Consider the following 57003-nt stretch of genomic DNA (forward strand, 5'->3'; position numbering starts at 1 on the left):
CCCTCCCGCAGGGGGAATCGCTTCGCCACGGAGACGGCCCTCTCCCGGGCATTGTCCTCCATTCCCCGGATGAAATTCTCCTGGTACCCTTTTCGCTTTCCGGGGGCTTTTCCGCCCGCCCGGATCTTGCCGGAAAGGGTCGTCCACTCCGGCCAGCAGCCCAGGTGGTGCAGCAGGATGGACGCCTTCGACAGGGGGCCGCCCGCGAGGAACCGGGAGGCAATTTCCCCGTTCCGGTAGGTCTTTCCCTTCTTCCCGAGAAGCCCCACTCCCACGAGGGCGTTCAGCAGGATGGAGAGGCGACGGGGATCGGCTACGATGCGCCGGGCCAGGCGGAGAGCGTCGGAGGGTCCTTCGGACAGGGAGGAAAAGACGCCGAGATCGAGCGCCGCGAACAGGACCATGGAACGCTGGTATCCGTGGGCCATCTCCATGAGGTCTTCGACCGTCGTAACCTTCACGATAGGCTCCTCCCCTGTCGGGGGACACTCGTTCGATAGGGAACGCGAGCTAATGAATGCCTCCCCTGACGATCGTTGACGGGCCGTCCTTGACGTCGATGACGTCGTAGCCGGCCGCGCGGATCCTTTCCCTCAACACGTCCGCCTCCGCGAACCTGCGCTCGCGACGGCACCGGTCCCGGCGCATCGCGAGGTCGGCCACCTCTCCCGGTGCGGCCTCCTCCGGCCGCACCTCCTCCGGAACCGCCTCCCCGGAGCCCTCCGCGAGAAGCCCCAGCCCGAGCACCGCGTCCCACTCCCCGGCAAGCGCCCGCCGCTCCTCGCCGGATAGCCCCGAGCGGGCCGCCTCGTGCACGACGGCAAGCGCCCGGGGGGCGTTCAGGTCGTCCCCGATCGCCTCGCGGAAGCGGCGCCGGTACTCCTGCGCCTCTCCGCCCCAGGGAGCTCCGCCGGCCGCCTCCCCCTCCGAGGCGAACGCCTCCTTAAGCCTCGCAAGCGCCCTGGCGGATGCCGCCTGCGCCTCCCAGGTGAAGTTCATCGGCGTCCGGTACTGGAGGGTGAGGCAGTGGTACCGGAAATCGATCGGGCGCACGCCCCGGGCCTCGAGATCGTCGAGCGTGTATTCGTTCCGGAGCGATTTGGACATCTTGCGCCCCTCGACGAGCAGATGCGACGCGTGCACCCAGAGGGAGGCGAATCGCCCGCCGGTGGCCGTCATCGCCATCGCCCGGGAGTTTTCGTGATGGGGAAAGCGCAGATCCACCCCCCCCACGTGGATGTCGAACTCCGGGCCCAGGTACTTCCCCGCCATCGCCGCGCACTCGATGTGCCATCCGGGCCAGCCAAGCCCCCACGGGCTCTCCCAGCGAAACTCCCGTCCCGGCTCCGCCGCAAGCCACAGAGAGAAGTCCTCCGGGCGCTTTTTTTTCCGATGGATCGCGCTGTCCGTCCGGCCTGCCGCCTCTCCCTCCCCCAGGGCCGCGCCGGAGAGCTGCCCGTACCCTTGCGCCTTCCTCACGTCGAAATAGAGGTACCCGCCCTCTCCGTACGTCACCCCCTTCTCCTCCAGCGTCTTCGCCAACGCGATCATCTCGGGGACGTGGGCCGACGCGCGCGGAGAGACGTCGGAGGGGAGAAAGTTCATCCTCCGGCAATCCCGGAAAAACGCCGCGGTGAAGAACTCCGCGATCTCCCGCGCCGTCTTCCCCGCGGCCCGCGCGGCGGCGATCACCTTGTCCTCCGCCTGCTCGAGACGATCCTGGTGCATGTGTCCCATGTCGGTGATGTTCTGCACGGAGAAAGGCGTCAGGCCCGCGAACCGGACGGCCCGCAGGAGCAGGTCCGTCAGCAGATAGGTCCGCAGGTTCCCGATGTGGACAAAGCGGTATACGGTCGGGCCGCACGTATAGATCCCGACGCGGCCCGGCCGCAAGGGGGCGAGGGGGACCTTCTTTCGGGATACGGTGTCGTAGAGGGAAAGCATCGTGATCCCTCCCGGTAGGCGCCGGGGGCGCATGCCTTCCGGCACCGTTCTCCCCGGGGCCGCGCGTCCCGGGCAGAACCCGTCCCCCCGCAGGGGGCTACATCTCCTGGTTGACCTCCCGGTCGATCTCGTCCTGAAGGAGCTTCACGTGCTTTTTCTCCTCCTCCACGAGGAAGAGGAACATCTCCCGGATCGACGGCTCCTTGGCCGTCTTGGCGAATTCCGAGTAGTCCCGGACCGCCGCCTTCTCGCGCTCCAGCGCCATCCGCATCACGTCAACGGGATTCGATGTCTTCATGCCTTCCTCCGGATCGGGGGATTGCCCCGCGGGGCTCTTGCAGTTCTTTCAGGTGCGCCTCGATCTTCGCGAGGTGGATCCTTTCCTCGGATTCCAGGTCGGACAGGAGACCCCGCGTATTGACGTCCTCGACCGTTTTCGCTGCCTGGTGATAGAAGGCGATGGCGTGCACTTCCGCCTTCTTCGCGACGGAGAGCCCCTTCCGCTGCGCGTCGGGCCCTTCGGCTCCTCCCGCCTCGACCCCTTCCTCCCAGGCGAGCCGGTCCAGATCGATGAGGTACGGCAGGTACTTCTCCTCCCAGCCCGCTTCGAACGCGGGGATCCCGTGCTTCGCGGAGAGTTTTCGGATGTGCCCCTCCTCCTCCTCCGCGAGGAAGGCGAACAGGTCCCCCACCGGGGTGTCCCCCTGTCGGCGGGCCAGCCGCTCGTAAAAGATTCTCGCCCGCGTTTCGTGGGCCAGGGCGACCCCCAGGATCTCGATTTCGTTCAGGTCCAGCATCGCGAGCGACTAAGCCTCCGTCAGGCGGGGTTCTTCTTCCGGTAATCTTCCAGGGCGGCCTTCACCGCCTCCTCGGCCATGACCGAGCAATGGATCTTGACGGCCGGGAGACCGTCGAGGGCATCGGCGACGTGCTGGTTCGTGATCTCCTCCGCCTCCTCGATCGTCTTCCCCTTGATCATCTCCGTCAGTATGGAACTGGAGGCGATGGCGGCCCCGCATCCGAACGTGCGGAACTTCGCGTCCACGACCTTCCCTCCCTCGACTTTGAGATAGAGGCGCATCATGTCCCCGCAGGCCGGGTTGCCCACCTCGCCGACGCCGCTGGCCTCCTCGATCTCGCCGACGTTCCTCGGATTCATGAAGTGGTCCATTACCTTCGCGCTGTACGGTCCGCTCGCCATGGCCGTTTACCCTCCCTGCAGGATCTTCTTCTGGTAGTCCAGATAGGTGGGCGACATCTCCCACAGCCGCCTGACGATCCCCGGCAGGACGGACAGGACGTGGTCCACCTCCTGCTCGGTGTTCCCCTTCCCCATGCTGAAGGTGATCGATCCCGTGCAGATGTCGCTCGGGACGCCGATCGCCCGGAGCACATGGGAGGCGATCAGGTCCTCCTCGTCCCGCCCTTTCAGGTTCGAGCTGCACGCCGACCCCGAGGCCGCCATCACGCCATGGACGTTCAGGAACAGCAGAAGCGACTCCCCCTCCGCGTACTCGACCCAGAAGCTCACGTGACCCGGGAGCCGGTCGGTGGGGTGGCCGGTGAAGTGGAGATGCTCGATGGAGGAGGCGATGCCTTCGCGCAGCCTCTTCTCCAGTCGCGTAAGGTGCGACACCCACTCCCCCATCTCCGCGGCGGCGATCCCGGCCGCCCGACCCATCCCCATGATTCCGGGCACATTTTCCGTTCCGGCGCGGTAGCCCATCTCCTGGAAGCCGCCGTCGATCTGGGATTCGAGCCGGACTCCCTCCCGCACCACGAGGGCCCCGGTCCCCTTGGGCCCGTAGAAATTGTGCGCCGAAAGCGTCACCAGGTCCGCTCCCACCGCCCGGAGATCGAGCGGAATGTGGCCTGCCGACGCCGTCGCGTCCGTGTGGAACAGCACTTCCTGCTCTCTCGTGATCCGACCGATTTCCCCGATCGGCTCGATGGTGCCGATCTCCGCGTTGGCGTGCATCACCGAGACGAGAACGGTGTCGGGCCGGATGGCCCGCCGCACATCGTCCGGGTCCACCCTCCCGTCGGTGTCGGTCGCAAGGGTCGTAACCTCGTATCCCCGGTTGCGAAGGAAGGTCAGGGCGTTCAGGACGGAGAAGTGCTCCACCTCGGAGACCACCACGTGCTTCCCCGTTTTCCCGCTCGCTTCCGCCGCGCCCTTGATCGCCAGGTTGTTCGCCTCGGTCGCGCCGGAGGTGAAGACGATCTCCTGCGGCTTCGCATGGACGAGTCCGGCGACCTCCGCCCGGGCGGCGTCCACCGCTTTGAGCGCCTGTTGCCCCTGGTCATGGATGTGCGATGACGGGTTGCCGTACCGCTCGGTGAGGTACGGCATCATCGCCTCGAGCACGCGGGGGTCGAGGGGCGTGGTGGAGATATGGTCGAAGAAGATGTGCGCCAACGGCAGCCCCCGCCTACTCCTTCACCCGGAACTCGGTCATCTTGTCCCGGATCAGCTTGATGTGGTTCTTCTCCTCGTCCGCCAGGAAGCGGAACATCGCCCGGATCGCCGGATTCTGCGCTTCTTCCGAGGCCTTCTTGTACTCCCCGAAATTCTCCATCTCGTGCCGGAGCGCCAGCCGCAGCACCTCTTCCCTCGTCCACTCTGCCATCTTCCGTTCCTCCCGGTCAGGATCTTCGTGAAGTTGCCCAGGTCGCGCGTGCCGCACCCTGTCGGTCTTGCTCCCGAACCCAATATTTACGATTGGGAGAGCGGGCTTTTCGTTTCATCTTTATACCCCTACAATACCTGTTGCACAACACGGGAGTCCGGGATCTCCCCGGCACAGGCCGGCCGTCGCCGTTTGCGGGGATGTCCGGTTGGCGCGAAACGGGAAACCGATCCGCCGTTCCGGCATTTATTATAATGGATCCTGGCGACCCCGAGACGGGAGAAGGCTACCCGGGGGACCGTATCCCGCACGGAGGTTCCGACATGAGGAAAAACCCCCTTCTGCTGGCCGGGGTTCTGGTCCTGGTGTCCGCGACTGCCCTTCCGCTCTCCCGGTGCACGCAGAGCGAAAACCCTGCCGGGAGAGGGGGAACGTCGAACGGCTTTGCCCTCAGGGCGGGGGCGAACGCTCCGCCCTTTTCGCTCAGGGACATCAGCGGCAACATCGTCCAATCGTCGAACCTTCTGGGAAAACCCTTGGCGATCAACTTTTTCACCACGTGGTGCCCCCCCTGCCGGGAGGAGATCCCGGGATTCGTGGACGTCTACAACAAATACAAGGAACAAGGGTTCGAACTCGTGGGGATATCCCTCGACACCGACACCCGGGAGAACCTTCCGTCCTTCGTCATGACGTACCGGATCGGGTACCGGATCCTTCTGGGGGATCTCGACACGGCGAGAGCCTACGGCGGAGTCTACTCCCTGCCGACCACTTTCTTCATCGGGAAGGACGGCAGGATCAGGAACGTTCACGTGGGGTACCTGGATCGGGACGCGTTCGACCGGGAGGTTCGGAATCTGCTTTAGGAGAAGGGCGCCGGACCCGGAAAAGCGGAGAAAAGCCGACGGGGAAGCGGAAGAGGGTCTCTTCGGCTTCCCCGTCCTGTTTTATTCAGAGTCGGACTGAGCCCCGCGCAACTCAGCCCGCGGGGACGGATCGGTCGGAACGCACGCCGAAGTCGGGCACACCGCCTCGCAGTTCCCGCAGTCCGTGCATTTGGTCGCATCGATGTGGTAGAACGGGTCTCCTTCGTCAATGCACTCTTCCGGGCATTCCGGAAGGCAAGCCGCGCAGGCGATGCAATCCGAGGTGATCCTGTACGCCATTCCGTTTCCTCCTGCCTGTCCGATTATACGGATTCCACCCGGTCGACCGAGGGAATCTCCTCTTTCAGCAACGCCTCGATTCCGTTCTTCAACGTTATGTTGGCCATGGGACATCCCCCGCACGCACCGGTCAGACGCACCTTCACGACTCCGCCTTCGACGTCGACGAGCTCCACGTCCCCCCCGTCCGCCTGCAGGGCCGGGCGAATTTTGCCCAGTACCTTCTCCACATCCGTTCTCATTCCGCACCACCTCCTCTGCCAGGGTACCTGTCTAGGGATAAGATGCCGTTTCTCCGTCCGCGGTTCCTTGACTCCGGTCAATCCGCCGAGAGAATCTCGTAGCCGCTCTTTTTGAGGGCGGCCTTGAGCATCTTGTAGTTCTTCGTTTCGATCCGGAGAATGAGGATCTTCATCCCCGGGTCTTCGTGGGAGGCGCTCGCCACCGATACGATGTTCGCGTCGAAGTCCTTGATGAGCTTGAGCACCTCGAAGAGGATTCCGGTCTTGTTCGGCAGGGCCAGCTCGACCCGGTATCCCGGCCCGTGGACCCCCAGCGAATCGAGAAACGCATCGAGGATATCGGTCTCGGTCAGGATGCCGACCAGCTTTCCGCCATCCACGACGGGGAGGCATCCGATCTTCTTCTCCCGCATGATCAGGGCCGCCTCCTCGATGGAGGCGTTGGAGGACACCGTATACACTCTCCGCGTCATGATCTGTTTCACCTTGACCTTGTCGAGGAGGTAGTAGATCTCGCGGATCTCCAGGGACGTGGCGAGAGAGGGCGAGGCCTGCTTGATGTCCCTCTCGGTGACGATCCCCACGAGCTTTTCCCTTCCCTTCATCACCGGGAGATGCCGGATTTCCCTCTCTTTCATGATGTCCATCGCCTTCTTCATCGAATCATTCTCGTCCACGAATAACGGGTTCCGCATCATTCTCTTGGCGACAATCATCGTGTTTCCTCCTGTCGAATCTCGCGTAGGATTCTTGGTCAGGTGAAATACCGCCTGACAAGGTCGAAAGCACGCTCCAGTTCCGCTTCCGTCACAAGCAGATACGAAACCCCTTCCCGCTCCCAGAAGACGAAGGATTTGCCGTCCTTCTCCCCGGAGAGGAAGCCCGATTGGGGAAACAGGGATTCGGGGGACGCCGCATTCCCGATCATCTCCTTCCGGACGACAAGAAGGAGGTACGGCTCCCCCGAGAAGGAGAAGCGGATCGCGGCCGCCTCCTGCCTCCCCGTTTTCTCCCGGTCGATCCCCGTGTACGCGAACCGCTGCTCATCCCGCGGGAGGATGATCGCGGCCCCCGTCCATTCCTTGACCCGCGCCTCCACCTCCGCCGGGTCCCGGGCCGCCCCCTCCCGGTGGGGAACCGCGAATGCCCGTTGGGCTTGTCGCACCAGGTCGTCCACCCGCCGAATTCCCGAATCCCGCGAAATCCGGACGCCCACGACGGCTAGGGTAAGCGTCAGGAAGATCAGAACAATGGCCAGGCGCGGCTGGAAACTTACCAGGCCAAAGAGGGATGTTTTTTCGGCGGTGCGTCTCTCCGGGCTCTCCTGACTGGATCTGACCATCCCTGTGGCTCCCGGCACCCGAAGAACGTCCACCCACCTTCTATCCTACGGCTACCACTCCACGATTTCCACACCGATTTCTTTCGCCAGGTCTCTCGTGGCGGAGTGCACTTTCCCCCGGACGAGGACCACCTCACGGGCCTTCCTCCCCGCCAGCCATTCGCGAGAGGTGAAAAACGTCCCCGTCGCGCGCACCTCGAAGCCCTTTCCCTCTCCCCCGGCAAGGAGGTATTCCTTCCTCTCCTCGACGGGGATCTTGGCGACGGCGAGGAGTCCCTGAAGAATCGACCTGCCGGTCTCGCCCTTCCCCGCGACGAAGACACCGTACCCCGAGTTCTGGATGATCGTGCGGAGGGCGGGGGACATTTTCCCGGTGTCCACCACGAATCGCTTCCCTCCCGCCTCGAAGATCCTCTCCGGCTGGATGGTCAGGAGGAAGGAATCCCCTCCCCCGCCGATACGGATCCGTTTTCCTTCCGTCTTCGGAATGCCCAGCAGATCGAGGGAGAAATCCAGCGCCTCGAGACCTTCCTGCGGCAGGGAATTCCGGGGGGCTTCCTCTCCCGCCTTCTTTGCCGGCTCCCACCCGGCGAGAAACCCTTCGTTCGCGGAGGGGTCGAACGAGAACGGCAGCACCCGGATCCCGACCCGATCGGCATACCGAAGAACCGCGGTGAGCTCGGAGGCGGGCTTCTCCGGAACCTTCTTGATGAGGATGATCTCGCCGTTGAGCAGGCTCTGGCTCGTCCGCAGGACCACCCACCGGGCGGGCAGGGTTACCGACACCGATTCCCCGATGACCGGTGGATGAGCAATCCCTTCCTTGACGGAGTAGTATCCGGAGGCGCCGAGCAGGCGGTCCACCATCTCCTCCGCGCCGGAAGCCCCGTCCATCCGTACCACGCGGTAATTCTTCCACGTCTCCGTGATCAGGCGGCGAACCTCCGCCGGCAGGGCGCCCCGGAAGTCGATCAGCGCATGGATTCCCCCGGAAAAACGCACGACGGGGTACTCCTCGAGATTGAGCACGACCTCCCCTCCCGACGGGATCGGAAGGTAGAGCGTCCCGCGGTCGACCCACTTTTCCCCCAGTCCCCTCGTCAGGTCCGCCAGCAGTCCGCGGTAAGGCGGCTTCGGCTGGGGAAGCGGAGGAGGCGCCGGCTCCTTCGCCTTTGGTCCGATCACCACGGCGGGCGTTTCCGGAGCGGGGGACGCTTGCACCGCGACCCGGGACTCCGGCTTCGCCGCCTGCAGCGCTTCCCCCCCGGGTTCCGGCGCCACCTCCCGCGTCAGCGCTACCGCGGGGGCCGGCCTCTCCCGGGAGACCGGCGGTGCGGGGGCGGGTTCCGCCACCCGGGACTCCGGTTTCACCGCCGGCTGTGCCTCCGGCTGCGGGCCGACCTCCTGCGTCAGCGCCAGGGCGGATGCCGCGGGGGCGGGGATCTCCTCGACGGCCGGCGGTGCGGGGGAGGGTTCCGCCACCCGGGACTTAGGTTGCGCCGCCGGTTGTTCCTCCGGCTCCGGCGCAAGGTCCTGTCTCTGCGCAACCGCGGACGCCGCGGGCGCGGGGGTCTCCTCGACTGCCGGCGGTGCGGGGGAGGGAACTTCCGGCGCCTTCTCGGCGACGGCCACCGGCTTCTTCTCGAAATACTCCCCGGTGGGAAGCAGGATGGTCTTCCCGGCCATGATCATGTTCACGTCGCGAATGGAATCGTTCAGTTCCTTCACGGCGGCCAGATACCGGGAGAGGTCCCCCCTTTGGACTCCCCGTGCGGCCGATATTCCCGAGAGGGAATCCCCCCGCCGGATCTGGTAAGCGACCGTTTTCCCGGTTTCCACCAGGCGGGCGGTCTTCATGCCGAGGGCGGCCGGGATGAGGATCCTCTGGCCGGGGACGAGCTTCCCGGGATCCTTCACATCCGGGTTGGCCCGCAGGAACTCGCGGAGCAGGGAGGGATAGTCCGCCGGGAAGAGCGGGGACTTTTCGCTCAAGATCTTCCAGAGCGTATCCCCTTTCGAGATCGTGTGCACCTCGTAGAAGGTCTTCCGCCCCATCGAGGTCTCCTCGAAGATCTTCTTCTCGAGATAGATCCTCGGGCGCTCGGCCTCCTCGCCCCGTGAACCGGAGGCCAAAAGGAGAACCGCCAGAACCACCGGTGCGTACCGGATCATCAGTACCCCTCCCCCGTGAAGGTGTTCACTCCGGCGTGGACACCGATGGTCTTGTACATTTTCGGGCCCTCCCACGGCTCGTCCAGGATCCCGTCGTGGATCGCCCAACTTCTTCCCCGCAACGTCTTCTCCTGGCCGGGCATCCGGAACGGCGAGCTCCCGTCGAGCCGGCCGAACAGAACGCCGCCCGGGCGAAATTCCCGGTCGATCCCTTTCATCTTCTCACTCCCGTTCATGTACTGGAAGCCGCTCCTTTCGTAGAGAATCGCGCTGTTATAGGTCAGGGGCTCCAGAAAATAGAAGTTGTGCCCGAGACGGCCGAAAAGATTCTCCCAACACGCGACGATGTCCGTCATTGCCCGGAGGCCCCTCCGGACCTGCCCGGGGCCCAGCCCGGCCTTCATCGCCCGGATCTCCTCCGGGACGTTCCGGCGGGTCGTCCCGAAATAGGTGTCCCGCCCGGCTTCGTCCACGTCGATGTCGAACCGCTCGCCGTCGGGGTCGTTCACGATGACAAAAGAGATCTCCATCTGCCCGTAGGGCGAGTTGGAGACATCGAGGAAATACGCTGCGTCCCGGTCTTCCGGGTCGCGCCACAGGTCCACCTGGAAGAACGGCATCCGTTCGGGGCACACGAACCGGACGCATCGCACCCCCCTGTCGTTCCGGAACGTCTCCGGCTCGATCGAGAACCTGTCCAGCAGGCGGCGCGGAACCAGGACGGAGAGGAGCGCTTCGCGCTCCTTTTCCGGCATGCTGTTGATTTCGTAAATCGAGGTGGGCAACGGGACCGCTAATCTTTCTCGTACAGGGCGTCGAGCAGACTCCCGTACTTCTTGATGACCACCTTGCGCTTCACTTTGAGCGTGGGGGTGAGCTCCCCCGTTTCCTGGGAAAAGTCGGTGCCGAGCAGGACGAACTTCTTCACCTGCTCGAACGAGGCCAGCTGGCGGTTGATCTCGTCGACGCGCCCGCGCATCATCGCCTCCACCTTGGGGTTCTTGGCGAGAAGGACGGGGTCCTTCTCCTGGATGCCGTTCTGCTCCGACCACTTCCCGATTTCCTCCGCCGAGAGGGTGAGGAGGGCGGTCAGGTACTTTCGCCGGTCGCCGTAGACGAAGGCCTGGCTGACGAACTTGTCGTTCTTGAGCAGGTTCTCCACGTTCTGGGGGGCGACGTTCTTGCCGCCCGAGGTCACGATGATGTCCTTTTTCCGGTCCGTGATCCGGAGGAATCCCTCGGAATCCAGCTCCCCGATGTCGCCGGTGTGCAGCCACCCTTCCGGGTCGATCGCCTCCCTCGTCGCCTCCGGGTCGCGAAAGTACTCCTTGCACACGTGGGGACCCCGCACGAGGATCTCCCCGTCGGGGGCGATCCGGATCTCGGTGCCCGGCAGCGCCTTCCCCACCGTTCCGAACTTGTAATTCTCGTACCGGTTGACCGCCGTGACGGTGGAGTCCTCCGTGAGCCCATACCCCTCGAGGATCAGGACGCCGAGGGCGTGCAGAAACTCGGCGATCTCCGGGGAGAGCGGCGCCCCCCCGGATATGGCGAACCGGAACCTGCCGCCCATTCGCTCCCGGATCTTCCGGAAGACGAGTTTCTCCGCGACGGAAAGCTTGAGGGCGAGGAATCCTTCGACCGGTTCCTTCCTCTGGCGGCGTCGGGACGCCTCGCGCCCCACGCCGAGCGCCCAGTGAAAGATCGCCTGTTTCAGCCCTCCGTCCTCCTCCACCTTGGCCAGTACCCGGGCATAGAATTTCTCGTACAGCCGGGGTACGCTCACCATGATCTCGGGCCGGACGAGCGCCAGATCCTCCCCGACCGTCTGGATATCCCGCGCAAATGCGGAAACCGCCATGGCGTCGAAGGTGAGGAAATGCTCGAGCCTCCCGAGCGAATGCGCCAGGGGGAGGAACTGGAGGAACAGCTCTCCCCTCCGGACCGTGACGGCCTCGAGGCACGACGTGACGATGAAGACGTAGTTGCTGTGCAGGGTCACCACCCCCTTCGGCGGACCGGTGGTGCCGGAAGTGTAGATGAGGGTCAGGTCGCCCTCGGGGGTGATCTCCTCCGTACGTCGGGCAAAGGCCTCCGGGTTGGCCGAAGCGAATTCGATCCCTCTCGCCCGAAGGGCCGGGAGGTCGATCGTCCCCTCCCGCCCCTCCGGACTCCCGGAGAACAGGATCACCTTGGACAGCGCGGGGAGGTTCCTGCGGACGCCTGCGACCTTGTTCCTCTGCATCTCATCCTCGACGAACACCGCGCGGGCCTGCGAGTGCGCGAGGATATACTCGACCTGGTCGGGGAGGTTGGAGGGGTAGATCGGAACCGGGACGAACCCGGCGATGATGGTGGCGATGTCGGCCAGACACCACTCGACGCGCGTGGTGGAGAGAATCGCCACCTTGTCCCCCCGGGAGAGGGACAGGGACATCAGACCGTTCGCTATCTCCCGGACGGCGGTTCCGACTTCCCGGTACGTCATCGGATCCCACTTCCCGTTCCGGGGGACGAGATAGCGGACGGAATCGCCCCCCTCCTCGATCCTGTTCAGGAACATCCGGTTCATCGTTTTCTCTCTCATGTCCTCCCCCGCGCATCCGGCTTCCTATTGCAGCATCTCGTAAATGGCTTGACGGTCCGATCCGCCGCCGGGATCGCCCGGGACAGGCGGCCTTCCCGCGCACAGGGCGCTGCGGAACCGGCAGCGGGCGGGCGCAAGGTCCCGATCGTTTGCCAACGCAGCCCCCCGGCATCCAGAGGTCCGTTCCGGAAGAGGCCGTGCACCGAGAGGGTCGATGCGCCCCGACCGGCGAGGCGCCCGGCCGAGGCGTACCCGCCGCGGTACGGTGAGGGCGGGCAACGAAGCCGGCGGGGATGCAGCGGCCCTCGAATGCCGGGATCTCCCGGGAATGGATCTCCGGAGGCCGGCGAGCCCGTGCGACGGACTCGTTGCTCCCTGGTTTGCCAAGACGCAACACTATCGGAAAAACGGAAGAACATCGTCGAACGTCACCATCCCCCGCCGCAACAGGTCCTCCACCGAGGGGAAGGCGGACCGGAGATTTTCCTCGACAATACGCGTCAGCCTCTCCTCGAAGGGCGCGTCGGAAAGAAGAAGGCTCTGGACGCCGGGGGTGAACGGAAGCATATCGAACAGGGCCATTTTCCCGAAATATCCGGTCCCGTGGCAGCGGGAGCACCCGCCCTGAACGTAGAAGGAGATCTCCCGGATGATCGGTTCGAACTTTTCCCGATACCGCTCCCCCACGAGCTGCCCCGACGGCACGGCGGTCACCGCCCGGCGGCAATCGGGGCAAAGGAGATCGACGAGCCTCTGGTGCATGACCAGCCGCACGATCCGCACGAGGAGGAACGGATCGACTTCCAGGGAGAGCAGGGTCCGGAGCGCCCGGCGGAGATTGCTCCCCTGCGTTCCGCAGTACACGGGCACCCCACTCCGGGCGATCTGGATGAGATCGAGAAGTTCTTCCGTTCCGGAGATGCGCTCGATCATCAGCGCGTCGGGATCGAGCGTCTCCGCGAGGCGCACCCACTTTCCCTCGAACCGCCGTTCGACCTCCTGGCGCTCCAGCTGGACGTACCCGTCGTTCCGGTAACGGTGGGTCTCCTCGACGGTGACGACCCGGTTGCCCGCCCGGTGCGTTTCCCGGAGCATCGCGAAGATCGTCGTCGCCACGCCCTCGACCCCGGGGGAGGAGACCAGGTAGATCCCGCCCCGCATCGGCAGGATGCGCCGCATCACCTCCCGTTGTTCCGGGTTGAACCCGATCGAGTCCAGCGCGATGGCCGACCGGAAATCCGGGAGAACCTTGACGATCGCCTCGACGCCGGAGATGCCCCGAAGAAAACTGATCCGGAACGCATGGACACCGGCCGTCGTCTCGATCTGGAAGGTGGCCTCCACCACGGATTCCGGCCCCGCGGAAAGTCCCGCCAGCTGCGCGAAGGAGCCCACGAGCGCCCCCCGGAAGCGAAGCGGGCAGGAGAGCAATAGCGATTTCCTCCCCCCGGAGTCCCCGGAGACGGCCACGCTCCCCCCGGTCGGAAATATCCGGAGGGAGGAGATCCCGGCGGTCACGGCATGAAGAAGGATTTTTTCCGCCAGCCGCCGGCCACGCCCCTGGGCAAGCCACTCCTCCACCTCGTCCCGTCTCATCACCCCGCCGGAGACATCCTCGGCCGAGAGCGAAAGCGCATCGGGGTAGAAGCGTTCGAGAATGCGCGCGATCCTGCGAACCGGGCAGACGACGATCCTAACCTTAAGGCCCGTCATCTCCTCGATCCTGGAGAACGTTCCGTGAAGGAACGGGTCGGCGACAGCGAGAGTGAGCTGCCCGTCCTCCCGGGAGACGGGCACTGCCATGGCTTCGCGGGCAATCGCCTCGGGAAGGAGCTCGGAGAGCGAAAGAGGCACGCCGTCCGGATCGACCTCGAGAAACGGGATCCCCAACCGGTTCGCCAGAATCCATCCCTTTGCGTCGGGGTGAAGCATGCCGGAAAGGAGCGCCGCCTCCACTGCCGGGACACCCTTTCGGGCGCCTTTCGCCTTCAGCTTTTTGACGGACTCGGAGGACAGATAGCCGAGTTTCTGAAGCGTATCGAAGATTTCGCTGTGGGAACCACGCACGTTGGCCCGCCTTTTCGCAACCCGTCCCAGAACTGCGGGGAGACCGGTTTATTTAGAACTTTATAAAAAAGGGGGGGGAAAGTAAAATGATTCATATTTCGCCCCAACGACAATTTCCGGGGGATCAAGGATTGCGAACAAGGGGATTTCGCAAGGTCGTCCCCGTCCTGGCGCTCGCGTTGGGGACAGGGGGGTGTCTCGTCACCGCCTCCACGTACGAAGCGAAGACGAGGGAGGCCGACACACTCCGGGAGGCGGTCGCATTCGCCAACAAGGAGAAGGGCACCATCGAGGCGAGGCTTCTGGCGTCCGAGAAGCAGATTTCCGACGCGAAAGAGGAAAACGCGGTCCTTTCCAACCGGTTGCAGAAGGGGGAAGAGGAACTCCGCACCGGGAAGGAGGAGCGCGCCTCGATCGTGGGGAAATACGAGGGAACGCGAATCACCCGGGAGGAGCTGATCTCGGAACTGCTGGAAAAGGAGAAGGCGACCGGGAAAAGGACCCAGGAACTGAGGGCAAGCGTGCAGGCGTGCGAAGCGGAACGGGAAAAATTCCGCCAGGAGGCCGCCACCCGGGAAACGGCCATTTCCGAACTGGAAAAACAGGTCCAGGAAACCCCCGACGTGGAATCCCTCCGGCGGGAGCGGGACATCCTGCTCGGCCGCGTCGAACGCATGAAGGAAGAGCGTCTCAGGGAGGCAAGACGGCGGGATGTGCGGTTCGCGGAACTCACGCAGACGTTCTCCGGCATTTCTCCCCAAATTGCGGTGGAGACGATCGGCCCCACCATGCGCATCCAGGTGAGCGACAAGGTTCTTTTCCGGAAGGGAAAGTCGGCATTGACGGAAGCCGGGAAGAAAATGATCGAAGAGGTGGGGAAGACGGCGTCGGAATTTCCCGCGGCGTCGATCATCATCACGGCGGGGGGGAAATCGCAGGCCGGCGGGATCCTCTCCGCCCTGACAAAGGGACATGCACTGCCGCCGGGACAGGTTCTCGCCAGGGCGGGAACCGGAGGCGGGGCAATCGAACTGTTGCTGGTCATCCCCTGATCCGGCCCCCCGTCGGGCGCCCGGGATCGGGTGACCGGTCCACAAACTTTCCGCGAGGAGGATCCGAAAAGGATGGATGTCTTCAACACCATGAAGGGTCGGCAGAGCATACGGAAGTTCCACAAGGATCCGGTCCCGCGGGAGAAAATTCTCCAGATGGTCGAGGCGGCCACCTGGGCGCCCTCCGCGGGGAACACCCAGAACGTCCGGTTCCTCGTCGTGGAGGACGCCGCCCTTCTCTCCCGGATGAAGGGGATCGTGGACGAAATGCTGTCCCGGATCACGGGGAAGGAGGTCCCTTCCGCCAAGATCAACTACCACAACCTCTTCGCCGCGGCCCCCGTCGCGGTCTGCGTCCTCGGAAAACCGTACGAATCGGCGACGGACCGGCACCTGCGGGAGAAAGACCCGGAGAGGCACAAGGTGCGGCGCTATCAGGTGAACGCCGGCCTGCAAAGCGTCGCCGCGGCCATCACCCAGTTTCTCCTGGCGGCGCATTCCCTCGGATACGGCGCATGCTGGATGACCGGGCCCCTCGTGGCCAAACCGGAGCTCGAATCCGCCCTTTCCATCCGGCCTCCCGAGGAACTTCTGGCGGTGATCGCCCTGGGGAAGCCGGACTCCCCCCCCCCGAAGCCGCCGCGGAAACCTCCCGAGGAGATCACGGAGTTCCGGTAAGGCCCGCTTTCTCGAACCGGAGGCGTTTGATCCGGAAACGCTCGGTTTCGGCTACCGTGATCCGGTATCCGTGCGCGAGAAAGGTCACCACTCCTTCGGGGACATCCTGGAGGCAGTCGAGCGCGAAGCCGCCCGCGGTCTCGTACGTGTCCCCCAGGGGGATATCGATCCCGTACTCCTCGCGCAGAACCCGGACCGGCGTCGCGGCGGGGACCGAGAGCGCGCCATCCTTCTCCCACTCCGGAACCTCGGGGGACTTCGACCCCTCCGCCAGCCTTCCGACGATCTCTTCGAGGAGATCGTGGATCGTGATGACGCCGCACAGCTTGCCGTGCTCGTCGATGGCAACGGCCAGGTGGACCCTCGTCCTCTGGAACTGGCGGAGCAGGTCCGCGACCTTCATCGATTCGGGAACGTAAACGGGCTTCTCGACAAACTGCGCCCAATTCTCGCGCGCCCCCGGCCGGAACAGGCTCCGGGAGGAGAGGATCCCCTCGACGTCCTCCCCGTCCGGGCTCAGAACGGGATACCGGGAGAAGCCGGAGTTCCCGACGATACCCGCCGCGTCCATGTACGCCATCCCCTTCCGCAGGGAAACCACCCCGGACCAGGGGGTCATCACCTCGTTCACCACCGTCTCCCCGAAGCGCAAGACCCCCTCGATCATCCTCTCCTCCGTGGAATCGATCGTGCCATGCTCCGCCCCCTCCTCGATCACGTCGAGGATCCCTTCCTCGGAGCCGAAACGGATATCCTGGAGGGCCTCGGGAACATACCCCGCTCCGAACAGGAGCCGTCCCAGTCGATCCAGAAGCCTTGCGGGCAGGGCCGCCCACCGCAGAGCGTGGAGACCACCCTTCCCTCCCCACCGGAGGATCCGGCGGGGACGGGTCATCGCCCCGCGCGTCGAAAGGTTCTCCAGACAGAAGAGGAGAAACAGGAAGAGAAAGGCCCACCCGGCGGCCGAGGCCGCTCCCTCCCATCCCCGCAGGTGATGGAAGAAGGAGAGGGCGGCTCCCCCCGCGCATAGTCCGGCGACCCCCTTGAGCGCCGACGACGCGACCCACAGAGAGAAGGGGTGACGGACCCCGGGGTCACGGACGGCTGCGAGCAGGCGGCCGGCGTTCTCGTTCCCCCCGGCCGCGTCCTCCGCCAGTCCCTCTTCGCCCACGATGAGAAGGGAAGAGCGAAGCGCGGTCACCGCGGCTCCTCCCGCGGCAAGCAGAATCGCCGCCAGCGCCCAAGCGAAGGAAGTACCCATGGCACCAATATATCCGATGTGCTACAATTATTCGCTGGGGTCTTGATGAAAAAGGTCGCGTATGTCTACCATCCGGACTATCTGCTCCACGCCCCCCCGTTCGATCACCCGGAATCCCCGGATCGCCTGATCGCGATCAACGAGCATCTCCAGGGCGTCGGTCTCCTCGACACGCTCGTGCCGGTAACCCCGGACTACCCGGACAACGGGGAAATTCTCCGGGTTCACGACCCCGATTACCTGCGGAGTCTGGAACATGCCTGCCGCCGGGGGGACCTGACGCTCGAAGCCGAGGACACCTACCTGAACAAGAACTCCTACTCGATCGCCCTGCTCTCGGCCGCAGGGGCCATGGCAGGAGCCGATGCCGTCGCCACCGGGAAGGTCGACCGGGCGTTCTGCGCCCTCCGCCCCCCGGGGCACCACGCCGGGCGCGCCGTGGGGATGGGATTCTGCCTCCTGAACAATGCCGCGATCACCGCCCGGTACCTGCAGGCGAAGCACGGCGTATCCAAGGTGATGATCATCGACTGGGACGTCCACCACGGCAACGGTACCCAGAACATCTTCTGGGAGGATCCGTCGGTGTTTTACTTCAGCATTCACGAGAACCCCGCCTTCCTCTACCCGGGCACGGGGCGGCGATGGGAAACGGGGAAAGGGGCCGGGGAAGGGATGACCCTCAATGCGCCGATGGCTCCGGGGGCGGGAAACGACGAGTACCGGCTGGCGTTCGAACAGATGCTCGCCCCCGCGGTGGACCGGTTCCGTCCGGAAGTGTTCGTCCTTTCCACCGGGTTCGACGCCCACCGCGACGACCCGCTGGCCGACATCGAACTCACGGAAGAAGGGTACCAGTGTCTGTCGGGGATCCTCGTCGATCTGGCAAACCGATCCTGCGGCGGGAAGATCATCTCCCTGCTCGAGGGAGGATACGAGAGGGAGTCCCTCATGCGGTGCACGGAAATCCACATCCGGGAACTCCAGAAGGACTGACCCGGGGGGAATGACAGGAGGACTGCATGTTTGTCACCCGAAGAATGCGGCGGGACGTCGTAACCGTCGCTCCATCCTCCACCCTGAAGGAGGCGCGCCGCCTGATGCGCGAGCACAACGTCCGCCAGCTCCCGGTCACCGGCAAGGAGAACGAGCTGATCGGCGTCCTGTCGGATCGGGACATCCGGGAGGCGATGCTGCCGGTGGGAATCCTTCCCGGCGCTTCGGAAGCGAAGATGGAGGAGATGCTCGCGAACACCCCCGTGGAGAAGGTCATGACCCGCAAGGTCGTCACCGCCACGATCGACGACTCCCTGGAGGACGCGATCGTCCTGCTGCACGACTTCCGGGTCAACTCCCTTCCCGTGGTGGACGACAAGGGCAGAGTGGCCGGGATCATCACGCGGACGGACATCCTCAAGGCGTTCATCGAGGCGCTGGGTGTGGGGGAGATCAGCAGCCGCCTGGAAGTCGTGGTCCCCGACATTCCGGGGTCGCTGGTCCCCCTCGTCACGATCATCAAGAACTTCCATGTGAACATCACGAGCATCCTGACCACCGGTCACACCGATCCGGACAAGCGCGCCGTCTTCTTCCGGATCGCGACCCTCAACGTCGGACCGATCCGGGAGGCCCTCCAGAAGGCGGGGTACGAGATCCTCAACCCGGGGGACTTCCGGACATGAACGCCATGCTGCTGCGGGAGAGAGGGCCGATCGAAACCTCTCCCCTCGTGGCGACGGACCTTCCGGACCCTTCCCCCGGGCGGGGGGAGATCCGGGTGAAGGTGTCCGCATGCGGGATCTGCCGGACGGACCTCCACGTCATCGAGGGCGATCTTCCCCCCCGGCGGACGCCTGTCATCCCGGGGCACCAGGTCGTGGGCACGGTGGACGCCGCCGGCAAAGCGGCGACCCGGTTCCCGCGGGGGACCCGCGTGGGGATCGCCTGGCTTGCGCGAACCTGCGGGGTCTGCGATTTCTGCGCGGGGGGAAGGGAGAACCTGTGCGACCGCCCGCTGTTTACGGGATATCACCGGGACGGCGGGTTCGCGGAGTACGCGGTCGTGCCCGAGGCGTTCGCCTATCCCCTCCCCCCGGCCTTCCGGGACACCGAAGCCGCCCCGCTCTTATGCGCCGGGATCATCGGGTACCGCGCCTTGCGGAGGGCCGATTTGCCCGCCGGGGGGAAGCTGGCGATCTACGGGTTCGGCTCGTCCGCCCATATCGTGATCCAGCTGGCCCTCCACCGGGGGTGCGAGGTGTTCGTCTGCACGCGGGGAAAGCGGCACCGGGAACTCGCGAAACGGATGGGAGCATCCTGGGCGGGGGAAGACCCGGCGAAGATGCCGGCGCCCGCCGACTCGGCGATCCTGTTCGCGCCGTCGGGCGAGCTGGTTCCCCCGGCCCTGAGACAGCTGAACAAGGGGGGTACCCTGTCGCTCGCGGGCATCCACATGAGCGACGTCCCGGCGATGAAGTACGAGGAGTGTCTCTTCTACGAGAAAAATATCCGGAGCGTCACGGCGAACACCCGGCAGGACGGCCTGGACCTTCTCCGGGAGGCCGCGGAGGTCCCCATCCGGCCGAAGGTCACCCTCTTCCCCCTCGAGGAGGCCAACCGGGCGCTCCAGCTGCTCAAGGCGGACAAACTCCAGGGAACGGGCGTCCTGACCGTAGGCGGATGATTTCCCCGTTTCCCCCCCCTGCGGACTACCCCTTCCCCTCCCGCCTCAGGATCCCTTCCGCGGCGAGAATGCCGTTGAGCGCGGCTCCGACGATCCCCCGGGACTTCCCCACCCCGTCCCCGGCCACGAAGAGGTTCGGGACGTTGGTCTCGAGGTAGCGGTCGGTCGCGTACTTCGTGTCGTAGAACTTGATTTCGGGAACGTAGACCGTCGTGGAGGGGTGCGCCACTCCCGGGATGACACGCGAGAGCAGGAGCAGGGTCTCCCTCAGGTTGTCGACGATCCGCCCGGGATAGGCGTAGGAGATGTCCCCCGGCGTGACCCCCGGCCCCAAGGGGAGGGTCGGCGTCATCTTGTCGTATCCGAGCAAGGCCGAGGAAAACGTCTCGGCCCGGGAGCGGCGCCCCTGGGTCAGGTCCCCCCACCGCTGGACGACCAGGCTGTCCCCGCCCCCCCAGAAATTGGCGAACTCCATCACCTTCCGGCCCATCTCCGTCGTGTCCTGGACCGGTTCGGTCATCGAGACGGTGTTCAAGATCGCGAAATTGGTGTTCGGCGTCTTTCGCTTCTTCAGCGCATCCCCGTTCACGAGGCGGTATCCGTTCCTCATCTCGACGCGGACCCTCCCCCCGGGATTGGTGCAGAACGTCCGGGTGCGGTCCTGGTGGGTGGGGGTCACGAAGAGGAACTTGGGGTCGTAGAGGACCCGCGTGATCTCGTCGTACACGGGTTGGGCCACCTCCACCCGGCAGCCGATGTCGATGGCGCCGTACTGCGTGAGCGCCCCGATCCCGCGGGCGACCCCGCGGAACCAGTAGGCGCCCTCCCGCCCCGGGGCCGCCACGACATACCGGGAACGAAACTCCCCTCGCGCGCTTCGCAGGAGGAACGTCCCGTCCTCGTTCCGCGCGAGGTCGGTCACCCGCGTGCGGAGAGAGAAGTCGACCCCTTCCCCTGCGATCGAATCCGTCATGCGGGCGACGACGCGGTGCGCCAGGTCCGTCCCCATGTGCCGCTGTCTCGCGGGAACGAGCGTGATGTCCCAGTCCCCCTTTTCCGTCCGGCGCCGGACCCAGGACACGCGGTCCAGCCACCATTGGATCTTCTCCTGGTCGACCCCGTACAGGACACGGTCGGCCCCGTGTTCGAGAAACACCTCGTCGATCGCGGCGATCCGCTTTTCGGCCTCCGTTTCCGACAACGCCAGCTCCGTCAGGTCGAGGCCGATGTGCGGGGAGAGGTTCAACTTCCCGTCGGTCATCGCCCCGGCCCCGCCGGTGCGGCTTTTCTCCTCCATCACGAGAACGCGCAACTTCCCGGCCAGCGTACTGGCCGCGAAGAGCCCGGCGGGGCCCGCCCCGACGATGACGACATCCCAGACGGAAGGCAGCTCAGCGGACACCGATTCCTCCCGCGCAGGAGATCTGCGGACCCGCGGAGATCCGGAACGGAAACGGGGAGACGCCCCGGCTTTCGAGGAACGATTCCACCGTTTCCCGGTCCCCCGGATCCCGGAGCAATCCGAACAGCATCCCTCCCCCTCCCGCGCCGCAGAGCTTCGCCCCGGACACCCACCTACGGAATTCGGGGGAGGAGAATGCGCTGTCCACCTTCCTCGTGGAAATCCCCCGCGCGGTCGTCCTGCGGATCGCCCACTCGCGCGCCATGGCCCGACCGGCCCGCTCGATCTCCCCCGCGGATACGGCCTCCCACGCGTCCCGCGCGGCATCCGCAATCCCGCGGAACCTGCGGAGCGCTTCGGGATTCCCGTCGATCGCCCCCCGGATCATCCGCCAGTTCAGCCCCGCGGAGAAGTGGGACTTCCCCGTGCCCGCCAGGAAGCCGTGCGCCGCGAAGATGCGCCCCACGGGGGATCCCGGCGCGATTCTCTCCGCCTCCGTCCGCCCCGGAAAGTACCGGATCCCCTGGATCCCGCCGCGCAGAGCGGCAATATGGTCCTGGGAGCCGGTGAGGCTCCGGAGATGAGCGGCCTCGATTTCCATCGCCTCCCGCGCCGTGTCTCTCCAGCTTTTCCGAATCCCGAGGAGACGGCACATCGCCAGCACCGTGGCGACGAGAAGGGCGGACGACGCCCCGATGCCGGAGCCAAGGGGCGCCTCGTTGCGGAACCGAAGCTCGATTCCGGTTTGGGGCGGGAAGGACCGCAGGGCCGCTGCGATCAGGCCGAACTTCCCCCGCGTCGGGAACCCATGCGTGTCCCCGGCTTCCGCCCGGAGGGAGAAATTTTCGGAAACGAGACGGACGGTCCTTCGGAGGAGGCGGATCGAGACGACGCTCGACACGCAAATCGCCGCGTTGACGGTCATCGACCCCGGAACGAGAAGATAGAGGGGGAAGATGTCGAGAGTTCCCCCCGCGATGTCGACCCGGTTGGGCACCACCACCCGGACCAGAGGGGTTCCTTCCGGGGGTTTCCGTTTTCCCATCCCGCCTCTCTCGTTGCGATGCGACGCTCGGTTTTTTTGTAACACGGCGGGGGGGGAAGAGAAAGGCGTCATTTCTCCCTTTACGAGCCGCCGGAGCGCCTTGTATAAAAGGGGGAGAAAGAACTGCCCATCCGCACCCTTTCGGACAGGAGGTTCCCGATGCCGCCCGTCAAGATCCGCTGGTTCGGCCATTCCGGCTTTTCCCTCCAGGATCCCTCCGGCAAGACCGTCCTGATCGACCCGTGGTTCCAGGGGAATCCGACCGCGCCCTCCGGGCCGGAGGAAGTGAAGAAGGCGGAGTTTCTGCTCCTCACGCACGACCATTTCGACCACGCGGCCGACGCAGCCGCGCTCGCCCGCCAGACCGGTGCCCTCGTGATCGGGATCTTCGAGCTGATCGGCGACCTCAAGGCGAAGGGCGTCCCCGAGTCCCAGCTCCTTCACGGAGGGATCGGGATGAACGTGGGCGGCACCGTGGTCCTCGACGGCTTTTCCTTCACGATGACGGAGGCGAGGCATTCCTGCACGCTCGGGACGCCCGTGGGGTACGTCATCCAGACCCCGTCCGGCCTGACCGTCTACCACTCGGGGGATACGGGCATCTTCTCCGGCATGGAGCTCATCGGAGAGCTCTACCCCGTCGACGTGGCGCTCCTGCCGATCGGGTCGGTCTTCACGATGGATTACCGGCAGGCGGCGAAGGCGGCCGCCCTGCTGAAGGCGAAAACGGTCATCCCGATGCACTTCGGAACGTTCCCGATCCTGGAACCGAACGCGGACCGTTTCGTCGCGGAGATGAAGAAAACCGTTCCGGGGACGCGGGTGGTCGTTCTCAGCCCGGGGGAAGAAACTTCCGTCTGAAGGGGTACCGAAAAACAGGGACGGTCCTGGCATCCTATTATCGGTTTATCCACCCCTCGTCGTGGACCTCGGTCCCGGTGTGGGCATGCCAAGTCCTCCCGCAGGACCGTCCCTTCAGATCCTTTCCGCCACGGCGGCCATGAGAAGGGGAAAGAGGATCTCGTGCGGTCCGATCAGGTGGTACCCTTTCCCGCCGCCGCGGGTGGGGCGCGACACCACGTTGACATCCGGGCGGTACAGTCGCTGGAAATCCATGTTCACGGTGGTGATCCGCGAGAGGGGCTTCCCCAGGTTCCGGGCGACCGACACGGCCTTGAGAAAGACCTCCGGCAGGACGACGGCCGAGCCGACGTTGAGATAGACTCCTCCCTGGAGGCGGGCGACCAGCGAGCAAAAGGAGCGGAAGTCCCGAAGCGACGCCTCCCCCGTCGCCGCGCCGTCGGTCTCGGGGTGCATGTGGATGATGTCCGCGCCGACGCAGACATGGACCGTCACCGGAATCTTTCGCTTCCACGCCCCGGCGAGCAGGGAACGACCGCGATGGGGAGCCCGCGACGCCGCGAGCGCCTTCCCGACCGCCGCGCCGAAGCCCAGGCCCTCCCGGACCCCGACCCCCACCGCCGCGTGAATGAACATGGCCGTCTCCCGCGCCATCCCGAAGGAACCGTCCGCCAGCTGCGCATCCACATCCTCCGACGTCTTTCCCGCGAGGGCGAGCTCCACGTCGTGGATCACCCCCGCGCCGTTCATCGCGACGCCGGCGAAGAGCCCATCCGACAGCCCCTGCAACAGGAGGGGGGACAGCCCCACCTTGATGAAATGGGCGCCGATCCCGAGCAGGACGGGCGCGTTCCGCCGCCGGGCCCGGACCACCGCGTCCACCACCGCGCGGAAATCCTTCGCCGCCAGGTAATCGGGAAGCCCTTCGAGGAACGCGCGGAAGGACATCCCCTTCCGGACGGGGGACGCAAACCCCCGGAACGAAACGATGCTTTTCCGGGAGTGAAGGGAGGTTCGCCGGAGCCGGGAGAGGTCGAGATCCCTCATCGCTTCCCGGCCTCGCGGAACAGGAGTGTGTCCGTGAGCTCGCACAGGATGTGTCCCACCGCCACGTGCGCCTCCTGGATCCGCGGGGTGCTCTTGGAGGGGACGCAAAGGGCGATATCCGCGAGCGAGGCCGCCTTCCCTCCCTCCCCCACGAGGGCGATCGTGACCATCCCCTGCTTCTTCGCCACCCGGAACGCCTTGAGCACGTTGGGGGAGCTCCCGCTCGTGCTGATCCCGAACGCGATGTCCCCCTTCTTCCCGAGGGCCTTGATCTGTTTGCTGAAGACATCGTCGAATGTGTAATCGTTCGAGATGCTGGTGAGTATGGAAGTGTCCGTGGTGAGAGCGATCGCCGGCAGGGGCGGCCGCTCGATCAGGAACCGGTTCATGAACTCGGCCGCGATGTGCTGGGAATCGGCGGCGCTCCCCCCGTTGCCGAAGAGAAGAACCTTCCTTCCCGCCTTGAAGGTCTCCGCGATCGTCTTCGCCGCCTCCAGGATGTCGCCGGTCATCGTCTCGATCATCTGGAGGCGCAGATCCGCCCCCTCTTTCAGTATCTTTCCGATCGCTTCCTTCACGCGGGATCTCCTCCGGAAGGGTAGAGGAAAATTGAATCTCTTTTTCCCGGGAGTGTCAAGAAACGGGTGCACCCCGCAACTTTCCTTTCGGGAAAAACCGCGGTAGCATGAATCGCATCTATATCATCCTGAAGGGACTTCCCGTGGACGACGTGATCGACCGGATCCTGGACGGGGCGAAAACCGTCGCCGTCGTGGGGCTCTCGGACAAGCCCGACCGCCCGAGCCACATCGTTGCGCGCTATCTCCGGGGGAAAGGGTACCGGGTCATTCCGGTGAACCCCATGATCCGCGAGGCCCTCGGCGAAAAATCCTACGGGGCCCTGGCGGAGATCCCGGGCGGGGTCGATCTCGTCGACGTGTTCCGGAGATCGGAGACGGTACCCGCGATCGCCGAGGAGGCGATCCGGATCGGCGCAAGATTCTTCTGGATGCAGGAGAGCGTAGTGAACGAGGAAGCCCGGACCAGGCTCGCCGCAGCGGGGATTCCCGTGGTGATGGACCGGTGCGTGATGAAGGAGCTCGCGAAACGCGGAAGATGAACCTACCAAGCGATCCTGTCCTGCGGTGAGGGATGGATCTCTCGCCGACCGGCGACCGCCCGGCGCGGCGTCGGGACGACAGGGCAGGCAGGGAGGAACCGATGGCCGGAACCATACTGGAACTGAACAGCGGGAACTTCAAGACGACGGTCGAATCCGGGTCCATCCCGGTGCTGGTCGACTTCTGGGCTCCCTGGTGCGGGCCGTGCCGGGTCATCGCACCGATTCTCGAAGAGGTGGCGAAGGAATTCGAGGGGAAGGTGCGGGTGGCCAAACTGAACGTGGACGACAGCCCGGACATCGCCTCGCAGTTCGGCGTCCGCGGAATCCCCACACTCATCCTGTTCCGGGACGGGCAGATCAAGGGGCAGATGGTGGGAGTCAACCCCAAGAACAACATCGTTCAGCTCATACAGAAAAACCTGTGATTTGACCGGAAGAAGGTTCCCACGGACGGGAAGACGGCGCGCGGCGAAGGCCCTCGTCCTCGCGGCGGTCTTTTCCTTTTCCGCCGGGTGCGGGGCGAAGGCCCTATCCGTCGGCTCCGTCCCCTTTCCCGCGGAAAAGCCGGTATTCGTGGGCGAAGCAGGGGAGGAGACCGCGTCCCTCCCCCGATTTCCCGAACCCCTCCGTCTGGTCTTCCTCGATTCCCCGTGGTGTCCGCAGTGCGGCGAGGCCTGGGAGGCCATCGGGACCGCGGCGTCGACATTCCCGCCGGGTTCCGTCCGCGTATACCGCATTCGGTTCGACCGCGAGCGGATCTACGAGCGGGAGGGATCCCGGGAGGCGCCGCCCCTCCATCCCGCGGCCGCTCCGGGCATGACGACCGGAAAACCCGGGCCGGCGACGCTTCCCGTGACAACCCTCAGAGCCCTTCCCGGGACGTTCGAAAGGCAGTTCCGGGTCTCCCAGACTCCCGTTCTTCTGCTCCTGGACCAAAGCGGCACGGTCGCGAAGCGCTGGACCGGCTCCTCTCCCTCCCTGGCCGAATCGCTGGCGGAGGAGGTCAGACGGATAACGGTCTCGTCTCCGCCGGCGGAAAGGTGAATCGCGTCCGGGAGAGGTTGGCGAGAATCCCCAGCGCCATCATGTTCGTGAGCATCGAAGATCCTCCGTAACTCACGAAGGGAAGGGGGATCCCGACGACCGGGAACAGTCCGCACACCATCGCGATGTTGATCAGGATGTGCGCGAGGAAATAGGAGGCAATCCCCCCGCACGCGAAGGACGCGAACCGATCCTGGGACCGGGAAGCGAGGTAGGCCATCCGGGAGACCAGCGCCAGGAAAAGGAGAAGCAGGACCACCGAGCCCACGAACCCCCATTCCTCGGAAAAGACGGCAAAAGCGAAATCCGTGTGCTGCTCGGGCAGAAACCGGAGCGATCCCTGGGTCCCGTGGAGATACCCTTTCCCGAGGAATCCCCCCGACCCCACGGCGATCTTGGACTGGATGACATGGTACCCGGCGCCCAGAGGATCCCTGCCGGGGTCCAGGAAGGTGAGGACCCGCTGCTTCTGGTAATCCTTCATCAGGAACCAGAGACCGGGGACTGCCGCCGCTCCCATGACGCCTGCGAGGAGGAACACTTTTCCGCGGACGCAGACGATCACCATCATGGCGGCGAGGACGAGGAGAAATATCCCCGCGGTCCCCAGGTCGGGCTGCATCGCCACGAGCAGGAACGGAACCAGGGTGATGGCCACCGCCGGCATCAGGTCGCGGAGGCCGATCCCTCCGTAGTTGTACATTTCGGAGAAGAAGCTCCCGAGCACGAGGACGAGGGCGATCTTGGCAAGCTCCGAAGGCTGGAAGTTGAAGAAGCCCAGGGACAGCCAACGCTGGGCGCCTCCCCGGACCTTGCCTACGAGGAGGACGACCAGGAGGAGGGCGACAACGGCGATAAAGATGCGCCAGGCCATCTCCTCGATCACCCCGGGCCCCAGGAAGGAGAAGAAAAAGAAAAAGCCCGCCCCGAGCAGGATCCAGACCAGCTGTCGGTAAAACAGCGGGATCCCCGAAGAGGAAAAGACCCGCGTCCCGCTGTACACGTTCAGAAGGCCCACCCCGCACAGGACAAGGGCCAGAAGGAAAACGGGCCAGTCCACCCGGGCGAACCGTTGGGGCGCGCTCATCTCCCACCGCCTTTCCCGGCGACCTGTTTCAACCGGAAATATTCCTGCATCACCGCTTTGACGACGGGAGCGGCCGCCGATCCCCCGTGTCCTCCGTGCTCGATCATCGCGATGACGCAGATCTCGGGATCGGCGACGGGCGCGAAACCGGCGAACCAGGCATGGTCTCGTATCTCATAGGGCAGATGCTCGGATTTGATCATCTTCCCCTTCACGGTGACGAGCTGCGCCGTCCCGGTCTTCCCCCCGACCTCGATCCCGGGGAGCCTGGCCGCCCCCCCCGTCCCGTAATCGTTGACCACTCCGGCCAGGGCGTGCCTTATGAACTCTACGTTCTCGGGTTTCCAGGGCAGTTTCCTTTGCTCCCGGGGAGGAAACTCCTCCACCGTTCCGTCCATCCGGACCACCCGGCTCACCAGGCGGGGGCGCATCACCTCCCCGCCCGTCGCGATCGCCGCATAGCCCGACAGCATTCCGATCGGCGTGACGTGGATCGCGCCCTGCCCGATGCCGAGCAGGACGCTGTCGGCAGCGTACCACCGGTCTTTCATCACAACACGCTTCCAGGCGGTGTCGGGAACAAGGCCGGATTTCTCTCCCGGCAGACCCACGCCGGTCGGAACACCGAGACCGGCATCCCGTTCCAGGGACGCGACCCGGTCCGGGTCGAGCCGGGAACCCAGGGTGTAGAAATAGACGTCGCAGGACTGCACGATGGCCCGGTACATGTCCACGGTTCCGTGGCCCTTCTCCTTCCAGCACCGGAACACCCGGTTTCCCAGCCGGAAGGATCCGCCACAAAAAACCGTCGCTTTCGGGTTCATGACCCCCTCCTCGAGCGCCGTGAGGGCCAGGAAGGGCTTCACCGTGGATCCGGGCGCGTAGGTCCCCTGGAGCCCCTTGTTCTGCATGGGTTTTCGCGGATCCTCGACCAGGGCCGTCCATTCCTCCTTCCGGATCCCCCGGGAGAAGGCGTTCGGGTCGAACGCCGGCGTCGAGACGAAGGCGAGGATATCCCCGGTCTTCGGGTTCATCGCGATCACGGAGCCCGCCCGTTTCTCCATCTCCTGGAAGGCCACCTTCTGCAGCTCCGCGTCGATCGTGGTCTGGATCGTTCCCCCGGTCCGCGGGGCAATCTCGTCCACCAGCCGCTTGTCGCGGCCGGCGGCGTCCACCTCCACCTGCCGCCCCCCGTTCACCCCGCGAAGAACATCGCCCATCGTCTTCTCCAGTCCGTACTTCCCCACGATGTCCCCCATCGAAAGGCGCTCCCCCCGCGCCGCCGCGATTTCCTGTTCGCTTGCTTCCCCCACGTAACCCAGGATGTGGGCGAATTCCGGTCCGAAGGGGTAGCTTCGCTTCGCCTCGACCATGATGGAAAACCCGGGGAGGGATTCCCGGTTGAACTCGATCACCGACACCTGCTCGAACCGCAGGTCGCGGGCCACCGTGAGACCCCGGAACGGGTTCGTCTTCTTCTCCAGGATGATCTTCCCGGAGATCTCCTCGGGATCGAACTCCACCACCTCCCCGAGGAGCCTAAGCCCCCCCGCAAGGTCCTGAATGTCCACCGGGGTGGCGATGAGATCGAAGGAGCCCTGGGTTTCGGCGATCGGCACCCCTCTCCGGTCGAGGATGACGCCCCGGGGGGCCCGGACGACCCGGATCCGTATCCTGTTGTTCTCGGACAGCGTGCGGAAATACTCGTACTTCACCACCTGGAGCCAGTACAGCCGCCCCAGGAGGAGGATGAACAGTCCCAACCCGATCCATTGGAGGATGCGGATCCTCGACACGATCCAGGGGTCCTGCTCCCGTTTCCGGATGCGCCCCCTCATTCCCGGATCCGCTGCCACCGGACGGAGAGGTCCACGAAAAGGAAGACGCCGAGAAGCGACGTCCAGGCGATCCGGACCGTCTCCTCCGCTCCCCAGAGGACGGAAAACGGATGCCCTCCCTCCAGAACCAGCAGGAGGATCACGGAGGCGGACTCGGCCGCGAGAAGCCCCGCGACGATCAGGAGGAGGAAGATCTCGGAGCGAAGGAAGATGCGGCGGCCGATCTCGCGCGCGGCGAAATAGACCGCCAGCGAGGCGAGAAGAAACGTCCCGGGCGGCCCGGAGATCGAAATCTCGCGGAAGAGCGCGGGAAGAAGGGCGGCCAGGAATCCGAGCGGGCCGGAGAGAAACAGCCCGGCATAGACGATCACCAGGAACGAGAAATCCGGCAGGAGGAACCACGGGACGAACCCGGAGAGCAGCCAGACGTTCGCCGCGGTCCCCGCGAACGACAGCGCGAGCAGCACGAGAAGGAGTCTCACGGCTTCCCTTGCCGGAACGGGATGGAAGGACGGGAGAGGACGACCAGGACCTCCTCGACGGACAGGAAGTTCACCGCGCTCGCCACCTGGATGTTCAGGAAGAGCCCCTCGCGGGGGCGGTCCACGCTCACGACGGTCCCGAGCGGGGTCCCCTTCGGCATGCTCCCGTCGAACCCGGAGAAGAGGATCCGGTCTCCCGTCACCACCTCCTGGGTCGGGGAAACGTATTTCAGGCGGCAGAGGTTTCCCCCCATCCCCTCGGCGACCGCCCGAACGCGGTTGCGCTCGACGATCACATCCGCGGCGAAGCGGCTGTCCGTCAGGAGGATGACCTCCGAGAGGCCCGGATAGGTCCTGTGGACGCGTCCGACTGCGCCGTCGGGGATGACGACCGCCATCCCCGGCTCCACGCCCTCTCCGGTCCCCGCATCGATGAAGATGCCCTGGAACCAGGGGGAGACGTCGTGCCCGACGACGCGGGCGCCGACCGTCCGCTTCTCCAGGGTCTTCGAGAATCGCAGCAAATCCTCGAGGCGCCGGTTCTCCAGAGACGCATCGCGGCTCTCCTTGAGATTTTCCCGCAACTCCGCCACTTCCTTCCGGAGTTCCCTGTTTTCCCGGGAGACGTTCACCAGTCCGATATACCCCGACCACAGGGAGGAGATCCCCTGCCGGAGAAAATCGATCCCCCCGTAGACCGGTCGAAACAGGTACGTCCCGATCCTTCCGATCCCCTGGTCCGGGAAAAATCCGGGGGGGCGGACGAAGAACTGGATGGCCGCCGCCAGAAGAGCGGCCACGAGGAAGAGACGCCACCACGTTCGGAAAAACTTCCTGACCATCAGCCGATCTTTCCGGCGTGGACCCCGCGCAAAGCCGGTTTATCGGAGGGCGACCTGGCGGAGAAGATCCAGCTCATCCAGGGCTTTCCCCGACCCGAGCACGACGCAGGACAGGGGGTCTTCGGCCACGGTCACCGGGAGGCCGGTCTCCTCCCGCAACAGGACGTCCAGGTTCCGGAGAAGGGCGCCGCCGCCTGCCAGGACGATCCCCCGCTCGAAAATGTCGCCCGCGAGTTCCGGGGGGGTTTCCTCGAACACCCCCTTCACCGCGTCCACGATCACCCTCACGGTTTCGGAGAGAGCCTCCCGCACCTCGTCGGAGTTCAGGGTCAACGCCTTGGGAACGCCGCTCACCATGTCCAGTCCCTTCACCTCGACGGTATCCTCGAACCCGGGGAAGGCGTTTCCGATCGTCACCTTGATGTATTCGGCGGTGGGTTCGCCGATGAGCAGGTTGTACTTCCGCTTCACATATTGCAGGATCGCCTCGTCCATCTTGTCCCCGGCGACGCGCACGGAGTAGCTCTTGACGATCCCCCCCAGGGAGATCACGGCGACCTCGGTGGTCCCGCCCCCGATGTCGACGATCATGTTCCCCGAGGGTTCGGTGATCGGGAGGCCGGCGCCGATGGCCGCGGCCAGCGGTTCCTCGATCAGGTAGACTTCCCGGGCGCCCGCGCTCTGCGCGGATTCCCGGACGGCCCGCCGCTCCACCTCGGTGCACCCCCAGGGGACGCAGATGATGATCCGGGGGCGGACGAGCGTCCGGTGCTTGTGGGCCTTGCGGATAAAATAGCGGAGCATCGCCTCGGTCACCTCGAAGTCGGCGATGACGCCGTCCTTGATCGGACGGATGGCGACGATGTTCCCCGGCGTCCGCCCGATCATCCGCTTCGCCTCGATCCCCACGGCAAGGACCTTCTTGGCGCCCCGGCTGTCGCGGTGCACGGCGACGGCCGACGGCTCCGAGCAGATGATCCCTTCCCCCTTGACGTAGACCAGCGTCGTCGCGGTCCCGAGGTCGATCGCGAGGTCGTTCGAGAACAAGCCGAGGAACTTGTTGATGAGCATCGGTTTCCTCCGGAAATCCCCTTCCCTGTTTGGGTCTGGCGGTCAAACACTTGACGCCGTATCTTAACAGGGCAACTTCTCCAATGCAAACATTTGGGGCGGTTTTCGGGTATCCCGTTGCATTTTCCGGGATGTGCGGAGTACTATGAAACGTTTTCATCTGAGGGATTCATTCCTACGGGAGAAATCAGCGGCATGCTCGACGTGCTTCGCCGGAACGCCGGTTCCTGGGCCATCAAGATCATCCTCACGTTCATCGCCCTCACCTTCATCTGGTGGGGGGTAGGATCGTACTCCCAGAGCAGGCGCGACGTGGCCGCCACCGTCGGCGGGGAGAAGGTCTCCCTGGCGGAACTCGCGGAGACGACCGCAAGGCTGGAGAAAACGTACCGCGAGGTGTACGGAAACGCGTTCACCCCGGAGATGGCCAGCGAGTTGAACTTCCGCAAGCAGGCCCTCGACACCCTCATCCGCCGGAAGTTGCTGCTCGCCGAGGCGAAGAAGATGGGGCTTTCCGCCTCCTCCGAGGAGGTCCGCCGGGAAATCGCGGCGACGCCCGCGTTCCAGGTCGACGGGGAATTCCGCGAGGACCGGTACCGCAGCATTCTCTCCTACAACCGGGTCTCCCCGACGGAGTACGAGACTTCCCAGCAGCAGGAGATCACCGTCCGGAAGATGGAGGGCCTGTTGTCCGCCTCCGCCCGGGTAACCCCAAGCGAAGCGCGCGACCTCTTCCGCCTGATGTCCCGGAAAGTCCGCCTCCTCGTCGTCACCGCCTACCCTTCCGGGACGAGGAAAGTCCCGCCCGCCACGGAAGGGGAGACCGCGTCAAAGTACGAGCAGACCAAGGAGAGCTACCGGATCCCCGCCCGGGTCAAGCTCTCCGTCGCCCTTTTTTCCCCGGAGACGTTCACCCGGGAATGGAAGCCCTCCGAGCAGGAGATGGCGTCCTTCTACGAGGGGAACGCCGACAAGTTCCGTACCGAGGAGTCCCGCCTGGTGTCCCCCGTCACCATCCCTTACGCGGCCGGATCCAAGGAGTTGTCCCGGAAAAAGGCGGAGGAGATTCTCGCGGAGGCGAGGAAGGGGAAAGACCGGTTCGAGGAGATCGCGAAGAAACTGTCCCGTGGCAAGGGAGGGGCGACCTGGCTCACGCGTCGCGAGATGAGGCCCGAACTCTCCGATGCCGTCTTCTCCGCGCCGGTGGACGAAGTGGTCGGCCCCATCGACACCGGAAGCGGGTTCACCATCGTGCGTGTCTCCCAGATCCGGTTCCCCGAAACCCTCCCCCTGGCGCGGGTCCGGGACCGCGTCCTGGCGCTCCTCCAGCGAGAGAAGGGAAAGGATGTTGCGGTCCTTAAGGCCTACGAGGCCCACGGGAAGGCGATGGGATCCGGGGACCTCGCGGGAGCGTGCGCTTCCTTCGGCGTGACCCTCCGGGAAACGGGATGGACGAGCGACGGGAAGGGGACCGACCTCCCCTTAGCCGTCGTCCAGGAGGCGCTGCTGCTCCAGGCGGGCGAAATCGGTCCGGTCAAGACGGTCGGCGATACCCATTATCTCTTCCGCGTGGACGCCAAGGAGAATTCCCGCATCCCCTCCCTGCCGGAAGTACGCGGCCGAATCGTCGCCGTCGTCGAAAAGGAGAAACGGGAGGCCGCCGCCAGGGCGGAACTCCAGCAAGCCATCGCCGGAGCGAAAACGGCGTCCGAGCTGGAACGGAATGCAGGGAAGGCCGGACTCGCCGTGACGACCACCCCTTTCTTCACGCCGCTTTCCGGCCCCCTCCCCGGCGTCCTGCCCGCAGCGGGTGACATCCGGCGAGACCTGCTTCCCCTCTCCCCGAAATCCCCTGTGTCCTCCAAGATTTTCCCGGCCGGGGAGAAATTCCTTGCGGTCGCGTTCGTGTCGGAACAGCCGGAGGACCCGAAGGAATGGGAGGCCGGGAAGGATTCGTTCGCACGGGGGCTGCGGGAGCAGAAACGGGCGAGCGTCATCGAGGCATTCGTCGCCGACCGGATGAACCAGTCCAAGGTGGAGATCAACCCCGAAGTCCTCAAGTAATCGAGCCATGACGGTCCGGAGACGCCGCGCCGGAAGCGGAAAGGGAAGCCGCCCGGGGAGCGCATGGTGGTTCTTGCGGCTGCTCTTTCTCCCGATCCTCCTCCCCCCGGTTCTCTTTCTCCCCCCCTCTCCCGCGACCGCGGGGGAGCGCGTCCACGTCCTCGAGGTCTTCGACGGGGACACCATCCTCGTCCGCTCGGATCAAGACGTCCGCACCATCCGGCTCATCGGCATCGATGCCCCGGAAAAGGGGCATCCCGCGAGACCCAAAGAGTTTGGGAGCGACGAGTCCGCGAAGTACCTCTCGGATCTGTGCGAGGGGAAGGAGGTCCTCCTCGAACCGGACCGGGAGGACACGGACTCCTACGGCCGGTACCTGCGGTACGTCTTCCTCCCCGGACCGGAGCGCAGGTTGCTCAACCTCGACCTGGTCCGGCACGGGCACGCCCGGGTCCTGCGGCCCTTCCCCTTCTCCCGGCGCGAGGAGTTCGAGCGGGCGGAGGAGGAGGCAAGGGAGAACGGAAGGGGGGTATGGGAGGACGGGGGGATGGCGGAACTTCGCTGGCTGCGGAAAAACGAGGTGGCGCCCGTCCTGGTCTATCCCGCGAGCGGCCGCAAATTCGCCGTTGTCTTCGGGGACCGGGGAAAGCCGGGAGTGGAACGCGAGGAACTCGGGAACACGATCCGCCGGATCCTCGGGCTTTCCGCGGAGAACGCGGCCCCCGACTTCGCCGGGAAGGCGGAGAGGGCCGGGTTCCGTCCCCTTTCCGCGGCCGGGGCGGCCGACGCATCCTCCGCAGGCCTCGGGGAAGCTCGGGAACCGGCGGGGAATGCCCGTTCCGCCGGGGAGATCGTTCCGTGGGAGCGGGCGCGCTCGTACATCGGGCGCGAGGTGACGGTGGAGGGGAAGATCGTCCGCACGCACCGCGGGAAAAACATCCTCTTCCTCAACTTCCACCCGAACTGGAAGAAATACCTCTCCGTGGTCATTTTCGGGAAGGACCTCCCGGGGTTTCCGGACAACCCGGAGACCTTTTACCGGAACAAGGCGCTCCGGGTACGGGGTACGGTCACCCTGCACAAGGACCGGCCGGAAATCGTGGTGACCTCCCCCGAGGCGATCACGGTCGTCGGAGACACGGGGAACTGAGGGATTCGCCCCCCCGACGGAAAAGGGGCCCTCCGCCGGAGGGCCCCTTCGGATCTTCCGGCGCAGGGTCGGCCCCCAGCGCCGGAGGGTTCTTTGCGCCTTACTTCACATCGACCGGGATCCGCATCTTGTAGAAGGACCGCCACACGAAGACGACGGAGATGAGGAAGAAGACGGCCGCGAGGCCCGAGGTGATCGTCTTGTCCGTGATCGTGATCGCCAGCTCCACTGCCAGCAGGCCGAACAGGGTGGTGAACTTGATGACCGGGTTCATCGCGACCGAGGAGGTGTCCTTGAACGGGTCGCCCACGGTGTCGCCGATGACGGTGGCGGCGTGCAGCTCGGTGCCCTTCATGTTGAGTTCGGTCTCGACGATCTTCTTCGCGTTGTCCCAGGCGCCGCCGGCGTCGGCCATGAAGATCGCCTGGTACAGGCCGAAGATCGCGATGGAGATCAGGTAGCCGATGAAGTAGTAGTGGTTGACGCAGGCGAACGCCAGGGTCCCGAAGAAGATCGCACAGAAGATGTTCCACATCCCCTTCTGGGCGTACAGCGTGCAGATCTCCACGACCTTCTTGCTGTCTTCCACCGAGGCCTTCTCGCCGCCGCCCTCCAGCTTGATGTTGCGCTTGATGAAATCGACCGCGCGGTAGGCGCCGGTGGCGACGGCCTGAGTGGCCGCGCCGGAGAACCAGAAGATCATCGCCCCGCCGGTGATCAGCCCCAACAGGAAGACCGGGTTCAGGATCGACAGCCCGGCCGCGACGTCGGCCTTGCCGAACATCTTTTCCAGAATCTGGATGATGGAGAAGATGAGCGTCGTGGCCCCGACGACGGCCGTCCCGATGAGCACCGGCTTCGCGCTGGCCTTGAAGGTGTTGCCGGCCCCGTCGTTCTCCTCCAGGTACATCTTGGCGTTCTCGAAGTCGGGTGTGAAGCCGAACTCCTTCTTGATTTCCCCGGAGATGTTCGGGAGGGTCTCGATGGTGGAGAGTTCGTACACCGACTGGGCGTTGTCCGTCACCGGCCCGTAGGAGTCGACCGCGATGGTGACCGGCCCCATTCCCAGGAACCCGAAGGCGATCAGGCCGAAGGCGAAGATCGCGGGGGCCGCCATGATGCCCCCGAGGCCCATCGTGCTGACGCCGTACCCGATCGCCATCAGGGAGATGATCGCGATCCCCATCCAGTACGCGCTGAAGTAGCCCGCCACGATGCCGGAGAGGATGTTCAGGGATGCCCCCCCTTCGCGGGAGGCGGTGAGGATCTCCCGGACGTGGCCCGAGTTCACGGAGGTGAAGACCTTGACGAGCTCCGGGATCAAGGCGCCGGCGATCGTGCCGCAGGTGATGATCGCGGACAGTTTCCACCAGAGCGTCTGGTCCCCCTGGAGCTCGGGGACCAGGAGGTACGAGAGCACGAAGGTCATCCCGATGGAAATCAGCGAGGTCAGCCACACCAGGGTAGTGAGGGGGGTCTCGAAGTTGAATTTCTTCGCCTCGCCGAACCTCGCTTTCGCGATCATCCCGTTGATGTAGTACGAGAGGGCGCTCGTGATGATCATCCCGATGCGCATGACGAAGATCCAGACGAGGAGCATGATCTGGGTGACGGGGTTGGGAACCGCGAGGATGATGAAGGTGATGAGCGCCACTCCGGTGACGCCGTAGGTCTCGAACCCGTCGGCGGTGGGGCCGACCGAGTCGCCCGCGTTGTCGCCCGCGCAGTCGGCGATGACGCCGGGGTTACGGGCGTCGTCCTCCTTGATCTTGAAGACGATCTTCATGAGGTCGGAGCCGATGTCGGCGATCTTGGTGAAGATTCCGCCGGCGATCCTGAGCGCCGCCGCTCCCAGGGACTCGCCGATCGCGAAGCCGATGAAGCAGGGGCCGGCGTAGTCGCCGGGGACGTAGAGCAGGATGAAGAGCATGATCACCAGCTCGACGCTGATCAGCATCATGCCGACGCTCATTCCGGACCCCAGGGGGATCGTCATGGTCGGGTAGGGTTTCCCGCCGAGGCTGGCGAAGGCGGTCCGGGAGTTGGCGTAGGTGTTGATGCGGATGCCGAACCACGCGACGCCGTAGCTGCCCAGGATCCCGACGATGCTGAAGACGATGATGATGACGACCTGGACGGTGGCGTAGTGGAGCAGGAAGCTGAAGTAGACCACCATGATCGCGGCGATGAACGCCCACAGGATCGCGATAAATTTCCCCTGCGTGATGAGGTAGGTCTTGCAGGTTTCATAGATCAGTTCCGAAATTTCAAGCATCGCCTTGTGAACGGGAAGGTTCTTGATATGCAGAAACTGCATGAACCCGAAGCCCATTCCCAGAAGGCAGATGACAAGTCCCCCCACCAGGAGGTTGTGCCCCGACATCCCCAGGAACGACACGGTGCCAAGGTCCGGGATCTGGAGTTCCGCCTCGCTGGCGTTCGCGACGGCGGCAAACAGCAGGATGAACAGCGGGATCGCGCAAAACGCCAGTTTTCGCGCAAGGCTGGATCGCTTGAGACGGTGAGCATTGGGTAACATCGTGCCCCTCCCTGCCATTGATTTATGAATGCGGTTCGTGACGGGAACCCCCCTGAAACAAAACAAAAAGCCCGTTTTCCGGAAACACTCCGAGGAAAATTAACCGCAGAATAAATACCACGGCTTCCCCGGGGGGTCAAGGGGAAATGTATACTGTATACTCGGCTGTCTCGCAGGGGGCCGCTCCGGAGATCGGCGGGCGTGAAAGGGGTGTTATATTAGGAAGATGGATTTCCGGGGGAAACTGATCCTGGCGCCGCTGGCCGGGATCACGGACAGAACTTTCCGGCTCCTTTGCCGGGAAAACGGGGCCGACGTGACGGTCACGGAGATGGTCTCCGCCCGGGGATTGCTCGCGCAGCCCGAACGGACGGCCCGGTACCTCGAATACGGGGAGGGGGAGCGACCCGTCGGCGCGCAACTGTTCGGGGCGGTCCCGGAGGAGATGGCCGAAGCCGCCGCGCAGATCCGGCGTCTCGGATTCGACTTCGTCGACATCAACATGGGATGCCCGGTCCGAAAGGTCACGGCGGGGGGGGCCGGTGCGGCCCTCTTGTCCGACCCGCGACTCGCGGGGAGGATCGTCGGGGCGGCAGCCTCCTCCGCGGGGATTCCCGTCACCGTGAAGATCCGTTCGGGCTTCGGCACGCAGCCCGACTCGTACCTCGCCGTGGCGAGGGAGGTCTTCGAGGCGGGGGCGGCCGCAGTCACCCTCCACCCGCGCACCCGGGGACAGATGTTTTCCGGCACGGCCGACTGGGGGCAGATCGAGCGATTGAAGCGGGAGTTCCCCGACCGCATCGTGATCGGAAACGGGGACGTACGGAAGCCGGAGGACTCCTGGCGGATGGTTTCGGAGACCGGATGCGACGCCGTGATGATCGGGCGGGCCGCGCTCGGGAATCCCTGGATCTTCTCCGCGATCCGCCGGGGTGTTGCCGTCGCGGCGGGGAGCGGGGCGCCGGGGGCTTTGGCCGAGCCCTCGCCCGAAGCGCGCAGAGCCCTCATCCTGCGCCACGGGGGGGAGATGCACCGGCGCCACGGGGAGGCCGGGATCCGGGAGATGCGGAAGCATCTTGCCTGGTACAGCCGGGGAATTCCGGGCGCCTCGACGTTTCGGGGCCACCTCGTCGGGGTGCGGACGCTGGACGATTTCCGTTCGGTCGTCGGGCGATTCTTTTGAGCGACCTCTTCCAGCAGACGCTCGAATCCGTGAGCATCGGGATCCTCGCGTTCGACGGGGCGGGAAGGCTCACCTACATCAACCCGGCCGCCGAGGAAATCCTCCACGGATCGTCGCGGGCCTTCGGGAGGAAACATTACCGTACCGTCTTCCGGGGATCCCCCGGGGCGGTGCGCATTTTGCGCAAGGCCCTGGAGGACAACGCGGCCGTCACCGGCTACGACGTGGAGCTTCGCCTTCCCCGACGGTCTCGGGCGGCGGGCGATCCGCCCCCTCCCACGCTCCCCGTCATCATCGGGGCTTCCCCCATGCCCGGCCCCGCGGGAGAGCCGAATGGGGCGGTGCTTTCGATCAAGCCGGCCGAGATCCTGAGCATGGTCGGGCAGGAGGAGAGGGCCGCGATGAGCGCCGAGGAGATGCAGACGCTCGCCTACGGCATCGCGCACGAGATCAAGAACCCGCTGGGGGGAATCCTCGGCGCCGCCCAGTGGATGATGCGGGGGGAGGCCTCCGAGGAGGAGCGCCGGGAGGGAACGCGGCTGATCCTGCGGGAGGCGGAGAGGATCAACGGGCTCGTGGAGAAGATGCTCGAGATGGGGAGGACCCTGCCTCCGTCCCGCCCCTTCCCGATCCTTCCGATCCTCCGGGAGGCCGAGGAACTCATACGCGCGGACGTGCGCGCCCAGGGAAAGGAGATCCACTTCGAGCTCGCCGCCGATCCGAGCCTTCCCGACGTGTCCGGCCACCCGGACGCCGTGTTCCGGGCGATCGTGAACGTCCTGAAGAACGCCGGGGAGGCGATCCCGCGAAAGGGGACGGTGCGCATCGACACCCGGATGAACGTCAATTACCGCTGGGGGCGCGCGAGGGGCAAGATGCGGTCCTTCGTGGACATTTTCATCGCGGACGACGGCGCGGGGATGTCGGAGGAGGAGATCCGGAGGGCGTTTCTGCCCTTCTACACGACGAAGGCGAAGGGGACGGGGCTCGGTCTCGTGATGGCGAGGCAGTCGATCTCCCGCCAGGGAGGGAAGATGGAAATAAAATCCGTGCGGGGAGAGGGAACGACGGTTAAAATATCCCTTCCCGTCAGTCCCGGGAAGAAAACAGGCGCGTGAAAAAAGTCCTCATAGCCGACGACGACGAGAGCATCCGCTGGGTGCTGAAGAAGACGGTCGCGGGGATGGGATTCTCGCCCGACCTTGCCGAGGACGGGGAGAAAGCACTCTCCCTGCTGACGAAGAACCTCTACGTTGCGGCCTTCGTCGACATCCGGATGCCCGGCATGGAAGGAATCGAGGTCCTCGAACGGGCCCAGGCGCGGAGATCCCCGACCCGGTTCTTCATCATGACCGCCGTCCGCCGCCCGGATGCCGCCGCCCGCTCCACCCGCGCGGGGGCCGCCGAATTCATCACCAAGCCGTTCGACATTGCCCATATCGAGAACCTCCTCCGGGAAGTCACGAAAGAGTCGGCCTCCCGCGAGCGGCCTTTCCGGACGGAAGACCCCGAGGAGTGGAAGTCGGCCCGGATCGTGGGGAAAAGCCGCGCCATCCTGGAGGTCTTCCTGGGCGTGGGGAAGGTGGCGGACTCCGATGCTACCGTCCTGCTCCTGGGGGAGCGCGGGGTGGGGAAGGAGCTCGTCGCTCGCTGCATCCACGATCTGGGGACCCGGGGCGGTCCGTTCGTGGCGGTCAACGCGTCCGCCATCCCGCGGGACCTGCAGGAGGCGGAGCTGTTCGGCTTCGAGAAGGGGGCGTTCACCGGGGCGGAGGCGCCCCGGGAAGGGAAACTGGAGGCGTCCTCGGGGGGGACCCTGTTCCTCGACGAGGTCGGCGACATCCCGCCCGACCTCCAGGCGAAGCTCCTCCGCGTGCTGCAGGAAAAGGAGTTCTCGAGGCTGGGGTCGAACGAGAATCGGAAGTTCCAGGGACGCGTCATCGCGGCGACCAACCGTGACCTGCGGCGGATGGTCGCCGACGGAAAATTCCGGGAGGATCTCTTCGACCGGCTGAACGTCTTCCCGGTACGCGTCCCCCCCCTCTCGGAGAGGCGGGAGGACATCCCCCTTCTCGCGGATTTCTTCCTCCAGAAATATTGCGCGATCCTCTCCCGCCCCCCCCGGTCGTTCTCGAAGGAGGCGCTGGAGGTGGTGGCGTCCCACAACTGGAAAGGAAACGTCCGGGAGCTGGAAAACTTCGTGCAGAGACTGGCCGTCCTCTCCACGGGAAAACTCCTGCGGCGGGAGGAGGTGGCGCGGGAACTGGTCAAGGCGGACGGTGCGCCGGACCTCTCCACGGCGCCGCTGGAGCAGATCATCGAGGAACGGATCCGGGAGTTCACGGGACGCCTGGGGGATGCGATCGAGAGCGAGAGCAACCTCCACGACCTCTTCCTCCGGCAGATGGAGAAGCCGCTCATCAAGATCGTCATGGAGGCGACCGGCGGAAACCAGAGGAAGGCGGCGGAGATCCTGGGGATCAACCGGAACACCCTGCGGAAAAAACTGTCGTCCCTCTCGCTCCTTCCCAGGAAGAAGAAGTCCCGCTGAGCTACTCGTAGTCCCGCGCCAGGTCCTCGAACCGCGTGTAGCGGGAGAGGAACGCGAGATCGACTACGCCCATCGGGCCGTTCCGCTGCTTCCCGATGATGATCTCGGCCTTCCCCTTTTTCTCCTCGGGAGTGTTCGCCTTGGCGTACATCTCCTCCCTGTATATGAACAGAATCAAATCTGAATCCTGCTCAATCGCCCCCGAATTGTGGGAAACGAGGCCGTCCGCCAGCCAGGAGGAAGGCCCCGGAACGGTCAGGTCGAAGACCTCCTCGGCCCCGTCGGTACGAAGATCCGTCACCCGGTCCCAGAACAAGTCGCTTGCGGCGCATCGCCGCAGCGGTTCATCGTCCAGAAGGATCGCATAGTCCATCAGCAAGGTCCGCGACGGGGAGAAATCGAGCTGCGCGCTTCCCCCGTACGCGGTTCCCCGGAGCGATGCCATGTCCCGACGAGAGATTCCCCGCACCGCCATGGCCTCCTTCACCCGGAGAAACATTTCTTTCGGCAACGTGTCGACATTGGGATTGGATTCCACGAAGGCCAGTTCCTCCCACAGCCTGTCCGCGGGAGCGACGCGCGGCCCGAACGCCCCCACCGTCTCGAGAAAACGCTTCTGCTGATCGGCGTCGGACACATCCACGGTGTACACAGGTCGGTACTTCCCCTTCCGCACGACCCGGATCCTCGCCACGATCCCGAGCCGCAACAGCAGAGCCGCCACGTCGAAGGCAAGTCCCTCGCTCGAGGTGCTGAAGTAGACCCGCGACGACCCCTTGGACCCTCCCCGGCGACAGAAGATGCTCCCGTCCGTCGCCCAGAGATGTCTCAACAACAATCCGACCTGCTCGTCGTCGAACCGGAAGACCTCCACGGGCAACCGCTTCTCGTGCGATCGCTGTCCGAAGATCCCCAGATCCCGCAGCCAGCGGTTCACCCCGGCCGGGCGCCACCGGTTGCCGTTCCCACCGATAAAGAGCTGGTGCCATTTCCCCCGTCCGCGAATCCGAGCTACCTTCGATCCGAACTCTCTTCGGGCCGCCCCTTCGACCGCACAGCTGTTCGGTTCCGATGCCGTCGTGTACCGAAGAGATTGCCCGATAAGATAACTTCCGTCCCCGGCGAGATGGGCCAACAGGATGATCCGGTCTTCCGCCCACCGGACCGGTTCTTTCGATTCCGGTACACGGCGAGCCACTGCAATCCGGTCGCCCGGCTTGAGATCGGATACTCGCACCCATCCGTTGGCGCCGTACAGACGGTGATCGGCGGTGGCGCGGATCATGCGGCCGCTGGCCATGGTGACACGCACCACGGGCCTCGTTCCCACCGACCAAATACATTCACTCTTCGCCGGGACGATCCTGCCTTCCGGCGACATCGACCACACCTCGGCCTCTTTGCCGACCAAATCCCGGATGGAAGGGCGGAGTCCGTCGGTCGTCAGAACCAGGGTGTCGCCCGTCACGCATTCCCTCAGATCCGCCATCTGGGGCCGCTTGTCGGTCCGGCTCTCCACTCCCCGGTTGAGCTGGGAGATGGCGAGAACCGGGACGTTGATCTCCTTCGCCAGGGCCTTGAGCGACCGTGAGATCTCCGAGATCTCCTGGACGCGGTTGTCCTGACCCGAACGGGATGTCGCCCCTCGCATGAGCTGGAGGTAGTCGACGACGACCATCCCGATTCCCTTGTCCTTTTTCAGCCGACGCGCCTTCGCGCGAAGCTCGAGGGCGGTGAGGGTCCCGGAGTCGTCGCAGTAGATCGGCGCCTCGGAGAGCTTCCCCACGGACGCGACGATGCGGTTGATCTCGTCCTGGGCCAGGTACCCGGTCCGCAGCCGCTGGAAATCGACGCGGGCATCGGAACAGATCATGCGGAGCGCGAGCTGCTGGCGGCTCATCTCCAGGGAGAAGATCGCGACCGGCAGCCCGTGGCGCAGGGCGGCGTGGAGGGCCACGTTCAGGGAGAAGGCCGTCTTTCCCATGCCGGGACGGGCCGCGATGACCACCATGTCGGCCTTCTGGAACCCCGCGGTCAGCCGGTCGAGATCGCGGAATCCGGAGGGGACCCCGGTGATCATCTCCTTCTTCTCGTAGAGCTTCTCGATCTCCCGCATCGCCTCCTTGCCCATCTCCGCCATCGAGTAGTAGGAGGGCTTGATCTTTTCCTCGGCGATCGCGAAGATCGCCTGCTCGGTCTTGTCGAGGAAGTCGTCGACCTCCCCGACCCCCTGGAACGCGGAGTTCGTGATCTGCTGGGCGACGGCGATCATGCTCCGCAGGATCGATTTCTCCTTCACCAGGCGCGCGTAGTCGGCGACGTTCGCGGTGGTGGGAATGTTGTGGATGAGCTCGGAGAGGTAGGAAAGGCCGCCCACCTCGTTCGCCACGCCCCGGGCGTTGAGGGACTCGGCGAGCGTCAGCTGGTCGATCGCCCGGCCCCGTTCGTAGAGGTCCACCATGGTGGAGAAGAGCGTCCGGTGGGCGCCCTGGTAGAAGTCGTCCGCGCGGAGAATCTCCACCACGTCGTTCATCAGGTCGTTGTTGAGCAGGACCGAGGCGAGCACGGCCTGCTCGGCCTCGAGACTGTGGGGAGGGATCTTCAGAAGAGAAGTTTCCGACGCACCCTGCGACGTCAGCCGCGAACCGCTCATCGTGCCCCCCCTTCCCCGGCGGGTGGCCGCTATTCCGCCACCACGCTGACCGAGACCTCGGGAACGATATTCGTTCCCGCCTTGACCTTCACCTTGTACTCCCCGATCTGCTTGATCGGCTCGGCAAGCAGCACCATCTTCCGGTCGACGGGGACCCCGGCGCTTTCGAGCGCCTGGGCGATGTCGCGCGACGTGACCGCCCCGAAGAGCCTTCCCTCCTCCCCCGCTTTCGCGGGGATCGTAAGGAACAGGGAGGACAGCTTCGTGCCCAGTTCCTCCGCCGTCTTGCGGGACTTCTTCGCGCGGGCCTCGATGACCCGGCGGTCGTGCTCGAGCGCCCGGAGGTTCCGAACGTCGGCCTGGACGGCCAGCCGCTTCGGAATGAGATAGTTGCGGCCGTACCCGTCGGCGACCTTCACGATGTCGCCGGCCTTCCCGAGCTTTTCGACATCCTCGCGCAGGATCACTTTCATCGGGATCCCCCTACCTGACCTGCGTTGCCGTGAACGGAACCAACGCCACGATGCGGGCCTTCTTGATCTCCACCGTCAGCTTGCGCTGGTGGGTCGCGCAGGTCCCCGAAATCCTGCGGGGGACGATCTTGCCCCGCTCGGAGATGAAGTGCTTGAGCAGATACACGTTCTTGTAGTCGATCCGGAGGTCCTTCTCCGCGCAGAACCGGCAGAACTTCTTCCTCACGTATCGCCTTCTCGGGCCGCCTCCGGGCCCGCCACCGGGCCTTCCCGGGCCGTACCTCGGTTTCGTCGGGACACTCATCGCTTTTCTTCCGCCTCCTGGAATGATTTCTCGTTAGAACGGAATGTCGTCTTCCTGGGCGTCCGGCGCCGCGCCGCCCGAATCGCTTTCGCCCCCGCCGCTCTTCGGACCTCCCCCGAGGAACTGGATGCCGCTCGCCACCACCTCGATCTTGCTCTTCCTCGTCCCCTCGGACTCCCAGCGGCGCTGGCGCAGGCGCCCCTCCACGAGCACCGGCCGGCCCTTGGAAAGGTACTCGGCGCAGGTTTCTCCCAGTTTCCCGAAGGCGACGATATCGAAATAGGACACCTCTTCCTTGAGCTCGTTGTTCTGCCGGTACCGCGAGTTGACCGCGACGGCGAAGCTGGTCACCGACAGGCCGGAGGGAAGATACCGGATCTCCGGATCACGGACCAGGTTCCCCGCGAGGATCACACGGTTAAAGGTGACCATCGGTCCTCCTTCCCGCTAGGCGTTGGGCGCCCCGTCCCCGGGGGGGGAGGTCACGGAAGCCGCCCCAGCGTCCTCCGGGCCGGAAGGGCTTGCCTCCGCATCCGGAGTCGCCGCGGCCGGCTTGACCTCGTACTCCACGCGCGACGTCATATGGCGCATGACTCCGTCGAAAATCTTGATGTTCCGCTCCACCTCCTCCACCACGCCGCGCTTGCCGGAATAGAGGAGAAAGGTGTAATACGCGTTGTGCTTCTTCTGGATCAGGTAGGCGAGCTTCCGGATCCCCCAGTCGTCCTGCTTGAAAATTTCCCCCCCGAACGAGGCGATGATCCCCTCGAGCTTGGAGAGAAACTCTTTGCGCCGGTCCTCGGGGAGTTCCGGATCGAACAGGATGGCCGTTTCGTACTTCGTCATCTTCCCTAAGCCTCCTTTCGGCTGATCAAGCCCCCGGTCGGATCCCGCCGGGAGCAAGGAGTATGTTCCCTTTCCTGCACGCTTCAGGGAAGGGGCTGCTCGCGCCGCGCGTTCCAGCGTGTCATCGCCTTGTCGAACCCTTCGCGAAGGATGTCGACGACCGCCTCCGCGGCGGAGGAGACTCCGCCTTCAAACCGGTCCCGCACCTCGTCCGGAACCTTGCGGAGAACGAAATCGGCCGGGTCGACCCCCGCCGGGGGACGGCCGATCCCGATCCGGACCCGCAGGAAGTCCCGGGTGCCGAGTTCCACCGCAAGCGACCGGAGGCCGTTGTGCCCGCCCGTTCCGCCGCCCCGCTTCAGCCTCACGACGCCAAGGTCCAGATCGAGGTCGTCGTGGAGAACGACGAGATCTTCGGGGGAACCCGCGAACCTCCCGTAGACGGGCGCCACGGCCAGGCCGCTTTCGTTCATGTACGTCCTCGGCCTGCCGAGGAGGACCATCACCCCGCTTACCGGCCCCCAACCGTATTCGGCCTCCCCGGATGGCCGGAGCCGGATGCCGTTTCCCTCCGCCAGGAGGCTCACCGCCGCCCCCCCGGCGTTGTGGAACGTTCCCGCATACCGCCGCCCGGGGTTCCCGAGCCCGAACACGAGACGGGAAAGGGCGGGGACGCCGCTACTTTTCCTTTTCCGCGGGTTCCGCCACACTGGCGCCTTCCGCCGCCGCCGCCGCCTCTTCTTCCACGGGCGCCACGCTCACGACCTCCTCGATTCTCGGGGCGTGCACGGCGACGATGGTGGTCGTCATGTCCTTCTCCTCCGGCTCGACCCCCTCGGGGAACTTCACGTCCGACAAGTGAAGGGAGTCCCCGATTCCGAGCGGCGTAACGTCCACTTCCAGAAATTCCGGCACGTTCGCCGGAAGGCACTCGACCTCGAGGGTGCGGGTCACCTGCTCAAGGATGCCCCCCTGCTCGATCCCGGCCGCCTTCCCCCGGATCCGGATGGGCACCTCGATGCGGAACTTCTTCCCGAAGGCGACCTCGTAGAAATCGACGTGGATCACCCGGTCGGTCCGGGGGTTCGTCTGGACATCCTTGAGAACCGCGTACGATTCCTTCCCCTCGGCCTCGTCCTGCACGTTCATCCGGACGATGACGGTCCCGCGTCGGGCGACGGCAAGGAACTTCTCCAGATCCCGGCGATCGAACTCGATCGAGCGGGTCGCAAGGCCTTTTCCGTACATGACCCCCGGCACCTTCCCCCGGGAAAGCATTTTCCGGGCCCCTTCCTTCCCGGACCCGTGGCGGCGGACCGCCGTCAACTCCATCATGGCCATTTCGTTTTCCTCCCGCTATACGAAGAGCGAACTTACGGAATCGTTGAAATGGATCCGCTTGATGGCTTCCCCGAGAAGGTTCGCCACCGAGAGGACACGGATCTTCCTGCACGCGGCTTTCTCCCCCAGGGGGATCGTGTTCGTGACCACGAGCTGTTCGACCTCGGACTTCTCCAGCCGCTCGATCGACGGGCCCGAGAGGACGGGGTGGGTGGCGCATGCGAACACGCGCTTCGCCCCGTTCCGGCGAACCGCGGCCGCCCCCTGGACCATCGTCCCCGCCGTGTCCACCATGTCGTCGAGGAGGACCGCGGTTTTCCCCGCGACGTCCCCGATGATGTTCATCACCTGGGATTCATTGGCCCCCCCCCGGCGCTTGTCGATGATCGCCAGCGTGGCCTTCAGGCGCTTGGCGAAGGCCCGGGCGCGCTCCACCCCCCCCGCGTCGGGGGAAACGAACACGATTTCGTTGTCCCAGTTGGCCTTGATGTACTCGAGCATCACGGGCGCCGCATACATGTGGTCGACGGGGATGTTGAAAAACCCCTGGATCTGCCCGGCGTGCAGATCCATCGTGAGGACCCGCGAGACGCCCGCCGCCGTCAGAAGATCCGCCACGAGCTTGGCGGTGATCGGGGCGCGGGGGAGCACCTTCCGGTCCTGCCGGGCGTACCCGTAATAGGGGATGACCGCCGTGACCCTCTTGGCCGAGGAACGCTTCAGGGCGTCCATGAGGATCAGGAGTTCGACCAGGTGGTCGTTCACCGGAGGGCAGGTCGACTGCACGATGAAGACGTCCGCCCCCCGGACGTTCTCCCCGATGTCGACGTTGATCTCCCCGTCGCTGAACCGCTTCACCTCCGCGGCCCCCATGGGAACGGAGAGAAAGGCGCAGATCTCCCTGGCGAGATCGATATTCGCGTTGCCCGAAAACAGCTTGAGCCTGGTCACACCACGTCCTCTGCTCGGAAAACCATCCGATGAGTAGAGAAAAAAGGTATTATACCGATTGTCCGTCCCTTGGCAAGGGGAAAACGGAAATGGCTGGGAGGGAAGGGGTCGAACCTTCATTAGAGGCTCCAAAGGCCCCTGTCCTGCCGTTAGACGACCTCCCAGCGCAACCGTGCGATCCCGTTCCCCCGGCCCGGATCCCCGCTCGGGAACCCGCGCCGGGAAGGCCGTCCGCCTGCGGAGGGAAAACCGCAGATTCTCCCAATGTTATCGGGCCACGGCGAGCCCGTCAAGCTTTCGGATCTCTCGCTCGTATTCCCCCAGCACCGCCTCCTCGATCATCTGGCGCGTCTCGTTGTTCAGCGGGTGCGCCGTGTCGCGGTACGTGCCGTCCTTTTTCTTCTTGCTGGGCATCGCGACGAACAGCCCGCTGTTGCCGTGGATGATCTTCAGGTCCCGGACGACAAAGCAGGCGTCGAAGACGATCGTCGCATACCCCTTCAGTTTCTCGTCGTCGGTCACGGGATAGACCTTCACCTCGGTGAGTTGCATCTCCCCCCTCCTATCTTGGCTTGTCGTCAAATGTTGCGGGCGACGAACAGCCTCCGCCCGGTCCCGTTCCCCAGCCTCCTTTTCGCACGGTGCGCATCCCCTTCGTCCCGAAACAGGCCGAACAGCGCGGAGCCGCTCCCGGAGAGGCCGGCGGCCTCCGCCCCCGCCGCCAGCAATTCCCCCTTGGTTCTCCGCAGGTCCGGCCGCGCCTCCTCCCAAACGCTCTCGAAATCGTTTCCCACGGCCGACACCAGATCCTCCCATTCCCGGAAGGAAGGGGGTTCCTCTTGCACCGGGGGAGGCGCCGCCTCCCGCCCCAGCCTTTCGTACCCTTCCCGCGTCGACAGCCCGAGCGGGGGCTTGACGATCAGCGCGAAGAAGGGGACCTTCCATTCGACCGGCGTCAGCACCTCCCCGAACCCCTCCACGAGGGCGGGCCGGCCCAGGGTGAAGAACGGGACGTCGGCCCCAACGTCGGCCGCGAGGGAGAGAATCACCCCGGAGGGAGGCGACTTCCCGGTCAGGGCGATCATCCCTTTGAGCGTGGCGGCCGCGTCGGAACTTCCGCCGCCCAGACCCGCCTCCGTGGGGATGACCTTGCGGATCCGGACCCGGACCCCTCCCGGGCCTCCCGCCCATTCCCGGTAGAGGGCCGCCGCCCGGTAGCAGCTGTTCCCCGCGCCTCCCGGCACGGAAGGGTCGTCCGCCTCCACGGAGATCCCCGCGGAGGTCTCCTCCACGGTGACTTCGTCGTAGAGGGATACCGGAACCATGACCGACCGTATGTGATGGAACCCGTCGGGACGTTTCCCGAAAACCCGGAGGGATATGTTCAGTTTGGCCGGGGCGAGGAAAGAAACTGCCGGGGATGCGTTCACACTGTGCCCATTTCAAACGCTGTTTTTATTTAATACTTACCCCTCCCGCCCCCTTTTGTCAAGGCACCCGCGAACCGGCCGCCGTTACCCCGCTTTTCGAAAGGAAAAACCGGTTTCCCCGTCCGCGTCCACCAGGACGGAATCCCCTTCGCGGAATTCCCCCTTGAGGATGTGGAGCGCGAGGGGGTCCTGGAGGTGCTTCTGGATGGCCCGGCGAAGCGGTCTTGCCCCGTAGGCGGGGTCGTACCCGATCTCCGCAAGCCTTTCCCGGGCGGCGTCGGTCACGGTGACCGCGATCTTCCTGTCCGCAAGCCGGTCGTTCACCTCCCGGAGCATGATCCCGATGATCCTTGCCAGTTCCTCCTTCCCGAGGGACCGGAACAGGATGATCTCGTCGAGACGGTTCAGGAACTCGGGGCGGAATTGCCGGCGGAGCTCCTCCATGACCTTCTCCCGGACGGCCTTTTCTCCCTTGCCGGAGAGTTCCTGGATCCAGGAGGAGCCGATGTTGGAGGTAAGGATCACAACGGCGTTCCGGAAATCGACGGTCCTTCCCTTCCCGTCGGTCAGCCGCCCGTCCTCGAGGATCTGCAGGAGGATGTGGAAGACGTCGGGGTGCGCCTTCTCCACCTCGTCGAACAGGATCACCGTGTACGGTTTCCGTCGCACCGCCTCGGTCAGCGCACCCCCCTCCTCGTACCCCACGTACCCGGGGGGAGCCCCGATCATCCGCGCCACGGAGTGTCTCTCCATGTACTCGGACATGTCGAGGCGCACCATCGCCTGCTCGTCGTCGAAGAGAAACTGGGCCAGGGCCCGCGCCAGCTCCGTCTTCCCGACGCCGGTGGGCCCCATGAACAGGAAGGAACCGATGGGGCGGCGGGGGTCCTTCAACCCCGACCGGGCGCGGCGGACGGCGCTCGCGACGAGCCGGATGGCGTCGTCCTGGCCCACCACCCGCTCGCCGAGCCGCTCCTCCATCCGGACGAGCTTCTCGATCTCCCCCTCGACCAGCCTCGAGACCGGGATCCCGGTCCAGCGGGAGACGACCTGGGCGATGTCCTCCTCATCCACCTCTTCCTTGAGGAGACGACCCCCGGGTTGGGTGATGTGCGGGGACACTCCTCTCCCGTGTCCCGGAGATATATCCGGAATGTCCCCCCTTAGCGCCTCCGCTTCTTTCTGCAGGGCGGGGATTTCGCCGTATTTCAGCTTCGAGGCCTTCCCGAGATCCCCCTCCCGCTCGGCCCGCTGCATCTCGGAGAGGGCCCGCTCGATCTTCTCCTTGACCTCGCGGCTCTTCCCGATCGCCTTCTTCTCCTCCTCCCACCGGGAGCGGTACTCCGCCGCCTTCCCCGAAAGCGCCGCCAGCTCCTCCTGGATGCGGGTGAGGCGCTGCCCCGAGGCGGCGTCGGTCTCCTTCGACAGGGCCTGCTTCTCCATCTCGAGCTGGATGATCTTCCGTTCGACCTCGTCGATCTCGGTGGGAACGGAGTCGATCTCGATCTTGAGCTTCGACGCGGCCTCGTCCACCAGGTCGATCGCCTTGTCGGGGAGAAACCGGTCGGAAATGTACCGGTTCGACAGGGTGGCGGCGGCGACAAGGGCCGAATCCTTGATTCGGACGCCGTGGTGCACCTCGTACCGGCCTTTGAGCCCCCGCAGGATCGCGATCGTGTCCTCGACCGACGGCTCCTCCACGAGAACGGGCTGGAAGCGCCTCTCCAGCGCGGCGTCCTTTTCCACGTATTTGCGGTACTCGTCCAGGGTGGTCGCCCCGATGCAGCGCAGTTCGCCCCGGGCGAGGGCCGGTTTGAGCATGTTGGATGCGTCCATCGCCCCTTCGGCCTTGCCGATCCCCACGAGCGTGTGCAGCTCGTCGATGAAGAGGATCACCCGCCCCTCCGCGGCGGCGATCTCCGCAAGGACCGCCTTGAGCCGCTCCTCGAATTCGCCGCGGTACTTCGCGCCGGCGATCAGCGCCCCCATGTCCAGGGCGAGAACCCGCTTGTCCCGGAGACTTTCGGGGACGTCCCGGGTGACCATCCGCTGCGCCAGTCCCTCGGCGATCGCCGTCTTCCCGACGCCCGGATCCCCGATCAGGACGGGGTTGTTCTTCGTCCGCCGGGAGAGGACCTGGATCACCCTCCGGATCTCGTCGTCCCTGCCGATGACGGGATCGAGCTTCTCCCGGCGGGCCAGTTCGGTCAGGTCCCGGCAATATCTGTCGAGCGCCTGGTACTTCGCCTCGGGGTTTTCATCCGTGATCCGCTGCGTCCCCCGGATGGAGGTAAGCGCCGACAGGAGACTTTCCCGCGTCACGCCGTGCCGACGGAGCAGATCCGCGAGGGCCCCCGGTTCGACGGTCATGGCGAGGAGGAAGTGTTCGGCGGAGAGGTACTCGTCCCGGAAGGCGTCCGCCTCGGCGAGCGCCCGGTTGAAAAGGGGTTCCATCCGCGGGGAGAGCCCGCGGCTCACGGCTCCCGACACCTTGGGGAAGGAACCGAGCAGGGAGGTCGCCCCGGACAGAAGACGCGGGACCGGCACGCCCGCGCGGGCGAAAAGGTCCGTCGCCACCCCCCCCTCCTGGCGGAGCAGGGCGACGAAGAGATGTTCCGGCTCCACCTGGGCGTGGCCCGCCTCCGAGGCGATGCGGACGGCGTCCTGCAGAGCCTCCTGCGACTTCACGGTCAACTTGTCCAGAGATATCATCGGATATTCTTACAGCTCGATGAGGGGGGCTTTCTTGCAACGGGGGGACACTCCTCAACATGAAACTCGAGATAGGAGTGTCCCCCCCCAGCCTCCCTCTCAGGGAAGTGTTTCCCTGACGAAGTTACCGGTTCTTCACCGCGAGGAAGATCCGCCCCTCCCCCCGCTCCACGAGGAACAGGACGGTCTTCTCCTCCTTCACCTTCTTCATCCGTTGTTCGAACTCCTTGGAGTCCTTGACGGAGATCCGGTTGATCGCCCGGATGACGTCCCCCTCGCGGAAGCCCGCGTCTTCCGCCGGGCTGCCGGACTCGACCGACGAGACCAGCACCCCTTTCCGGTTCTCGATGTCGAGGTGCCTCGCCACCTCCGGCGTGATGTCCTGGACGGTGAGCCCCAGGCCTTTCGAGAGGTCCGGCCCACCGGCGCGCGTCTGCCCGCTTTCCGGCTCCATCTCCGCGATGGTCACGGGGATTTTTCCTTCCTTGCCGTCGCGGATCACGGTCACCTCCACATTCTTGCCGGGTTTCGTGGAGGCGACGATCTGGGGAAGATCGTGCTCGTCCGACACGTCCTTCCCGTCGAAGGAGACGATCACGTCCCCGGACCTAAGCCCCGCCTTCTCCGCCGGGCCGCCCTTGGTGACGTCCGCCACCAAGGCGCCCTTCTTCCCCGGTACGGAAAGCGTCTCCGCCATGTCCGGCGTCAGACGCTGGATGTAGACGCCGAGCCAGCCGCGGGTGACCTTCCCCTTCTCCTTGAGCTGGCCGAGGACGGACTTTGCCAGGTGGATGGGGGTCGCGAAACCGATCCCCTGGCCGCCCTGGACGATCGCCGTGTTGATCCCGACGACCTCACCCTTCATGTTGAACAGGGGACCGCCCGAGTTTCCGGGGTTGATCGACGCGTCGGTCTGGATGAAATCGTCGTACGGCCCGGAACCGATCACCCGTCCCTTGGCGCTCACGATCCCCGTCGTGACGGTGTGCCCGAGGCCGAACGGATTCCCGATGGCCACGACCCATTCCCCGATCTCCAGCTTCTCCGAATCCCCGAGGGGCACGAACGGAAGCTTCTTCCCCGTCTTGATCTTGATGAGGGCAATGTCGGTCTTCGGGTCGGTGCCGACCACCTCCGCCCGGAATTCCTCCTTGTCCAGCAACGTCACCGTGATCTCGTCGGCCTTCTCGACCACGTGGTTGTTGGTGAGGATGAACCCGTCATCGGAGACGATGAACCCGGACCCCAGGCTCCTGCGCTTCTGCTCCCGGGGGATGTTCCCGAAGAAGTTGTGGAAGAATTCCTCGAACGGGTCCTGCTGGCCGAAGGGGGAGCGCAAGCGCGGCCGGTTGAACCGCACCACCTGCGTCGTGCTGATGTTCACGACCGCCGGCGAAACCCCTTTCGCGAGGGTGGGAATGCTCTCGATCGGAAGCACTCTGTCCGGCGCGACGGCTCCGACCTCGCTCCCCTTTTCCTTCTCGCCCGACCCCAAGAAGGCGTTGGTCAGGGGAGACAGGTTCAATCCCGCCGACAGGACCACTCCCGCGGCCACCGCCGCGAGCAAGAGAACGACGACCTTGCCTTTTCCGATCACTTGATCTCCCCTCCCGGGCCCTGGCCCGCCTTCGGCGCGGAAACCCCCGCCTTGACGGCCGCCACGTACACCATCCGGAGGTGATAGAGCCCCTCCGAAAGAACACCCGACTCCTCCTCCGTGAGGTTCCCCTTGGTCTTCTCCTTGAGGATTTCGAGGAGGTCGATCGAGTCCTTGGCCGCCGGGAGGTTCACCGGGGACCTCCGGCCGTCGCCGGCCTGGACCATCCCCAGGTTGACCATCGCCCCCATCTGGACCGACAGCACGAGATCGAGGAACGACGGCCCTCCCACGGGCGATGTTTCGCCCCCAGGGCTTTTTCCTCCATGGACACTCCCCGGGGCCGTGCGGTTCCCGGCATCGCCTTGCGGCGGCGGAGGAGGTGCGGACTCCTCTGGCCTGGTCTCCTCCTTCTCCACGCCCCGCCGGTCGACGACCTTGAATCCCTTTTTCTCCTCTTCGGACATCAGATGGGCACCCCCTGCGCGATGACGACCACCTCCCCGCCTTCCTCATCGACATCGACGAAGAAGCGATCGGACTCCTTCCACTTGAGCGTGATCGGCATTTTCACCTTCTCGTCGATGTGCCGCTTGAGGAAACGGGCCCCGTACTTCACGCTGAACCCAGTCGATGAGAGGGCGGTGAGGGAGGCGTCGGAGAAGGTAAGCGTCTTGCCCGAGGCCGCCATCGACTTCCGGATCGACCCGAGGTAGATCGCCGCGATCCGCTTCACCTCGTCGAACGTGAGCGGGGAGAAGACGATGACGTCGTCGAGACGGTTGATGAATTCCGGGGTGAACCGGTTCTCGACCGCCTTGATGATGCTTTTTTTCACCGGATCGAAATTTTCGGTGCCGGCAGCGAAGCCCAGGGGGCGGGTCAGTTTCGAAAGCTCTTCCGCGCCCAGATTGCTCGTCATGATGATGATCGCGTCCGAGAAGTACACCTTCTTCCCGCGCCCGTCGGTCAGCCACCCCTCGTCGAAGACCTGGAGGAAGAGATTGTGCACGTAGGAGTCCGCCTTCTCGATCTCGTCGAGAAGGACGACCGTATAGGGATTGTCCCGCATCTGGTTGGTCAGGATCCCCCCCCTCTCGGAGCCGACGATGCCGCGCGGCATCCCGATGAGCTTGTCCACGGCGAGGGCCCCGTCCCGGTATTCCGACATGTCCACCCGGACCATGTGGCGCTCGTCCCCGAAGAGGTATTCCGCGAGCGCCTTCGCCATCTCCGTTTTTCCGACGCCCGTGGGCCCGAGGAACAGCAGAACGCCGTCCGGACGGAAGATGTTCTCCTTCAAGGGCCCCTTGTTCATCCGAAGCGATTTCCCCACGGCCCGGATCGCCTCGTGCTGACCGACGAGCCTCCGCGAAATCTTCTCCTCGAAATCCTGGAACCGGTCGAGAACGTCGCGGCGCACGATGTCCGGGGGGGTCTTCGTCTCCTCGGAGATCACCCCGAGGACGTCCTGGCTCCTCACGGATTTCCCCTCGTCCCCGCGGATCTCGACCCGGACGCACGCCGTGTCGATCCAGTTGATGATCTTGTCGGGCAAACGCAGCGACCGCGCGTACCGGTCGGACATGGAAAGGGCGAACTCGATCGCCTCGTCCGCGATCTCCACGCCGTAATTGGTCTCCAGCCTGGCTTTCAGCCCGAACAGGATCTCCCGCGTCTCCTCTTTCGTCGGCTCTTCGATCTTTACGACCCGGAACCGGCGCGCGAGCGCCTCGTCCTCCTGGATGATCTCCTTGAACTCGGTGAAGGTGGTGGCCCCGATGATCTGGACCTCCCCCCGCGCGAGCGTCGACTTGAAGATGTTCGCGGCGTCGGAGGGGACGCCCATCGCGGAGCCGGCCCCGATCAGGGTGTGGGCCTCGTCGATGAACAGGATCAGGTTCCGGCGCTCCCGGACCTCGGCGATGACCTTCTCGATGCGGTCCTCGAACATGCCTCGGAAGACCGTGCCCGCCACCACCGTGTTCATCTGCAGGTTGACGACCTGGTGGGCCCGCAGGCGTTCCGGGACCCTGTGCGGCTCGTATTCCAGCCGCATCGCGAGCCCCTCCACCACCGCGGTCTTCCCGACACCGGGGTCCCCGATGATCATCACCGAGTTGCTCCGGTCCTTGTGGCAGAGATATTCGATGATCCGGTCGATCTCCCGGTCCCGCCCCACGATCGGCGGGATCTTTCCCTCCCGCGCGAGAAGATTCAGGTTCACCCCGAACGTCCGCAGGTTGGCGGGCAGCTCGTACCGCTTGCGGAACTCCTCGACCTTCTCCTCCCGGCTGCGCAGCTGGGTCGAAAAGCGGGAAAGAGCGACGGCGGGGTCCACCCCGTAGTTCTTGAGGATCCGGGACGGGATCGAATGGACCTCGTGGAAGATCCCGAGGAAAAGATCCGCGGCGTCGATCTGGGACCGGCGGTTTCTCTGCGCCGTCTCCCAGGCCACCCGGAAGACCTGCTTCGTCGCCGGCGGGACCTTGAGCCCCACGCCGAGGTACTGCCGGGAGATGTTCAAGTGCTCGTTCACCGAGTAGAGCACCGCTTCGACGGAAAGCCCCACGGACGCCATGAGCTCCCGGAACGTCGACTTCTCCTGTTCGGCGAACGCGATGAACAGGTGCTCGAGGCCGAGGTAATAGTGGTGCCGGCGCTGGGACTCCTCGATGGAGGCGTTCAGCATCCGCTGACCGGACTCGGAGAGCTTCTCCCGGTAGAACGAGATCTCCATCATGATAAGGTCAACGCTCCTTTCCCGCCTTCCGGCGACCCGTCCATCAGGCGGCCACCCGCATCGCTCGCAGCCTTTCCACCCTCTTCTCCACGGGGGGGTGGGTACTGAACAGCGACATCATCCCCCTCCCGGACAGAGGGCTCAGAATGAACATGTGGGCAGTCGCCGGCGAGGCCTCCATGGGGACCCGCTTTGACGCCTCTGCGATCTTCTCCAGCGCGCGGGCGAGCGATTCGGGTCGCCCGCAGAACCTCGCGCCGCTCGCGTCGGCCTGGTACTCCCGCGATCGGGAGACCGCCATCTGGACGAGCATCGCGCCGATCGGGGCGAGGATCGCCATCACGATGAGCCCCAGTCCTCCGCCTCCCCCCTCCCGGTCCCTTTCTCCGCCCCCGAAAATCGCGGCGAACTGGGCGAACCGCGCCAGCATCATGACGGCCCCCGCCAGCGTTGCGGCGATCGTCCCGATGAGGATGTCCCGGTTCTTCACGTGGCCCATCTCGTGGGCGAGCACCCCTTCCAGTTCGTCCGGGGTGAGAATCTTCATGATTCCCTGCGTCACGGCAACGGCGGCGTGCTGCGGATTTCTGCCCGTGGCGAAGGCGTTGGCCGAATCGGAGGGGAGGATGTAGACCTTCGGCATCGGAAGGGAAGCCGCCGTCGCGAGCCTGTGCACCATGGCGTGAAGCTGCGGGGCCTCGGCCTCGGAAACCTCCTGTGCGCGGTACATTCGGAGCACGATCTTGTCGGAAAACCAGTAGGCCCCTGCGTTCATGAGGACGGCAAAGCCGAACGCC

Annotated in this window: 55 protein-coding genes and 1 tRNA gene (1 of these 56 only partly in view); 15 read left to right on the plus strand and 41 right to left on the minus strand. The window is 65.2% G+C overall.

The features are described from left to right. The 7 genes from VJ307_00520 to VJ307_00550 all read right to left on the minus strand — a co-directional run. On the minus strand, nucleotides 1-461 hold a 461-nt coding region (locus VJ307_00520), incomplete at its 3' end, for a methyltransferase dimerization domain-containing protein (protein ID HJX72608.1). 49 nt (nucleotides 462-510) lie between these two features. Then, the gene (gene cysS, locus VJ307_00525; protein HJX72609.1) at nucleotides 511-1944 is read right to left on the minus strand and encodes a cysteine--tRNA ligase; all 1434 of its coding nucleotides are present in this window, start codon (nucleotides 1942-1944) and stop codon (nucleotides 511-513) included. Between the two features lie 97 nt (nucleotides 1945-2041). Next, on the minus strand, nucleotides 2042-2242 hold the full coding sequence (locus VJ307_00530; GenBank protein ID HJX72610.1) for a ferritin family protein: 201 nt from the start codon (nucleotides 2240-2242) through the stop codon (nucleotides 2042-2044). Continuing rightward, nucleotides 2220-2741, minus strand: coding sequence for a ferritin family protein (locus tag VJ307_00535; GenBank protein ID HJX72611.1), 522 nt, complete (start codon nucleotides 2739-2741; stop codon nucleotides 2220-2222). Before VJ307_00535 ends, VJ307_00530 begins: the two co-directional genes overlap by 23 nt. A gap of 20 nt (nucleotides 2742-2761) precedes the next feature. Beyond that, nucleotides 2762-3145, minus strand: coding sequence for a Fe-S cluster assembly scaffold protein NifU (gene nifU, locus VJ307_00540; GenBank protein ID HJX72612.1), 384 nt, complete (start codon nucleotides 3143-3145; stop codon nucleotides 2762-2764). A gap of 6 nt (nucleotides 3146-3151) precedes the next feature. Then, nucleotides 3152-4363 (minus strand): cysteine desulfurase family protein, encoded by a 1212-nt coding sequence (locus VJ307_00545; GenBank protein HJX72613.1) that lies wholly within the window; start codon nucleotides 4361-4363, stop codon nucleotides 3152-3154. A 13-nt stretch (nucleotides 4364-4376) separates the two neighbouring features. Next, entirely contained in the window at nucleotides 4377-4574 is a 198-nt protein-coding gene (locus tag VJ307_00550) for a ferritin family protein (GenBank protein ID HJX72614.1), read from the minus strand. 323 nt (nucleotides 4575-4897) lie between these two features. On the opposite strand from VJ307_00550, the gene VJ307_00555 reads away from it, so the two are divergent. Then, nucleotides 4898-5443: a TlpA disulfide reductase family protein gene (locus VJ307_00555; protein ID HJX72615.1), complete on the plus strand. Its 546-nt coding sequence runs from the start codon at nucleotides 4898-4900 to the stop codon at nucleotides 5441-5443. A gap of 323 nt (nucleotides 5444-5766) precedes the next feature. Here the strand turns inward: VJ307_00555 and VJ307_00560 are convergent, their stop codons facing one another. The 7 genes from VJ307_00560 to VJ307_00590 form a co-directional block, all read right to left on the minus strand. Next, the gene (locus VJ307_00560; protein HJX72616.1) at nucleotides 5767-5985 is read right to left on the minus strand and encodes a NifU family protein; all 219 of its coding nucleotides are present in this window, start codon (nucleotides 5983-5985) and stop codon (nucleotides 5767-5769) included. A gap of 77 nt (nucleotides 5986-6062) precedes the next feature. Beyond that, entirely contained in the window at nucleotides 6063-6701 is a 639-nt protein-coding gene (locus VJ307_00565; GenBank protein ID HJX72617.1) for a CBS and ACT domain-containing protein, read from the minus strand. Between the two features lie 38 nt (nucleotides 6702-6739). Next, on the minus strand, nucleotides 6740-7327 hold the full coding sequence (locus VJ307_00570) for a hypothetical protein (GenBank protein ID HJX72618.1): 588 nt from the start codon (nucleotides 7325-7327) through the stop codon (nucleotides 6740-6742). A gap of 51 nt (nucleotides 7328-7378) precedes the next feature. Beyond that, the gene (locus tag VJ307_00575; protein HJX72619.1) at nucleotides 7379-9499 is read right to left on the minus strand and encodes a LysM peptidoglycan-binding domain-containing protein; all 2121 of its coding nucleotides are present in this window, start codon (nucleotides 9497-9499) and stop codon (nucleotides 7379-7381) included. Further along, nucleotides 9499-10284: a hypothetical protein gene (locus VJ307_00580; GenBank protein ID HJX72620.1), complete on the minus strand. Its 786-nt coding sequence runs from the start codon at nucleotides 10282-10284 to the stop codon at nucleotides 9499-9501. The genes VJ307_00575 and VJ307_00580 overlap by 1 nt, the downstream gene beginning before the upstream one ends. Nucleotides 10285-10292: 8 nt before the next feature. Then, nucleotides 10293-12086 carry a long-chain fatty acid--CoA ligase gene (locus VJ307_00585; protein HJX72621.1) on the minus strand — a complete coding sequence of 598 codons (1794 nt, stop codon included), beginning with the start codon at nucleotides 12084-12086 and terminating at the stop codon, nucleotides 10293-10295. A gap of 396 nt (nucleotides 12087-12482) precedes the next feature. Further along, nucleotides 12483-14153 carry an ATPase, T2SS/T4P/T4SS family gene (locus VJ307_00590; protein ID HJX72622.1) on the minus strand — a complete coding sequence of 557 codons (1671 nt, stop codon included), beginning with the start codon at nucleotides 14151-14153 and terminating at the stop codon, nucleotides 12483-12485. Nucleotides 14154-14284: 131 nt separating this feature from the next. Here VJ307_00590 and VJ307_00595 point away from each other — a divergent pair, with 131 nt between their 5' ends. Together VJ307_00595 and VJ307_00600 are read left to right on the plus strand one after the other, a co-directional pair. Then, nucleotides 14285-15205 carry a hypothetical protein gene (locus tag VJ307_00595; protein ID HJX72623.1) on the plus strand — a complete coding sequence of 307 codons (921 nt, stop codon included), beginning with the start codon at nucleotides 14285-14287 and terminating at the stop codon, nucleotides 15203-15205. Between the two features lie 72 nt (nucleotides 15206-15277). After that, nucleotides 15278-15883: a nitroreductase family protein gene (locus tag VJ307_00600; protein HJX72624.1), complete on the plus strand. Its 606-nt coding sequence runs from the start codon at nucleotides 15278-15280 to the stop codon at nucleotides 15881-15883. On the opposite strand, the gene VJ307_00605 is transcribed toward VJ307_00600, so the two are convergent. Further along, nucleotides 15867-17144, minus strand: a complete 1278-nt coding sequence (locus VJ307_00605; protein ID HJX72625.1) for a CBS domain-containing protein — start codon at nucleotides 17142-17144, stop codon at nucleotides 15867-15869. The two genes, VJ307_00600 and VJ307_00605, sit on opposite strands and share 17 nt — an antisense overlap. A 45-nt stretch (nucleotides 17145-17189) precedes the next feature. Between VJ307_00605 and VJ307_00610 the strand changes: the two genes are divergently transcribed. Genes VJ307_00610 through VJ307_00620 form a run of 3 tightly spaced genes read left to right on the plus strand, consistent with a single transcriptional unit; the run spans nucleotide 17190 to nucleotide 19827 of the window. Further along, the gene (locus VJ307_00610) at nucleotides 17190-18140 is read left to right on the plus strand and encodes a histone deacetylase (protein ID HJX72626.1); all 951 of its coding nucleotides are present in this window, start codon (nucleotides 17190-17192) and stop codon (nucleotides 18138-18140) included. A gap of 26 nt (nucleotides 18141-18166) precedes the next feature. Next, nucleotides 18167-18826, plus strand: a complete 660-nt coding sequence (locus VJ307_00615) for a CBS and ACT domain-containing protein (protein ID HJX72627.1) — start codon at nucleotides 18167-18169, stop codon at nucleotides 18824-18826. Beyond that, nucleotides 18823-19827 (plus strand): zinc-dependent alcohol dehydrogenase family protein, encoded by a 1005-nt coding sequence (locus VJ307_00620; protein ID HJX72628.1) that lies wholly within the window; start codon nucleotides 18823-18825, stop codon nucleotides 19825-19827. Before VJ307_00615 ends, VJ307_00620 begins: the two co-directional genes overlap by 4 nt. 25 nt (nucleotides 19828-19852) lie before the next feature. On the opposite strand, the gene VJ307_00625 is transcribed toward VJ307_00620, so the two are convergent. Both VJ307_00625 and VJ307_00630 read right to left on the minus strand, forming a co-directional pair. Continuing rightward, nucleotides 19853-21229: an FAD-binding protein gene (locus VJ307_00625; GenBank protein HJX72629.1), complete on the minus strand. Its 1377-nt coding sequence runs from the start codon at nucleotides 21227-21229 to the stop codon at nucleotides 19853-19855. Continuing rightward, nucleotides 21219-22274, minus strand: a complete 1056-nt coding sequence (locus VJ307_00630) for a hypothetical protein (GenBank protein HJX72630.1) — start codon at nucleotides 22272-22274, stop codon at nucleotides 21219-21221. Before VJ307_00630 ends, VJ307_00625 begins: the two co-directional genes overlap by 11 nt. A 159-nt stretch (nucleotides 22275-22433) precedes the next feature. On the opposite strand from VJ307_00630, the gene VJ307_00635 reads away from it, so the two are divergent. Next, nucleotides 22434-23135, plus strand: a complete 702-nt coding sequence (locus VJ307_00635) for a metal-dependent hydrolase (GenBank protein ID HJX72631.1) — start codon at nucleotides 22434-22436, stop codon at nucleotides 23133-23135. Between the two features lie 114 nt (nucleotides 23136-23249). On the opposite strand, the gene VJ307_00640 is transcribed toward VJ307_00635, so the two are convergent. Then, on the minus strand, nucleotides 23250-24182 hold the full coding sequence (locus tag VJ307_00640; protein ID HJX72632.1) for a hypothetical protein: 933 nt from the start codon (nucleotides 24180-24182) through the stop codon (nucleotides 23250-23252). Then, complete coding sequence (locus tag VJ307_00645; protein ID HJX72633.1) at nucleotides 24179-24760, minus strand: D-sedoheptulose 7-phosphate isomerase; 582 nt, start codon at nucleotides 24758-24760, stop codon at nucleotides 24179-24181. The genes VJ307_00640 and VJ307_00645 overlap by 4 nt, the downstream gene beginning before the upstream one ends. Before the next feature lie 107 nt (nucleotides 24761-24867). On the opposite strand from VJ307_00645, the gene VJ307_00650 reads away from it, so the two are divergent. The 3 genes from VJ307_00650 to VJ307_00660 all read left to right on the plus strand — a co-directional run bounded on the left by VJ307_00650 (nucleotide 24868) and on the right by VJ307_00660 (nucleotide 26349). Further along, complete coding sequence (locus VJ307_00650) at nucleotides 24868-25302, plus strand: CoA-binding protein (protein HJX72634.1); 435 nt, start codon at nucleotides 24868-24870, stop codon at nucleotides 25300-25302. Nucleotides 25303-25403: 101 nt separating this feature from the next. Next, entirely contained in the window at nucleotides 25404-25730 is a 327-nt protein-coding gene (gene trxA, locus VJ307_00655; protein HJX72635.1) for a thioredoxin, read from the plus strand. Nucleotide 25731: 1 nt separating this feature from the next. Next, nucleotides 25732-26349 (plus strand): hypothetical protein, encoded by a 618-nt coding sequence (locus VJ307_00660; GenBank protein ID HJX72636.1) that lies wholly within the window; start codon nucleotides 25732-25734, stop codon nucleotides 26347-26349. Here VJ307_00660 and rodA read toward each other — a convergent pair. From rodA to VJ307_00685, 5 genes are read right to left on the minus strand one after another with little or no spacing between them, the layout of a single operon-like run. After that, entirely contained in the window at nucleotides 26309-27436 is a 1128-nt protein-coding gene (gene rodA / locus VJ307_00665) for a rod shape-determining protein RodA (protein ID HJX72637.1), read from the minus strand. The two genes, VJ307_00660 and rodA, sit on opposite strands and share 41 nt — an antisense overlap. Next, nucleotides 27433-29274: a penicillin-binding protein 2 gene (mrdA, locus tag VJ307_00670; GenBank protein HJX72638.1), complete on the minus strand. Its 1842-nt coding sequence runs from the start codon at nucleotides 29272-29274 to the stop codon at nucleotides 27433-27435. The genes rodA and mrdA overlap by 4 nt, the downstream gene beginning before the upstream one ends. Beyond that, on the minus strand, nucleotides 29271-29756 hold the full coding sequence (locus VJ307_00675; protein ID HJX72639.1) for a hypothetical protein: 486 nt from the start codon (nucleotides 29754-29756) through the stop codon (nucleotides 29271-29273). Before VJ307_00675 ends, mrdA begins: the two co-directional genes overlap by 4 nt. Beyond that, nucleotides 29753-30598 (minus strand): rod shape-determining protein MreC, encoded by an 846-nt coding sequence (gene mreC, locus VJ307_00680; protein ID HJX72640.1) that lies wholly within the window; start codon nucleotides 30596-30598, stop codon nucleotides 29753-29755. Before mreC ends, VJ307_00675 begins: the two co-directional genes overlap by 4 nt. 39 nt (nucleotides 30599-30637) lie before the next feature. Next, nucleotides 30638-31669, minus strand: coding sequence for a rod shape-determining protein (locus tag VJ307_00685; protein ID HJX72641.1), 1032 nt, complete (start codon nucleotides 31667-31669; stop codon nucleotides 30638-30640). Between the two features lie 195 nt (nucleotides 31670-31864). On the opposite strand from VJ307_00685, the gene VJ307_00690 reads away from it, so the two are divergent. Together VJ307_00690 and VJ307_00695 are read left to right on the plus strand one after the other, a co-directional pair. Then, nucleotides 31865-33733: a SurA N-terminal domain-containing protein gene (locus VJ307_00690; protein HJX72642.1), complete on the plus strand. Its 1869-nt coding sequence runs from the start codon at nucleotides 31865-31867 to the stop codon at nucleotides 33731-33733. A gap of 7 nt (nucleotides 33734-33740) precedes the next feature. Further along, nucleotides 33741-34883 (plus strand): thermonuclease family protein, encoded by a 1143-nt coding sequence (locus VJ307_00695; protein HJX72643.1) that lies wholly within the window; start codon nucleotides 33741-33743, stop codon nucleotides 34881-34883. A gap of 100 nt (nucleotides 34884-34983) precedes the next feature. Here VJ307_00695 and VJ307_00700 read toward each other — a convergent pair whose 3' ends face one another. Next, nucleotides 34984-37422 carry a sodium-translocating pyrophosphatase gene (locus VJ307_00700; protein ID HJX72644.1) on the minus strand — a complete coding sequence of 813 codons (2439 nt, stop codon included), beginning with the start codon at nucleotides 37420-37422 and terminating at the stop codon, nucleotides 34984-34986. Between the two features lie 226 nt (nucleotides 37423-37648). On the opposite strand from VJ307_00700, the gene dusB reads away from it, so the two are divergent. The 3 genes from dusB to VJ307_00715 are packed head-to-tail and all read left to right on the plus strand — an operon-like array spanning nucleotide 37649 to nucleotide 41156. Then, nucleotides 37649-38605, plus strand: a complete 957-nt coding sequence (gene dusB, locus VJ307_00705; protein HJX72645.1) for a tRNA dihydrouridine synthase DusB — start codon at nucleotides 37649-37651, stop codon at nucleotides 38603-38605. Then, on the plus strand, nucleotides 38602-39723 hold the full coding sequence (locus VJ307_00710; GenBank protein ID HJX72646.1) for an ATP-binding protein: 1122 nt from the start codon (nucleotides 38602-38604) through the stop codon (nucleotides 39721-39723). The genes dusB and VJ307_00710 overlap by 4 nt, the downstream gene beginning before the upstream one ends. After that, entirely contained in the window at nucleotides 39720-41156 is a 1437-nt protein-coding gene (locus VJ307_00715) for a sigma-54 dependent transcriptional regulator (GenBank protein HJX72647.1), read from the plus strand. Before VJ307_00710 ends, VJ307_00715 begins: the two co-directional genes overlap by 4 nt. 1 nt (nucleotide 41157) lies before the next feature. On the opposite strand, the gene VJ307_00720 is transcribed toward VJ307_00715, so the two are convergent. From VJ307_00720 to htpX, 16 genes are all read right to left on the minus strand, one after another. Next, the gene (locus tag VJ307_00720; protein HJX72648.1) at nucleotides 41158-43809 is read right to left on the minus strand and encodes a replicative DNA helicase; all 2652 of its coding nucleotides are present in this window, start codon (nucleotides 43807-43809) and stop codon (nucleotides 41158-41160) included. A gap of 29 nt (nucleotides 43810-43838) precedes the next feature. Further along, nucleotides 43839-44282, minus strand: a complete 444-nt coding sequence (gene rplI / locus VJ307_00725; GenBank protein HJX72649.1) for a 50S ribosomal protein L9 — start codon at nucleotides 44280-44282, stop codon at nucleotides 43839-43841. A gap of 10 nt (nucleotides 44283-44292) precedes the next feature. Further along, nucleotides 44293-44508, minus strand: a complete 216-nt coding sequence (rpsR, locus tag VJ307_00730) for a 30S ribosomal protein S18 (GenBank protein HJX72650.1) — start codon at nucleotides 44506-44508, stop codon at nucleotides 44293-44295. A gap of 111 nt (nucleotides 44509-44619) precedes the next feature. Then, complete coding sequence (gene ssb, locus VJ307_00735) at nucleotides 44620-45018, minus strand: single-stranded DNA-binding protein (protein HJX72651.1); 399 nt, start codon at nucleotides 45016-45018, stop codon at nucleotides 44620-44622. 15 nt (nucleotides 45019-45033) lie between these two features. Next, nucleotides 45034-45432, minus strand: a complete 399-nt coding sequence (gene rpsF / locus VJ307_00740) for a 30S ribosomal protein S6 (GenBank protein HJX72652.1) — start codon at nucleotides 45430-45432, stop codon at nucleotides 45034-45036. 83 nt (nucleotides 45433-45515) lie between these two features. Further along, on the minus strand, nucleotides 45516-46142 hold the full coding sequence (gene pth, locus VJ307_00745; GenBank protein HJX72653.1) for an aminoacyl-tRNA hydrolase: 627 nt from the start codon (nucleotides 46140-46142) through the stop codon (nucleotides 45516-45518). Further along, nucleotides 46111-46773 (minus strand): 50S ribosomal protein L25, encoded by a 663-nt coding sequence (locus VJ307_00750; GenBank protein ID HJX72654.1) that lies wholly within the window; start codon nucleotides 46771-46773, stop codon nucleotides 46111-46113. The genes pth and VJ307_00750 overlap by 32 nt, the downstream gene beginning before the upstream one ends. 15 nt (nucleotides 46774-46788) lie before the next feature. Continuing rightward, a complete protein-coding gene (locus VJ307_00755) occupies nucleotides 46789-47724 on the minus strand; it encodes a ribose-phosphate pyrophosphokinase (GenBank protein HJX72655.1) in 936 nt (311 codons plus the stop codon). Between the two features lie 90 nt (nucleotides 47725-47814). Further along, nucleotides 47815-47888: transfer RNA gene (locus VJ307_00760), tRNA-Gln, on the minus strand. Between the two features lie 103 nt (nucleotides 47889-47991). Further along, a complete protein-coding gene (gene spoVG, locus VJ307_00765; protein ID HJX72656.1) occupies nucleotides 47992-48276 on the minus strand; it encodes a septation regulator SpoVG in 285 nt (94 codons plus the stop codon). A gap of 26 nt (nucleotides 48277-48302) precedes the next feature. Then, nucleotides 48303-49154: a 4-(cytidine 5'-diphospho)-2-C-methyl-D-erythritol kinase gene (gene ispE / locus VJ307_00770; GenBank protein HJX72657.1), complete on the minus strand. Its 852-nt coding sequence runs from the start codon at nucleotides 49152-49154 to the stop codon at nucleotides 48303-48305. Nucleotides 49155-49238: 84 nt separating this feature from the next. Next, entirely contained in the window at nucleotides 49239-51866 is a 2628-nt protein-coding gene (clpB, locus tag VJ307_00775) for an ATP-dependent chaperone ClpB (protein HJX72658.1), read from the minus strand. A 124-nt stretch (nucleotides 51867-51990) separates the two neighbouring features. Continuing rightward, nucleotides 51991-53463 carry a DegQ family serine endoprotease gene (locus tag VJ307_00780; protein ID HJX72659.1) on the minus strand — a complete coding sequence of 491 codons (1473 nt, stop codon included), beginning with the start codon at nucleotides 53461-53463 and terminating at the stop codon, nucleotides 51991-51993. Next, complete coding sequence (locus tag VJ307_00785) at nucleotides 53460-53930, minus strand: DUF1844 domain-containing protein (GenBank protein HJX72660.1); 471 nt, start codon at nucleotides 53928-53930, stop codon at nucleotides 53460-53462. The genes VJ307_00780 and VJ307_00785 overlap by 4 nt, the downstream gene beginning before the upstream one ends. Beyond that, nucleotides 53930-56206: an ATP-dependent Clp protease ATP-binding subunit gene (locus VJ307_00790; protein HJX72661.1), complete on the minus strand. Its 2277-nt coding sequence runs from the start codon at nucleotides 56204-56206 to the stop codon at nucleotides 53930-53932. Before VJ307_00790 ends, VJ307_00785 begins: the two co-directional genes overlap by 1 nt. A gap of 43 nt (nucleotides 56207-56249) precedes the next feature. Next, nucleotides 56250-57003: the 3' portion of a zinc metalloprotease HtpX gene (htpX, locus tag VJ307_00795; protein ID HJX72662.1), read on the minus strand. The gene runs 98 nt beyond the window's last position; the window shows 754 of its 852 coding nt (coding positions 99-852); its start codon lies beyond the right edge, outside the window; the stop codon is at nucleotides 56250-56252.

It is taken from the genome of Candidatus Deferrimicrobiaceae bacterium (assembly GCA_035256765.1).
Classification (GTDB): Bacteria; Desulfobacterota; Deferrimicrobia; order Deferrimicrobiales; family Deferrimicrobiaceae; genus CSP1-8.

Excerpts from the sequence above, each read along its gene's own strand:
- cysS (HJX72609.1), bottom strand. The coding sequence starts at position 1,944 with ATGCTTTCCCTCTACGACACCGTATCCCGAAAGAAGGTCCCCCTCGCC.
- VJ307_00530 (HJX72610.1), bottom strand. The coding sequence starts at position 2,242 with ATGAAGACATCGAATCCCGTTGACGTGATGCGGATGGCGCTGGAGCGC.
- VJ307_00535 (HJX72611.1), bottom strand. The coding sequence starts at position 2,741 with ATGCTGGACCTGAACGAAATCGAGATCCTGGGGGTCGCCCTGGCCCAC.
- nifU (HJX72612.1), bottom strand. The coding sequence starts at position 3,145 with ATGGCGAGCGGACCGTACAGCGCGAAGGTAATGGACCACTTCATGAAT.
- VJ307_00550 (HJX72614.1), bottom strand. The coding sequence starts at position 4,574 with ATGGCAGAGTGGACGAGGGAAGAGGTGCTGCGGCTGGCGCTCCGGCAC.
- VJ307_00555 (HJX72615.1), top strand. The coding sequence starts at position 4,898 with ATGAGGAAAAACCCCCTTCTGCTGGCCGGGGTTCTGGTCCTGGTGTCC.
- VJ307_00560 (HJX72616.1), bottom strand. The coding sequence starts at position 5,985 with ATGAGAACGGATGTGGAGAAGGTACTGGGCAAAATTCGCCCGGCCCTG.
- VJ307_00565 (HJX72617.1), bottom strand. The coding sequence starts at position 6,701 with ATGATTGTCGCCAAGAGAATGATGCGGAACCCGTTATTCGTGGACGAG.
- VJ307_00570 (HJX72618.1), bottom strand. The coding sequence starts at position 7,327 with ATGGTCAGATCCAGTCAGGAGAGCCCGGAGAGACGCACCGCCGAAAAA.
- VJ307_00575 (HJX72619.1), bottom strand. The coding sequence starts at position 9,499 with ATGATCCGGTACGCACCGGTGGTTCTGGCGGTTCTCCTTTTGGCCTCC.
- VJ307_00585 (HJX72621.1), bottom strand. The coding sequence starts at position 12,086 with ATGAGAGAGAAAACGATGAACCGGATGTTCCTGAACAGGATCGAGGAG.
- VJ307_00600 (HJX72624.1), top strand. The coding sequence starts at position 15,278 with ATGGATGTCTTCAACACCATGAAGGGTCGGCAGAGCATACGGAAGTTC.
- VJ307_00605 (HJX72625.1), bottom strand. The coding sequence starts at position 17,144 with ATGGGTACTTCCTTCGCTTGGGCGCTGGCGGCGATTCTGCTTGCCGCG.
- VJ307_00610 (HJX72626.1), top strand. The coding sequence starts at position 17,190 with ATGAAAAAGGTCGCGTATGTCTACCATCCGGACTATCTGCTCCACGCC.
- VJ307_00615 (HJX72627.1), top strand. The coding sequence starts at position 18,167 with ATGTTTGTCACCCGAAGAATGCGGCGGGACGTCGTAACCGTCGCTCCA.
- VJ307_00620 (HJX72628.1), top strand. The coding sequence starts at position 18,823 with ATGAACGCCATGCTGCTGCGGGAGAGAGGGCCGATCGAAACCTCTCCC.
- VJ307_00630 (HJX72630.1), bottom strand. The coding sequence starts at position 22,274 with ATGGGAAAACGGAAACCCCCGGAAGGAACCCCTCTGGTCCGGGTGGTG.
- VJ307_00635 (HJX72631.1), top strand. The coding sequence starts at position 22,434 with ATGCCGCCCGTCAAGATCCGCTGGTTCGGCCATTCCGGCTTTTCCCTC.
- VJ307_00640 (HJX72632.1), bottom strand. The coding sequence starts at position 24,182 with ATGAGGGATCTCGACCTCTCCCGGCTCCGGCGAACCTCCCTTCACTCC.
- VJ307_00650 (HJX72634.1), top strand. The coding sequence starts at position 24,868 with ATGAATCGCATCTATATCATCCTGAAGGGACTTCCCGTGGACGACGTG.
- trxA (HJX72635.1), top strand. The coding sequence starts at position 25,404 with ATGGCCGGAACCATACTGGAACTGAACAGCGGGAACTTCAAGACGACG.
- rodA (HJX72637.1), bottom strand. The coding sequence starts at position 27,436 with ATGAGCGCGCCCCAACGGTTCGCCCGGGTGGACTGGCCCGTTTTCCTT.
- mrdA (HJX72638.1), bottom strand. The coding sequence starts at position 29,274 with ATGAGGGGGCGCATCCGGAAACGGGAGCAGGACCCCTGGATCGTGTCG.
- mreC (HJX72640.1), bottom strand. The coding sequence starts at position 30,598 with ATGGTCAGGAAGTTTTTCCGAACGTGGTGGCGTCTCTTCCTCGTGGCC.
- VJ307_00685 (HJX72641.1), bottom strand. The coding sequence starts at position 31,669 with ATGCTCATCAACAAGTTCCTCGGCTTGTTCTCGAACGACCTCGCGATC.
- VJ307_00690 (HJX72642.1), top strand. The coding sequence starts at position 31,865 with ATGCTCGACGTGCTTCGCCGGAACGCCGGTTCCTGGGCCATCAAGATC.
- VJ307_00695 (HJX72643.1), top strand. The coding sequence starts at position 33,741 with ATGACGGTCCGGAGACGCCGCGCCGGAAGCGGAAAGGGAAGCCGCCCG.
- VJ307_00700 (HJX72644.1), bottom strand. The coding sequence starts at position 37,422 with ATGTTACCCAATGCTCACCGTCTCAAGCGATCCAGCCTTGCGCGAAAA.
- dusB (HJX72645.1), top strand. The coding sequence starts at position 37,649 with ATGGATTTCCGGGGGAAACTGATCCTGGCGCCGCTGGCCGGGATCACG.
- VJ307_00720 (HJX72648.1), bottom strand. The coding sequence starts at position 43,809 with ATGAGCGGTTCGCGGCTGACGTCGCAGGGTGCGTCGGAAACTTCTCTT.
- rplI (HJX72649.1), bottom strand. The coding sequence starts at position 44,282 with ATGAAAGTGATCCTGCGCGAGGATGTCGAAAAGCTCGGGAAGGCCGGC.
- ssb (HJX72651.1), bottom strand. The coding sequence starts at position 45,018 with ATGGTCACCTTTAACCGTGTGATCCTCGCGGGGAACCTGGTCCGTGAT.
- rpsF (HJX72652.1), bottom strand. The coding sequence starts at position 45,432 with ATGACGAAGTACGAAACGGCCATCCTGTTCGATCCGGAACTCCCCGAG.
- VJ307_00750 (HJX72654.1), bottom strand. The coding sequence starts at position 46,773 with ATGGCCATGATGGAGTTGACGGCGGTCCGCCGCCACGGGTCCGGGAAG.
- spoVG (HJX72656.1), bottom strand. The coding sequence starts at position 48,276 with ATGCAACTCACCGAGGTGAAGGTCTATCCCGTGACCGACGACGAGAAA.
- clpB (HJX72658.1), bottom strand. The coding sequence starts at position 51,866 with ATGATATCTCTGGACAAGTTGACCGTGAAGTCGCAGGAGGCTCTGCAG.
- VJ307_00785 (HJX72660.1), bottom strand. The coding sequence starts at position 53,930 with ATGTCCGAAGAGGAGAAAAAGGGATTCAAGGTCGTCGACCGGCGGGGC.
- VJ307_00790 (HJX72661.1), bottom strand. The coding sequence starts at position 56,206 with ATGATGGAGATCTCGTTCTACCGGGAGAAGCTCTCCGAGTCCGGTCAG.